Source organism: uncultured Corynebacterium sp., from assembly GCF_945649885.1.
Classification (GTDB): Bacteria; Actinomycetota; Actinomycetes; order Mycobacteriales; family Mycobacteriaceae; genus Corynebacterium.
In genome coordinates this window covers 1-57,671 of record NZ_CALZFS010000002.1, presented here as the reverse complement: position 1 = coordinate 57,671, position 57,671 = coordinate 1, and the positions used below count along the sequence as shown (strand labels likewise).

Genomic DNA, 57,671 nt, shown 5'->3' with positions numbered 1-57,671 from the left:
GGTGTCAGTGCGTTTTGAAACCCGCACCACCCAACGTGGAACCACCCGCAGTTTCGCCATGGATGATCCCCACCTCAGCCCGGCTGACCCCTTGAACAGTCTGGACTGGGATGACTGGTTCACCCTCAATGCTGACCCTGATGACCATGCTGAGGACACCGATGAGGCCAGCAGTTAAAACCTAGAACAGGGTCGCCGGATGCTGACCGGTGGCGATAGCCACTGCCAACAGCACACGGGACTGGCCGGCACGGAAGTACCGGGAACCGATGGCGCCCTTAGCAGCCAAGGTGGCACCACCGCCAGCACCACCGTAGGCACCAGCGACATCGCCGCGGGGGACACGGGTGGTGATGACCACGGGGACGCCGCTATCAAGCGCCTTGCCCAGAGCCGCACCCATGGCAGAACCGACATTGCCAGATCCCATGGCTTCGACCACAAGACCCTGCGCACCGGCAGCAAGAGCCGCCTCTACAGCAGCACCGGTGGCGCCAGGATAGGCAGAAATGACCTCCACGGAAGTTTCACCCAACTGAGTCAGCTTCAGTGGATCCGGACGCTCCGGCTCCTCAGGACCATTGGTGGCAAAAGCCAACTCATCACTGGTGTGCCACTTGGTGCAACCACGCGCCGGGATCACCGCGTGGCCGAAAACCACGAGTACACCGATATTGCGGGCGGAGGCATCGGAGGCGATGATGCAGGCTTCAAAGAGGTTGCCCGGGCCGTCAGCCTCCGAGTGATCGAAGGGCTTCTGCGCACCGGTGATGATCACTGGGCGGTGATCGGTGTGGAAGGTATCCACCGCGATGGCGGTTTCCTCCATGGAATCGGTGCCGTGGGTGACCACGACCCCCACCACGGCCGGGTCTTTCAGAACCTGGTGGATCCGGTTGTTTAGCTCATCGATATCGGCAAAGGTCATGGATGAAGAATCCAGGCGGTTGAGCTCATGGACCTCAAAGGCGAACTCGGAGGCATCAAAGCGTGCAGCGATGGGAGCGAGAAGTTCTTCACCACTGACGGTGGGAAGGAGATGGCCATTGGCATCAGAGGTACACGCGATGGTGCCTCCGGTGGTGATTACCGCAATTTTGGACACGGAAGAGGTCTCAGACATGCGATCAACAGTATCAACAACCATAAAACCGTCGCAGGGTGGTGAGGCCAAAGTACATAGATCAGACAGGGATGACCATTCACAGGGTTTTCTCATGCGGTGGCTATGGGGGGAGCACAGGAAACCGTGTACCCTTTGTTGGGAAAGTCGTCGCCACATGACGTGCGCATGAGTGTGATGAATAACCGGTAGAAACCCCTGGAACATCAAGGGGGATTTGTTGGTCTCTCTCTCATGCTGGCAGCGGGATTGTTCACCTGCACCGCCAGGGATCTGCCGTGAACACGGTGGGATGCCCGCAGGGCAGTGGGGATGGAAAACTCTTCCATCATGGCGACGATGACACAAGACGCAAAGGATTTTTTAATCGTGAAGCTTTTCAAAGCAACCGCAGTAACCTTCACCCTTGCCGGTGCACTTGCCCTCGGCGCCTGCTCCAGCAGCGATGACACCACGGACACCACTGAGACCACCGGTGCGGAGCAGACCAGCTCATCTGAGTCCTCCGGCATGGCATCCGAGTACCCGACTGCGGAGGAACTCAACCAGATCCTGGCTGTCGCCACCGATCCAGAGGCTAGCATCGATGACAAGGTCAACACCGTCCAAGGTTCTGAAAACGCCCCTGAACTGTTTGAGACCATGACCCAGGCCAAGGTTGAATCCGGTGCGGAATTCCAGGTTGTTGGATCTGTCTTGCCAGGTTATGATCCACAGTCCGAGGTGCTGACCACCGTCATGTTCACCCTCCCGGACCGTCCTGACCAGGAAGCTGAGGGCGTTGAGTTCGTCAACGTTGATGGCAACTGGCAGCTGTCCCAGGATTGGGCCTGCATCCTGATCACCAACACCGTCGCCCCTGAGCAGGTTCCTGCCATGTGTGTCGGCACTGAGACCGATGCTGTTGCACCTGCTGAGGGCATGGACGCTCCGGCTGAGGCTCCTGCAGAGGCTCCAGCTGAAGAAGCCGTACCGGTTCAGTAAAAAGCAGGATCAGCCCAGGCTGATTCTTTTCCCCGACCACCGTCTCCTGATCCACCTGTCGTGGCTGGCTAGGAGAATACGGCCGGGGAATTTTTCTATTGCTACTTCAAGCTCTTCACTGAGTGCCAGCGAGAGGTGGTTGGTAGGTTCATCAAGCAGCAGCAGGTCCGGTGGGTTGGCCAGGATGAGGCCGAGTGAGACACGGCGACGCTGCCCCAGGGACAGCGATTCCAACGGCATGCTTTGCGACGCACTGCTCAACAAGCCCATCTCCACCAGGGTTGATGAGGTCTTCGAGGTATCCAGGGAGGCAAAAACCTCCCCGGCGGTCATCGCCAGTTGTTCAGCAGTCCACTGATCATCCTGCTTCAACCGGGTGATGCGGAGATCCTCCGGGATGATCAACTCACCCTCGGTGGGGTCAAGTACCCCCTCCAGTACTGATAGCAGTGTGGATTTACCGGTGCCATTGGGGCCCTCCACCAGGATGTGGTCACCGGGGTCAATCCGGAACTTCACCGGTGCCAACCTGTCGGTGACAGCAATGGATCGGACTTCCACGGATTCTCCGGCAGCCTGCCGTTGGAAATCCGGGATCCCCTGGAACTCCAGCTGTTTCGGTGGGGCAGGAAGGGCATTGCGTTCCAGGATCTCCAGACGGTTGCGGGCAGAACGCACACGGCTGCCCTGCGTTTTCGCCGCACGGTCAGCATAGAACTTCTGGGTGATCCTGGATTCGGACTTGGACACTGACTTATGGAAGATATCCTCTTCTTCCGTCCCGGTGGTGGCCTCGAGTTTCTCCCGTTCGGTTTCCTGTGCCACATACAGCTGTGACCAGCGGGTTCTACGGAGTTCACGTTCCTGGATGTAATCGGTGAAACCACCGCCGAAGGACACCGCCTGCTTGACCTCCTCACCAGCACCACCTTCTGGGCCCAGGGCAGGATCAAGATCTACCAGTGTGGTGGCAACAGCATCGAGGAAGAAACGATCATGGCTGGCCATGAGAATCGGCCCCTTGAAGGACTTCAACTCAGCAATGAGGAAGTCCACCGCTGCATCATCAAGGTGGTTGGTGGGCTCATCCAGGATCATCGCGGTGGCAGGCTGCAACAACATCGCCGCCAGTGCGAACCTGCGCCTCTGACCACCGGAAAGTTCCCGGATGGGCACTGTTCGATTGATACCAGCAAGCCCAAGCCCTGCCACGATTTCCTCGATGCGGGCATCCAGGGTCCAGACACCGAACTCCTCAGCGGCACTCAACGCCTGGTCAAATTTCTCGGCGGTATCGGCCGGGGCGGTGTCGTCGCCAAGCAACACGGTCAGCTCACTGATTGCTGCTTCAATCGCGCGGACCGGGGCCACTGCGGCGTCGATAAGCGAATTAACCGGAAGATCAAAGGGCAGGTCTGTTTCCTGCGCGATGAACCCGGTGTCCTCCGGAAGATAAATATGGCCCTGATCAGGTTCCAACTCTCCCGCGATCAGTGCCAGGAGGGTGGATTTACCGGATCCATTCTCACCGATCAGGCCGATGATCTCGCCTCTGTTGACAGTGAGTGAAATATCAGTGAGTACGCGGTGCGTGGGGTAGGAAAAGCTCAGGCCATCAACAGAAATATAGGTTGCATGAGAGCGCATATAGGGGAATGTCCTTCGACGTCGTTCAAAACAGATCACGCGCCCTGGTAAAGGTTGTCACAGGGGAGGGGGCTGCACGGTGAATGGGGGATGAGAGTGCGACTATCGAAGAGTGAACATGACTTAAATTATGCCCTGAGAGGCAAAGAAGGACAACCACATTCGAATAATCAGATGTGGTTGCCCTGCATGGATGCTGTCCCTAGTCCTCAAAACTGATGGCGGAGGTAGTGTCCTGCACCACCCGGAGATCATCAGCGCCGCCACCATAAACCACCCGTGTGGTCCAGGAGATCGCTCCTGAGGTGGGTACCGGCTGGGTCAGATCAACACTGATCTCACCGGCGGAGGTGGTGTTGGAATTCAACACAGCAAGCTGCTCCGGGGTCTCTTCCGTGACACCGGTGGTGTCCTGGGAGATGTCAATCGCACCGAGGCTTGGACGCTGGGAGATTGAAACATCCAGATCGACCACATCGCCGCGCATTCCAGTGATGGTGAAGGTGACCGTCTGTAGCAGGGAAGATTCACCGGAGACCCGGCTGTCCACCGACCAGCTGGCACCCACACCGACCTCATCCTGGGGGAACACCACTGGCAGGGAAGCATATTTGAGCAGGTACTGCTCCATCAGGAGACGACCGGTGTCAGTGGCATCAACCGGTGCTGCAAAACTCACCGATGACTGCTGTCCACGATCATCTGTCTGCATACCCAGCTTGAACCCAGCGGTGGAATTGATGTCCTCGGCAAGCTCAAGATCTGTGAAGGTGGGTTGACCAACCTCAAGTGAGACTGCACGGGACACCGGAAGCGGATCCTCCTCAGCCGGTTCAGCAGCAGTGACATTGGCTGCCACGGGAAGACGCATGGTGCTGGTCTCGCCACCTTCCGGTGCAGTGGGATCAACATCGGCAGCCGGCACCACGGACTGCGTGAACCCATCAGAAACCGAGACGACAGCATTCTGGTCCTGTGACGTCTCATCCGCATACCTCAACTGCTGCAGATCACCAGTGCCGGATTCATGCAGTGTGACACGGGGTGAATCCACAGTCAGACCCACCGCATCCTCCACTTCCGGCCCGGTTGGTTCAGAATTCTCTGACGCACAGGCCCCGAGAAACAACGCTGCGGAACAGGCCAGCGCAGCAGCGGTGGTGCGGATACCACGCCGGGGGCTCGGGAACGGTGGGCGGGGAGGGAGGGGGAGACTATTCATACGCACGCATTCAAACCTAGCCTTTTTATTGATCAGGACAGAACTGTGAGCGCTGATCATGGGGGCAGCAGTGACAGGGGAGAGCAGCCGTGTGGTTGGTCTCAGGTGGAACTTTCCACCGCTGATGGGGAATGATGGTTCACGTGACCTCAAACGATGCAGGGGCGAAAGCGACCCCCACGACCATAAGAGAGAAGAGGACAACGGCAATACGGATGGTGCCTGTCATGGCTGCCATCATGGTGGTGATCGCCGCCGTGGACCAGATTGTCAAGCAGATCATGCTGAACTGGCTGGACCCCGGGGAACCGGTTTCAGTGATCGGCGACTGGTTCCGCTTCTATCTCCTATTCAATCCCGGTGCTGCCTTCTCTATGGGGGAAAACAGCACCTGGCTCTTCACCTGCATCCAGCTGGCCTTTGTCATCGGCATCAGCATCTATGCCCCCAGGGTGAAGCACCGCTGGGTGGGTGTGGGCCTTGCCCTAGTGGCCGGTGGCGCACTCGGAAACCTGATTGACCGACTGTTTCGTGAGCCGACGTTCTTCATCGGACATGTTGTTGATTATATTTCTGTCGGAAATTTTGCCGTATTCAATATTGCCGATGCTGCCATCAGCTGCGGTGTTGTTGTCTTCCTGATCGGAATGTTCCTGGAAGACAGGGACGTGGCACGGGCTGAGAAGGCTGAGATGACCGAGATGGCATCCCCGGCAGAAGATACTGACGCAGTTTCCAGGAAGGGGACAAATGAATAGACAGAGTAGAACGCTTCCGGTGCCGGAGGGACTTGCCGGGATGCGTGTTGATGCAGCCCTGTCCAAGTTGCTGGGCTTTTCCCGCACCACAGCTGCGGAACTGGCTGAGGCAGGAGATGTATCCGTCGACGGTGTGGCCGTCCGCAAGAGTGATCGACTGGTCGCGGATTCCATGCTAGATGTTCTCCTGCCGGAGCCAACGAAGCCCCTCATGCCGAAGGAAGAGATCGTTCCGGGCCTGGACATCCTCTACGCTGATGATGATCTCATCGCGGTGAATAAACCGGTGGGCGTGGCAGCACACCCGACGGTCGGTTGGGAAGGTCCCACCGTGGTCGGGGGACTGGCTGCTGCAGGCTTCAGGATCTCCACCTCCGGACCGCCGGAGCGCAAGGGCATTGTGCAACGTCTTGATGTGGGCACCTCCGGTGTCATGGTGGTTGCCGCTTCAGAACGTGGCTACACCGTACTCAAGCGGGCCTTCCGTGACCGTACCGTGGAAAAAACCTACCATGCGCTGGTACAGGGACATCCCGATCCCACCGAAGGGACCATCGAAGCACCCATCGGACGTCACCCATCTGCAGGCTGGCGTTTTGCCGTCACCACCGATGGCAAACATGCGGTGACCCACTACGAGACCATGGAGGCCTTCCAGAAGGCCACCCTGGTGAAGGTCCACCTGGAAACCGGCCGCACACACCAGATCCGTGTGCACTTTTCTGCACTACATCATCCGTGCTGCGGCGACCCGATGTATGGGTCAGATCCGGCACTGTCTGAACGTCTCGGTCTGATCCGTCAGTGGCTGCATGCTGTGTCCCTGGGCTTCCATCACCCCGCTGATGGACGATGGATGGAGATCTCCTCCCCCTACCCGGATGATCTGCAGAACGCATTGGATATCCTACGAGACTGATGAGCAACGAGAAATTTGATAAGAATCGCAAGGCTCTGGCACTCTTCGCCCTTCTTGCGCTGGTCATCCTCGTTGCTGCACTGAGTTTCAGCGACCGCACCAACAAACCGATGAACATCAACGGAGATATGTTAGGACAGGAGACTTCAGAGACGTTGTCCGACTATGTGTCACGGGCTGACGACACCCTGGCCTCCACCTCCCCGGAAGAAGATGTCTTCGCCCTGGTGACCTTTTCTGAAGCCCTGGGTGCCGCTGAAGCAGCTGAGGTAGTGGATGACATCGAAAGAGTCAATGCCCTGGTGATGCGCTCTGCTGCACCGATGGGACTTCCGGAACCAGTGGACGGTGAGACCCGGGAAGATGTGTTCAACCGCCAGCTGAAACAGGTACAGCGAAGCCTCGATGGAATCGGTGGAATTCAGGCACCCAACACGATCAATGGTGTCATTGTGCGAGATTCCGGAAAGCAACTGCGCACCCTTGCAGAAGATCCGGAAGTGTTGGTCATTGAAACCCTTCCAGCTGATGCCGGCTGGGGCCATTTCGGAGTCCGGCCTGTCACAGTGGACAGTTCCGGCCTGGACCTCAGAAACAACCAGTAGGAAATACTAACGGGGGCAGGTGACGGAGCCGGTTCAAGCAACCGGGGGAGCAGTGTGCATATCACCGCTGCTGCTCGCTCTCCTGTGCAGGGGTGGGAGAACCTTCAGGGTGTGGGGTTTCTCTGCACCCCGTGGGCTTTCTCCCGCCCTTCCCTCAGTGTGTTTCTCCGCTTCTGGGCGATGATATCGCTGAGATAGAGTGCCACGGCGATCCAAATGATGATGAATCCAGCCCAACGCATCGGCTCCAGATGCTCATTGACCACGAACACCGCCCAGATCATCTGCATGGTGGGGGTCATGTACTGAAGCATGCCCACTGTGGACAGTGGGATGGCCTTGGCGGCATAACCGAACATCAACAGTGGCAGGGCTGTGACCAGACCAGCACTGATGAGCAGAGCAGCGTGGTCAGGACCATTGTTGAAGAAGGTGCCCTTTCCGGTGGATTCCAACCAGAGGATATAGACCAGGGCGAGGGGTAGAAGAACGAAGGTTTCAGCAGTCAGTGAGGTGATTGCAGACATGTTCACCTTCTTCTTGATCGCTCCGTAGGTACCGAAGGTGAAGGCCAGGGTGAGCGCAAGCAATGGTGGTTGTCCACCGAGGAAAGTAAGGAAGAATACGGCTGCCAGGGCTATGACAACGGACAACATCTGAAGTCGGCGGAGCTGTTCCTTGAAGAAGATGATGCCGAAGACAACACTGACCAGAGGATTGATGAAATACCCGAGGGCTGCTTCAGTCACCTGATCAGAATTCACCGCGATAACGTAGATCAACCAGTTGAGAGCGATGAACACTGAGGCAGCCACCACTCGCAGCCATGTTGTGCCATCAACGCCCCGGAACTCCCTCCACCCTTTCCGGATAGTGACCACGATGGCCATGACCACCGCTGTCCAGATGATGCGATGGGCGAGAATCTCCAGCGGCCCCGCAGGCATCAGAAGCGGGAAAAACGCCGGGAAAAGCCCCCACATCAGGTAGGCAAGTACTCCATAAATCATAAGGGTTCACCTTATACCTCCCGGGAGCCTTCTGGCTGATTGATTCTGTCTCTTTGCGGTTTGACCTGCTGATTTCATCCGTGGAGAACCCCGGCTAGACTGTGCATCATGGCCAAGAAATCCTCATTTGTTCATCTTCATAATCACACTGAGTATTCGATGTTGGATGGCATGGCCAAGATCGACATGCTCGCTGATGAGGTTAATCGTCAAAGTATGCCGGCGGTGGGCATCACCGACCACGGCAACATGTATGGCTCTAATGCCTTTTACCGGAGAATGACTGAAGCCGGTGTGAAACCGATCATCGGCATCGAGTCCTACCTGGCTCCGGAATCACGTTTCAACAAAAGCCGTATCCGCTGGGGTGAGCCGCATCAGAAGTCCGATGATGTTTCAGCATCGGGTGCTTACCTCCACCAGACCATGCTCGCGGAAAATGCTACCGGCCTGCGCAACCTCTTCTACTTGTCCTCCATGGCCTCCTATGAAGGTCAGCTGGGTAAGTGGCCACGCATGGACGCAGACATCATCGCTGAGCGGGCGGAAGGCATCATTGCCACCACCGGCTGCCCATCGGGTGATGTTCAAACACGTCTGCGTCTTGGCCAGTTTGATGAAGCCCTGGAAGCTGCCGCCATGTGGCAGGACATCTACGGGCGCGATAACTACTTCCTGGAACTGATGGATCACGGCCTGGATATTGAGGCCCGTGTCCGCAGTGAACTCCTGGAAATCGGCCGTAAACTCGACCTTCCCCCGCTGGTGACCAATGACTGCCACTACGTTCTGGAGTCCCAGGCGCAGGCGCATGAGGCCATGCTGTGTGTGCAGACCGGTAAGACGCTTCATGACGAAGACCGCTTCAAGTTCGACGGCAGTGGTTACTACATCAAGACTGCAGAGCAGATGCGTGATCTGTGGGACAGCACTGTTCCGGACGGCTGCGACAACACCCTCTGGATCGCCGAGCGCGTCCAGGACTATGGTGAGATCTGGGAGGAGCATCCGCATGACCGCATGCCGGTGGCGGATGTTCCTGAGGGATACACCCCGACCTCATGGCTCCACCATGAGGTGATGGTTGGGCTGGAGGATCGTTTCCACGGTCAGCAGGTTCCGCAGGAGTACATCGACCGTGCGGAGTATGAGATCTCCGTCATCGACATGAAGGGTTACCCTTCCTACTTCCTCATCGTTGCTGAGATCATCAAGCACGCCCGTTCGATCGGCATCTGGGTTGGTCCGGGTCGTGGTTCGGCAGCTGGCGCGCTGGTTGCCTACGCCCTGACCGTGACCAACATCGACCCGATTGAACACGGTCTGCTCTTTGAGCGCTTCCTCAACCCGGAACGCCCCTCCGCACCTGATATTGATATTGACTTCGATGACCGGCGCCGCGGTGAGATGATCCGCTATGCGGCCGAGCGTTGGGGTGAGGACAAGATCGCCCAGGTGATTACCTTCGGAACAGTGAAGACCAAGCAGGCACTGAAGGACTCTGCCCGAGTTCAGTTCGGACAGCCGGGCTATCAGATCGCCGACCGCATTGCCAAGGTTCTTCCACCCGCGATCATGGCCAAGGACATTCCGCTCAAGGGCATCACGGATCCTGAGCATGAGCGCTACAACGAGGCTGGTGAAGTTCGTGCGCTGATTGAGACTGATCCGGATGTCAGGAAGATCTATGACACCGCCCGAGGTCTGGAAGGTGTTGTTCGTCAAGCAGGCGTGCACGCCTGTGCCGTGATCATGTCAGCCCAGCCGCTCCTGGAATGTATTCCCATGTGGAAGCGGCCAGCGGATGGTGCGCTGATCACCGGTTGGGACTACCCGGCCTGTGAGGCCATCGGCCTGCTGAAGATGGACTTCCTGGGGCTTCGAAACCTCACAGTCATCGGTGACGCCATTGAAAACATCAAGGCCAATCGTGATGGCAAGGTCATTGACCTGGAAAACCTCGCCATTGAGGATGAAGAGACCTACAAGCTGCTCAGCCGTGGTGAAACCCTTGGTGTGTTCCAGCTTGACAGTGGTGGCATGCAGGAGCTGCTGAAACGTATGCAGCCAACTGGCTTCAATGACATTGTGGCCGCGCTTGCGCTGTATCGTCCGGGACCCATGGGTGTGAACGCCCACTGGGATTATGCAGACCGTAAAAATGGTCGTAAACCCATCACCCCGATCCACCCTGAGCTGGAGGAACCGCTTGCGGAGATCCTCGGTGAGACCTATGGTCTCATCGTCTACCAGGAGCAGATCATGAGGATCTCCCAGAAGGTGGCCAATTACACCGCTGGTCAGGCCGATGGGTTCCGTAAGGCCATGGGTAAGAAGAAACCCGAGGTGCTGGAGAAGGAGTTCGCCGCCTTCGAAGCCGGCATGCAGGCAAATGGTTTCTCCAAGGAGGCCATCAAGACCCTGTGGGATACGATCCTGCCCTTCGCCGGTTATGCGTTCAACAAGTCGCACGCCGCCGGTTATGGTCTGGTGTCCTTCTGGACCGCCTACCTCAAGGCACACTATGCGCCTGAGTACATGGCAGCACTATTGACCTCAGTGGGTGATACCAAGGACAAGTCAGCAATCTACCTTGCTGACTGCCGTCACCTGGGCATCCGGGTGTTGTCCCCGGACATCAATGAATCCGTGCTGAACTTCCTTCCTGTCGGCACAGATATCCGTTATGGCCTGGGGGCCATCCGCAATGTTGGTTCGGAGGTAGTGGACTCGATCATTGAGACCCGCAAGGAGAAGGGACTGTTCAAGGACTTCTCTGACTACCTGGATAAGATTGACACCCTGCCGTGTAAGAAGGGCATCACAGAAGCCCTGATCAAGGGTGGTGCCTTCGACTCCATGGGTCATTCCCGCAAGGGACTGATGCTGGTCTTCGAAGATGCTGTTGATTCGGTGATCAGCACCAAGAAGGCAGCAGATAAGGGACAGTTCGACCTGTTTGCAGCCCTGGGTGGAGAAGCCGAGGAAGAGGTTGGAAACTTCTTCCAGATCCAGGTTCCTGATGATAAATGGGACCGTAAGCATGAATTGGCGCTGGAAAGGGAGATGCTGGGACTCTATGTCTCCGGTCATCCCCTGGATGGCTATGAGGATGCGATTGCGGCACAGATTGATACCCCGCTGACCACCATTGTGGCCGGTGAATTACGACACGGTGCCGAAGTCACTGTCGGTGGCATCATCTCCGGTGTGGACCGGCGTTTCTCCAAGCGCGATGGTTCCCCGTGGGCGATTGTCACCATGGAGGATCACAACGGTGCCTCCGTGGAACTTCTGGTATTCAACAAGGTGTATTCGATCGTCGGATCGCTCATCGTTGAAGACAACATCATCCTGGCTAAGGCACATGTTTCGATCCGTGATGACCGCATGAGCCTGTTCTGTGATGATCTCCGTGTCCCGGAACTGGGACCAGGTAATGGCTCAGGGCTGCCACTGCGTCTGTCCATGCGCACCGACCAGTGCACCATGACCAATATCTCCAAGCTGAAGCAGGTCCTGGTTGACAACAAGGGAGAATCAGATGTTTATCTGAACCTTCTCGACGGAGATAATTCCACGGTGATGATCCTGGGGGATCACCTGCGGGTGAATCGTTCCGCCAGCCTGATGGGAGACCTCAAGGCCACCATGGGGCCTGGCATTCTCGGATAGGGAAAGTCAGCAGAATAACCGTGTGTGAATAAATACCCACCCTGGCCGGGTGGGTATTTTCATTTAGGGGTTAGCATCAGAAGCCTTAGGTATTTTCAACAGCGAATGGAGTTTGTATGACCATCGAGCACATCAGAACCACCCACGTGGGTTCCCTCCCACGTACACCGGAGCTTCTTGACGCCAACGTCAAGCGCTCCAGTGGGGAAATCGGTGACGCGGAATTCTTCGACATCCTCCAGACTTCCGTTGATGAAGTGGTGCAGCGTCAGGTTGACCTTGGCCTGGACATCATCAATGAAGGTGAGTACGGCCACGTGACCTCCGGTGCCGTGGATTACGGTGCCTGGTGGAACTATTCCTTCACCCGCCTGGGCGGACTGACCATGACCGATGAGGATCGCTGGGCAAACGCTGAGAAGATCCGCTCCACCCCGGGCAATGTCAAGCTCACCAGCTTTGCCGACCGACGTGACCGCGAGATTTTCCATGAGGCTTATGAGGATCCAGTGTCCGGGATCTTCCAGGGCCGCGCCAGTGTGGGTAACCCGGTGTTCACCGGTCCCATCACCTACATCGGCCAGGATGAGACCACCACGGACGTCAACCTACTGAAGAAGGCCCTGGACAAGTCCGGCATCTCCACCGGTTTCGTGGCAGCACTGTCCCCAGGATCTGCTGCACGGTTGAAGAATGAGCATTACGCCACCGACAACGAGGTAGTTGCGGCCTGTGCTGATGCCATGAGCCAGGAATACAAAATCATCACCGATGCCGGCCTGACCGTCCAGCTGGACGCCCCGGACCTGGCTGAGGCCTGGGACCAGATCAACCCGGAACCATCCCTGGATGATTACCGCAAGTGGATCCGCACCCGCATCGAGGCCATCAACTCCGCGGTCAAGGGCCTGCCCAAGGAGCAGACCCGCCTACACATCTGCTGGGGTTCCTGGCACGGACCACACTCCACAGACATTCCCTTCGGTGACATCATCGAGGAGATCCTGCAGGCAGAGGTCGGAGGGTTCTCCTTCGAAGGTGCCTCACCACGCCACGCCCATGAGTGGCGTGTCTGGGAAGACCACAAGCTGCCTGAGGGTTCAGTGATTTACCCGGGTGTGGTCTCCCATGCGCTGAACACCATTGAGCACCCACGCCTGGTCGCTGACCGCATCGTGAAGTTTGCGGAGCTCGTCGGGCCGGAGAACGTCATCGCTTCCACCGACTGTGGCCTGGGAGGACGCCTGCACCACCAGATCGCATGGGCCAAGCTTGAGTCACTAGTGGAGGGCGCTCGGATCGCCACGAAGGAACTGTTCTAAGGTGTAACCCGAGGGTTGCCAACAGCAACAGACAAGGGCGGCTGCAGCGGAGAAGAAAACTCCACTGCAGCCGCCCTTGTTTTATTAGTTGAAAAGCGCGCTGTCTGAGGGGGACTTAGGCGTCAGGGTTGATGCCGACGCTGATCAGCCAGTCACGGAGGATCTCAGAGCCCTGTGGGTGCACAGAGAGCACCATGTAGGCAGCCTGGGCGGCAAAGGTGGTCACCGTCATCACAATTTGGATAACACCGAGGGGGACAGCCAGCCAACCGGGGAGGCTGATGGAACCGATCACTGGGATCTCACCATTGGAATCGACGAGGTCTCCACCCTTGTCCTCTTCTTTTTCTTCATCAGTTTTCTTGTCACTGGAACCCAGTGAAGGCGCCTGGGGGATCTCACCGCTGGAGAGCATGGAGCTGCCCTCGACGCTTCCTGGCCACTGTTCTGCACCATTGACACCATTTTCAGCTGGAGCCGCCGGGGCAGTGGTGGTAGTCGTGGTCTCGGTGGTTCCTTCCTCAGCTCCTGCAATAGATGGAAGAACTGACAGCGCGACGGCGGTCGCAGTCATGAGGGCCAGAGAGGTGCGGCGCAACTTCAAGGGGGAAACTCCTAGCAATAGAGCTGGACGGAAGGTGAAAGTGGGTGACACACAGTGCAAGGCTCTTGAAGCAAAGATCACAAGGTGGTCACAGCTCAAGCAGAGTGTAGTACGCGCCTGCACGTATTGCCTAGAAAAGTATTTTCCAAGTTGATGCCATCGCATTCCACCCCTGGGGGTTGCGTAGCCCCTTTCCTGCATAAACACCCTCTTAATCATCGGGCGTAAGAAGACTCACCCGGCCTGAAGTCGATTGAAGTTGCCTGGAGGATTAGACTTGTTCAGCATGAGTGCAACTAACGTGTCTGAGAAAACCCCAGGAGTGATGACAAGCGGAGCGGAGCTGATTCGTGCTGCTGACATACAAATGGCACAGGCACGAATTTCTTCCGTGATCGCACCAACTCCACTGGAGTACTGCCCCCGACTTTCTGCTGAACTCGGAGCGGATATCTACCTCAAGAGGGAAGACCTCCAAGGGGTACGCTCCTATAAGATCCGCGGCGCCCTCAACTCCGGATCCCAGCTGAGCCAGAAGCAGCGTGATGCTGGCATCGTCGCTGCATCAGCGGGTAATCATGCGCAGGGTGTGGCCTATGTTTGCCGTTCGCTCGAGGTGGAAGGGCGGATCTATGTTCCGGCGCAGACACCCAAGCAGAAGCGTGACCGGATCATGGTCCATGGCGGCGGTTTTGTCACCCTGGTGGTCACAGGAAACAACTTTGATGAGGCATCAGCAGCTGCCCATGAGGATGCAGAGCGTACCGGTGCCACGCTCATTGAACCTTTTGACGCACGGGACACCATCATCGGACAGGGCACGGTTGCCGCGGAGGTTCTCTCCCAGCTCAGCGCCATGGGTAAATCCCCGGATCATGTGATGGTTCCAGTCGGTGGTGGCGGTCTGCTCGCCGGTGTCGTCAGCTACATGGCGGATATGGCTCCACGGACTGCGATTGTCGGTGTGGAACCAGCTGGTGCTGCCTCCATGCAGGCAGCTTTGGATGCTGAAGGTCCTGTCACCCTCGAGGACTCCAACCCCTTCGTCGATGGTGCTGCTGTCAAACGAGTGGGCGATCTCAACTACACCATTGTGGAGAAGAATCTCGGCCGCGTCCACATGATGAGCGCCAGTGAGGGCTCCGTCTGCACCGAGATGCTTGAGCTCTACCAGAATGAGGGCATCATCACGGAACCTGCCGGCGCACTGTCGGTGGCGGGCCTGCGGGAAATGAGCTTTGCCGCGGGGTCCGTGGTTGTCTGCATCATCTCTGGTGGCAACAACGATGTGCTCCGGTACAACGAGATCGTGGAACGTTCACTGGTTCACCGTGGGCTGAAGCATTATTTCCTGGTGAACTTCCCGCAGAAGCCGGGCCAGCTCCGTAGCTTCCTGGAAGATATCCTCGGTCCTGAGGATGACATCACCCTGTTTGAATACCTCAAACGCAACAACCGTGAAACCGGTACCGCACTGGTAGGTCTGCAACTGGGTGAAGCCAGGGGGCTGGAATCACTCCTGGAGCGCATGGAGGTTTCTGCCATTGACTGCAGGCGCCTGGAGCCTGGAACCCCGGAATATGATTTCCTGACCTAAGACTTCACTCTGCACACCTCGTCCTGATCGTCGCAGCCTCTTCCCTGGCAACTTGTGGGGAAGAGGCTGTTGACATTTTAGCGTCCAAGAATGGCAAACCCATGGGGGTCAAGCATGGTGGAGGTTTCCTGAACCTCAGGGGAGGTGAAGCTGTAGAGGAGTTCACCGCCATAGGGGACCTCCACAGCATTATCACTGAAGTTCGCCACCAGGAGTGCCTCGCCATTGGCCATGGCGATCCAATCAGGACCGAAGTCGAATTCCAGTTCCATCAGATCCGGTTGGGACATGCCCAGCTCACGGCGCAGGCGCAAGAGAGTGCGGTAGCCCTCGAGGATCTCCTCCTGTTCTGTGGTGAAGTCCCAGTCCAGCTTGGAGGCCTCAAAGGTTGCCTCATCGGACGGGGAGGGGATGACCTCCGGGTCCCATCCCAGGCGGGCGAATTCCCGCTTGCGTCCTTCAGAAGTGAGCTGGTTGAGTTCCTCATCAGTATGCGAACAGAAGAAGGCAAAGGGCGTGGTAGCGCCGTATTCCTCCCCCATAAACAACATCGGGGTGTAGGGACTGCAGTAGATCACCGCAGCCTTGAGTACCTGCTGGGCAGGTGAGAGCTGCATGGAGGGACGGTCACCGATGGCGCGGTTACCGGTCTGATCATGGGTGGTGGTGTAGGTGATGAAACGGGATGCCGGGATCACATCACGGTTCACACTGCGTCCATGGCTGCGTCCCCTGAAGGTGGAGAGCTGGCCTCTGTGGTGGAAGACCTCCTTCAGGGTGTCCACCAGGGTGGCAGTATCACCGAAGTCGGAATAGTAGCCATTGCGTTCGCCGGAGACCAGGGCATGGAGTGCGTGGTGGATATCATCAACCCACTGTCCATCAAGGCCATAGCCACCGCCTTCACGGGAGGTGATCAGGCGGGGGTCATTGAGATCAGATTCAGCGATGAGGGAGCGTGGGATGGCGGTGGTAGCGGAGATGGAATCAGCAAGCATGGCCATCTGTTCCAGAAGTGGTACCGCTCCATTGTCATCGAGTGAGTGCACGGCATCCAGGCGGAGGCCATCGATGTGGAATTCTTCAAACCACTGCCTGATAGAGTCAAGGATATAGGCACGGATCTCATCAGAATCAGGTCCGTTCACATTGACCACCTCGCCCCATCCGGTGGAGCCACCGGAGGTGTAGGGGCCGAACATGCCGTTGTAGTTGCCGTCGGGGCCGAAGTGGTTGTACACCACGTCCAGGTAGACGGCGATGCCGGCGTTGTGGCAGGCGTCGACAAGTCTCTTCAGACCGTCGGGGCCACCGTAGCTTGCATGGACCGCATGCCACAGGACACCGTCATAACCCCAGTTGCGGTCGCCGCCGAAGGGCTGGATCGGCAGCAACTCGATGGCGGTGACGCCCAGACTTTTAAGATAATCCAAACGTTCCACCACACCATCAAAATCGCCGGCAGAGCTGAAGGTACCCACATGAAGTTCATAGATCACCGTGCCGGGCAGTATACGTCCGGTCCAGGAATCATCGGTCCAGGCATAGTCTTCGGCGACGACCTCGCTGAGCCCATGGACCCCATCAGGTTGGTGACGGGAACGGGGATCAGCAACTGTCTTGGACCAGGACTGGCCGTCGAAAAGCTCAAAACCATAACGGTCACCCACGGTGACCGGGGTGTCACAACCCCACCACCCATCATCCTCCCGCGTCATGGGGACGGTCTCACCATTGAGACGGAGGCGGACATCTTCCGGGCGGGGCGCCCACACACAGTAATTCCTGGAGGTCAACATGCCACCAGGCTAACCAAAAGGAGTCGAATCGGCGCAGGGTAGGATCTTAAGACAATATGTCTGCGAAGAATTCGGAAAATAATCCCCCAGCCATCCGGGTACCACTGGGCGGCCTGAAATATCAGCTCCCCGTGGCTGATCAGGTATTTGAATCCGAGATGGAGATCAAACGTTCCCGTTTTCTCACCTACATCACCCGCGTGCAGTCCGAGGATGAAGCCCGCGACTTCATCACCCTGGTGCGTGAGATGTTCCCGGATGCCCGACACCACTGCAGCGCTTATATTTACCACGTGGATGATTCCAATGACGTGGAGCGATCCTCCGATGACGGCGAACCCTCCGGCACCGCCGGGAAACCCATGCTGGAAGCCCTGCGCGGCTCCGGTATGAAGGACATCGCCGCCGTGGTCGTGCGCTACTTCGGCGGCATCAAACTGGGTACCGGAGGTCTGGTCAACGCCTACACCAACGCTGTGACCAGCACTCTTATCAACGTCCCCCACACCACCAGATCGGTGCGCGATCTATTCACCGTACATTTTTCCCACAACGATGCCGGCCGCATTGAATCCAACCTGCGTGGCCTGGGGGTGGTCATTACCGATACCGACTACGGTGCCGACGTCCAGTTCACCCTCGCCCTGGAACCAGGGGATCAGACACAGGTGGAATCCCAGTTGAGCTCTCTGGCAGGAGCCGAAATTGAACTAAAGGAGTCCGGGAAAATGTGGGTGGAATCCCCGAGTGACTGATCTCTACCGGGCGCACTAGACTGGTTCACCATGAGCATGCAACAGTACCCACGAAACCCCATTGAAAAGCGCAAGCAGGACGTGCGCAAGAACTCACGTAACGCAGCAATCAGCGTCGTCGGTGGCGTCGGTGGCGGTGCGCTGCTGTGGATCCTCACTAGTTCCTCATTCTTCATGGTGCTGGGCCTGGTCCTGGCTGTGGCTGGTGGACTTTACTATTACAGTCAGGTCAAGAAGACCATCAACCACAAGGACAACTACTAGTTTCACCCCAGAGGTGTTTCGACAATGAGTGACAGTGACGGTAAACCTGTACGCATCGATGCCTGGGTCTGGGCGGTCCGCCTGTACAAGACCCGCTCCGATGCTGCCACCGCCTGCCGCGCCGGGCATGTGAAATTGAATGGCCATGCCGTCAAACCGGCACAGCAGGTGGTGCCGGGGGATCGCGTACGGGTGTGGGTCAATCACAAGGAATCAGATGTTGAGGTGCTGCGCACCATCAATAAGCGTGTGGGAGCACCGATTGCCAGGACCTGCTATATCGATCACACCCCACCGCCACCACCCCTGGAGGTGCTGGCCTCTGTCCCCCGACGTGACCGGGGAGCAGGACGGCCCACCAAGAAGGAACGCCGTGAGATGGACCGTTTCCGGGGAGTGGCGGATTGACAGGGAGGTTAACCTCCCTGTGGTTGCCCTTTTGAAGGGGGTGTTTTTCGGCGGGGGACTACTTGGAGGCTGCGTGTTCCGCCAGGATCTCACGAACCCGTGGGATCACCTTCGTGCCATAGAGCTCGATGGACTTCATCAGGTGCTCATGTGGGGTCGGGCCGCTGACGTATTTGAGGGTGAAGCGGTCGAGTTCCAGGACGTCGATGGTGTGGGCGATGCGTTGTGCGACGGTTTCCGGGGAACCGACATACATCGAACCGTGATCGACCTCGTGATCAAACTGGCGGGCGTTGGCCGGTGCCCAACCACGTTCCTGACCGATCGTATGTTGAAGCTGCAGCCAGTTATCCAGGGATAGTTCACGGGCTTCTTCATCAGTATCCGCGATAAAACCGGGGGAGTGGACTCCGATGGGCAGCTGCGGCAGTCCCATCTGCTCATTGGCGCGCTTGAACAGCTCCACATAAGGGCGGAAGCGAGACGGTGCGCCACCGATGATGGCCAGCATCAGCGGGAAACGGTACTTGGCCGCACGGATGACGGACTCAGGGCTTCCCCCCACAGCCACCCACGCCTGGATGGCTTTCTCAGTTGCCGGGTAGAGCATCTGGTCCTGCAGTGCGGAACGGGTCTTTCCTGACCATGTGACACCTTTGCCGGTCCTATCGGCATCAACGATGGCTCGGAAGAGATCCAGACGCTCATTAAAAAGCACCTCGTAGTCCTGCAGATCAAAACCGAACAGGGGGAAGGACTCAATGAAGGAACCACGGCCCAGGGTGATTTCTGCACGTCCATTGGACAGCGCATTCATGGTGGACCAGCGTTCAAAGATACGTACCGGGTCATCAGAGGAGAGAACGGTGACAGCTGAGGTCACCTTCAGACGTTCGGTCTTGGCCAGGATGGAGGTCATCACGATGTCTGGTGCGGATACGGCGTAGTCCTCACGGTGGTGCTCACCAATGCCAATGAAATCTACGCCGACCTTCTCCGCCAGGACAGCCTGGTCGATGATGTCACGCAGGGTCTGCGCATGGGAGACCGGCTGACCGTTGAGATCCATTGCGGTGTCACCGAAGGTGTCGAGCCCAAAGGAGATGTGTTTGGTGGATGCGGTCTGTTCCGTCATGTTGTTTACCTTTCAAGAGGATATCACTTGTGGATGTGTCAACAATGTATCATGGGGGAAGTATTCCCCGAAGGCCTCCAGCACGAGATACAAGGGAAGAAACAGCAGAAGGCGGGAACACCATCAAGGTGTTCCCGCCCTCTTTTCTTAGGAGCTGCTACAAGGAGCCCGCCGCGAAATTAGAAGGAGCCCAAGCTCCAATCAGCTGGCGGAAAATCAATGCCCATTGGGCGGAAGAAATTGGCGATGGTCAGACCCCACACATGGAGGAAGTCAGCGAGCATCGGGAAGTCCAGAATGGATAGCCCCATAATTATTAGCTCCTTGGGTAGCGAAGTTTTATTTCGTAACACAGCGTACTAGGTGTCTCATTGAATTGTATTGTTTGAGGCCTCAGAGCTGTCCTTCGCCCCCTCGGAGCTCGAACCCGCCCCAGATACGCTACCTGTCCCGTTGCTTGTTCCGCTTCCTGTTCCACCGCCGTACTCCGCGATGTGAGCCTGCTGCATCAGATCCAGCTTGCGCTTGAGCTGCCTACGACGCTTGGTCTGCGGTGGCTGGGCATCCTTCGTTGCCGTGGCATCAATATGTGCCTGACCGAATTTCCTGAGCAAAAGATCATCAATGATACGGATCTGTCCGGGGTGGAAACGATAACGCATGACCTTGAGTAGCAACTCGACATCCGCCACATTGAGCAGTTCTCGCAGAGCACCCACGGAGCTGACCCCATTGGCAATAAGGATATCCTCCAGGAACCGGTAGTTCTCTGAACGGGGACGAGGGAAACGGTTACCGATGAGCATGGCCAGCACGCCAGGCAGGGTCTCCGCCGTGAGCTCCACAGTCTCATCGGTGGCATGGCCGGTTTCCTTCAGTGCCGCAATCTGGTCAAACTGTTGATCTGCCAACTCAATGAGCCCGGCAGCCAGGGTGAACATCCGGTCCACCTCAGGATTGAGCTCACCATCAATGCTGGCGCCCACGCTGACACCGGCCCTTTTATAGCGGATGTCATGTTCAAACTCAGCCCAGGCATGCTGCAGCACAGTGCGTACCTGAACCTCAAAGACCAGCCCCACATAATCCTGCAGGTCTTCATTATTTTCATCGACTTCAAGAATCAGGTGGTGGGAGCCATAACCAAAGCCACCGGATATCCTGGTTTCCGCAGCCTTATCCACTGATTTATGGACGGTGAAGGAATCCTGCAGGACGCTCAGCGTCACAGGGATCTCTGTGGAGTGATAGGTGGTGATCCGCACGCCTATCATGTCGTGGATATCATGACGCGGGTCCGGATAGAGCAGCGTGCCATTTGGATGCTCCTTCCGCGCCTTGGCTTTCAGACTCGACCAGTCCTTCAGCCGGGTACTCACACGGTCATAGGTAATACCACCATCGGTGAGTAGTTCCTCGATAGCAGCGCGGAAATCCGACGCGACCTTCGGGTGGGCACGCCGGAACTCATGGTAGTAACTGCCGAATTTGGCCAGGGTGTTGTCCTGTATCACGACACCAATGGTAGTTGAGTTGGTGCTGTTGCAAAGTTAGGTGGAGGAGTCACGAACGCCCGAGTTTCATTTCCCCCCTACGGGGCATCCGAATCCGGATGCGGTGATCATTAGCCAGGTGTTCGAGACGGTCTGACAACGCAGGCTCATAGCGCTGATCGCACAATAAAATGGAGCCTTCTTGGCTCCCTCCCCAAGTTTGCAACAGCACCGTTGAGTTCGGTTGACAGACCCGCCACCCGGGGGGACTGAAGCCGGGCAGCAGGGCTGTGCTACGCCATGCTTATACCCGGTTTATACCTTTCCTAAACTTCGGTTTCCGGCTGGAGAACCAGGAGTGCAGTTGGTAGATCAGCAAAAATATCAGCAGCAGCCACCGATCCGGTGAACGTCCTGCTGGTGAGACGATCCTGCCACCTTCCTGCTGGAAGCGTGACGGTGGTGTCGAACCAACCTCCCTCCTCCGCGAGAATCAGAGGCCTGCGGATGGCCAGGCCGATGATATTGAGGTGCTGACGATCCATACCACGCGCGGTACCCACGATATGGGACTCTGCCCGCCCCTCAGCAAACACCGCCTGGTGGTCACCGCCGACAAAACTTCCCGGGTATTCGGTACGGACAGCCAGAGCATGTTTGACCACAGCCATCTTCGCCAGGTTGGAGTATTCCTCCAGATGTTCATAACCAGGGGAGGAGACCTCGGACCAGTCCCAGGTCTCCAGCTGTTCAAGAGCCTGGGAACGTGCCGTGTAATCTACGAATCGACGGTTATCCGGGTCGACGAGGGAGTCCTCGAAGAACTCCGCCCCCTGGTAGGTGTCAGGGATTCCCGCACCAACCAGCTGCAGCATCTTCCTACCCAGGGAGATCTGGAGCGCACCCCGGTTCAGCCTGGTGACAAATTCGGTGATCATGGTGGTGGCGGGGCCGTCGAGAAGCGCATCGATCCAGTCAGCGAGGGCTGTTTCAAAACTCTCATTCGGATCCACCCACGTTGTTTTGACGGAAGCTTCACGCACAGCCTTCTGGGCATAATCATGGAAGCGGGTACGCAACTGGTCGGTGATCACACCATCCGCAGGCCAGATGCCCAGCAGATTCTGGAAGAGGAAGAAACCTGTAGCCCCATCCGGTGCCGGAAGGATCGCGCTGACACGGTTGACCAGCTCAGAGAAAGCTGCCGGATCCTCAGTCAATTCAATGATGCGGGCACGGACATCCTCACCACGCTTGGTGTCATGGGTGGACAGTGTAGTCATGGCACGTGGCCACAGCATGCTGCGCTCCTCCTGCAGGAGATGGAATTCTGCTGCAGAAACACCGAAACGGCCCGGCGCGCCACCGACTTCCTGCAGTGCGACCAGGCGGGCGGCGCGGTAGAAGGTGGTGTCTTCCACGCCCTTGGCCATGACGGCACCGCAGACCTGGGCGAAGCGGATCTTGGCTTCGCCGTTGCCCAGGAGTGCTGCTGCGATCAGGTCGAGGGCGTTGCGACGGGAGGGGAAGCGCTTGGACATGTCCGCGATGATGGTCGCGGTGGTGCGGGACAGGGAGATGTAGTCGGCGCGGTAGACGGGCATCGCGGCGATGAGTTCTTCGATGGTCTCATGCAGCTTTTCTTCGGGGACATGGGTGCCTGCGGTGGAGAAGTTGTCACGACGCATGGCGCGTGCCAGGCGTCGGATTTCTGCGTGGAGTTCGGTTTGGGCGATTTCTCGCTTGAGGGTGGCTTCGGTGGATTGCAGTGCGACATCATCCCAGGTGGATCCGGTGCGTTGGAGGGCCAGCATGGAGAAGTGGTCTTCTGCTTCACGGGAGATGAAGACTCCGTCGAGCTCTCGGAGGGCGTCGTAGCCGGTGGTGCCGTCAACGGACAGGCGGGGATCCAGTGGTTCCTCCACGCCGAGGATTTTCTCCACGATCAACCAGCGGTCCTGTCCGATGACTTCGCGGAGCCGGTGGAGGTAGCCGAAGGGGTCGGAGAGTCCGTCAGGGTGATCTACGCGGACACCATCGATGAGGTCTTCGGCAACCAGTTCGCGCAGGATGCGGTGGGTGTGTTCAAAGACCATCGCGTCTTCTTGGCGTACACCGGCGAGGGAGTTGACGGAGAAGAAGCGTCGGTAGTTGATCACGCCGTCACGCCAGTAGTTCAGGCGGTAGTGCTGACGTTCATAGACTTCCTGTGCTGTGCCTTCTCCAGTGCCCGGAGTGATGGGGAAGACATGCTCGTAATAACGTAGTACCTTTTCATCGTTGATCTCATCTAATTCAAGCTTCTCGGCATCACCCTTGGCTCCCAGGATGGGGATACCCAGCTTGCCGTCTGAACCGTTGTCCTCATGCCAGTCGATATCAAAGTAGTACTCAAATTCGGAGCCCTGTCCATGTTTCAACACATCCCACCACCATTTGTTGAGGTGGGGTTCGGCGATGCCCAAATGGTTGGGGACGATATCGACGATGATACCCATGCCGTATCCATGGGTGGCTTCTGCCAGTTCCCGGAAGCCATCGATACCGCCGAGCTCATCGTTGATTGTGGTGGGATCAATGACGTCATAGCCATGATTGGAATCAGGCATGGATGTCAAGATCGGTGAGAGGTAGAGATGACTGACCCCCAGCTTTTTCAGATAGGGGAGCAGTGCTTTGGCCTCTGCGAAACCGAAGGAGCGTCCTGATTCATCCGCCTGGGGTCCCCGTAATTGAAGTCTGTAAGTAGCGGTGATCGGACGTGCCATGAGATCCTCCTGGGTTCGCAATGCTGACAAGTGTTCGCCACCTGATCCTAGTGACAAGTTCCACCCTGCGTCAGGAGTACAACACAAGGCCCGGATGCTGGATGCTTCAGGCTGCCTGCTTTTGACCTGCTGGTGGCGGGCTGCTCACCATGGAGGGGAAACCCAGACGGTAGATCAACGGGGAGGAAAGTATCTGTTCCCCACCGACGCATCCCTTCCCGCTGAGCTCCCAGGGTGTCTCGCCTGCGAAGGCAGTGGTGGCCCATGCTTCCAGCTGGGTTCGTTTCTTGCTGGAGGCAGGGAGCACAAGGAGAAGATCACTTAGGGGAGCCAGATAGATGAGATTTGGCCCCAGAAGTTCTTCAAGGTGGTTGTTGAGAATGGTGAAGGTGCGGGGATGCGCCAACCAGGCGGTGATGGGTGCGCCGGGCACCTTCACCTGAACTGCTGATCTGTCCGCGTTGCGTATCTGCGTTATCTGGTGGGCATCCCGGAGATAGAACCGGGTGCCCTGCGGAGAGCGGGCGGCCACCACAAGGTTGTCGGCTGCCAGGTCCCAGGCCTGCCGTGTACTGAGCCCAAGTTCCGCCACCGCACGATGGCTCAGCGTTCTTCCGCCGGAAGTCAGTCCCATGGTGAGGGTGTAGGAGAGGTTGATGTGGGCTGTGCTGTCACAGAATCCGTCATCACTGAGCCGCACCTTCGCCGTCCAGTCATGATTATGCAACCGTGGCTGCAATGATGCGGCCTCGAGGAGGAATGTGGTGTCTGGTTCACCTGGCGGTTGCGGGCACGGTGCTGAAACCGGTGGCAGTGGATGAGAGTCTGTTACGGCGGTGGCAAACATGGTGTGGAGTCCCCCTTGGATGGCAGTCCATCCCTCTAAAAGTGTGGTCTTAGAATGGTTGGACTGCACGGGGGTCATGTTTGGTTCCCGAGCTGCTGAAATACTTTCTAGAACGGGGGTTGATCGTCGAGCCCGAGGGCGGCAAAGAGCTGCTTATCATCCCAGATCTGGATGTCTTGGCCCTTGTCTTTGAGTTCCTCAGCACGTCGTTGCTTACTGGTGATGCTGGCCCACGGACCAGCGACCAAAATGGTGGTCTTCTTGGTCACATTTTTGCCCACCTGGGCACCCTGGTCAGCGATACGCTGCCACAGGGCACCCTTTTCGTAGGGTTCGAAATCACCGGTCAGCGTGACATTCTGTGCAAAGAGCAGGCCGGCGGGGTCTGCATCAGGATTGGGGTCTGGAATAACCTCCGGGGTGGCTACCTTGTCCCATGGGGCACGGCCCCGTGACTTCTTCGGGGCACTGGCCTCAGGCTGGGGTGGGGTACTTTCCGGCAATTCCGGTGCCCCCACAGCCACATCCGCAGAGCTGACCGTTGTAGAGCCGCTTGCTGCAGCGGTGGGAGTTCCTGTCAGCCCCAACCTGCGTCGCTGAACAACCACGTTTGCTCCGGAACGATCACGCAGAACAGGGTAGACCTTCTCCGCATTGAGGCTCCCCACTGTGAAACCCTGACTGTGCACGAAGTCGATGAACCCACCCTGGAAGTTCCCACGGCGGGCAAGTTCAATGGCGATGCCGGCACAGGCACGTGCATCTTCGGCGGCATCGTGGTGTTTGGTCAGTTCCACACCGAGAGCCCGGGCAACTGTGGGCAGTTTATGGTTCTCAAACTTGATGGAGGAGAACCGGGACAGCGCTAGAGAACAACCGAAGTTGAAATCCGGTGCCGGAATACCTGCAGCATCGCAGGCCCGTGAGATGGCGGTGAAATCAAATTGGGCATTATGTGCCACAAGTGGGAGATCACCGACAAACTCAACCATTTTGGGCAGGAGCTGCGCAAAGCTGGGCTGATCTGCAACCTGCTCTGGAGTGATTCCGTGAATCCCGATGTTGCCTGGGCGGAAGAAGTTGAGTGGTTCCGGTGGGGTACACAGCCAGGAGGCTGAATCCACTTCCTGTCCGTCCTTATAACGGACCAGGCCGATCTGGCAGATGGAACCCCAGTCATCATTGGCGGTTTCCACATCAAATCCGACAAAGTCGAATCCGGGCAGGGGTGCTGCAGAATCAGACTGCTCTGGCGCGTTGGCCAGTGCTGCTGTCTGGGAAGGGGCCTTGCCTTCCAGAATGCTGTTGATATCAGCAGCCAGTGCTGCTGTCTGAGCATTCTGATTGGGGGAGAAGGTGACCACTGTGTGGGATGCTTCCTGGGTCAGCTCAATGGAGCCGCAGGACAGCGCAGTGGGAGACACAACCTGCACACCGCTAACGGTGGTGAGGTCAATGGTGTCATCCTGCCTGCCCGAAGGGGACAGTGCAGTCAACAGTGGAGAGTGCTTGATGATGAGGGTGGAGCCATCCAGAGTGATGGTTGCGCCGTGTGCCGCGATCACAGGTGGTGTCCTTTCGATGTGAATCAATGGACACCACCCTACTAGGTGGGGTGGACACACCCACCAGTACCCGCAGGGGTGAGGTCAAACATGCAGGAACGATGTGAGGTGCTCAGGGTGTGTACAGCTTTCTGGCACTGAGTTCCTAATAGGGAATCTGTAACAGTTCATTAGGTTTAAGCGACCGAATTCATAGAACGTGAAAACATCACGGACCATTTGGAACCAAAAGTTTCTAGCTGAAAATGAGTTTCCCCTCTTAGTTACTCAGCGGTAGACATGAAGGATTTGTGAACAAGGATGAAGAGTCGGACGATACGGCTACTCAATGCCCCTGTGGAGCAGACCAACGGTGCTGCGGACAGTGTCACGGGTGACACCATGATTAAACCTGTGCAGCTTGTGGTCCCACATGTGGACCACAACACGTCCACAGAACAAGCTCATGAGGCCGACAACCACGGGGCCCCTGCCGGATTCTCCTGGGATCCCTTCAGTAGAAACTGCCTGAGCCGTGACCTCTTTGACACCATCGGCGACAAGTGGGCCATGCTCATCCTGCTCAGCATCGAGGATGGTCCCCTCCGTAACGGTGAAATCCGGGACCGTGTCCAGGGAATTTCCCCGAAAATGCTCAACCAGCGTCTCGGCGTCCTGGTGGAAGATGGCCTGGTCACCCGAACCTCGCACCACACGGTCCCGCCCCGGGTAGACTATGAACTCACCGAACTCGGCGAATCGGTCATTGAGCCTGTTAAAGGCGTGTACGAATGGACCATCTCCCACATGCACAAGGTGATGGCTTTCAGGGAGCAGACCCCCAAGGCTTCCTGAGTCCAGACCTGCAGTGTCCTGAAAAGCCTTTCGGAGGGCACTGTTTGTAGTGGAACTTCGGATGTTATTTCCGGACTATCGGAACGATTGGTGGATGTGGCGGACCTTCATCGGGGGAGGAGGGTTTAAAGTGGAGAGGAACTCTCCCCACCGACTGTGGCGCCTGTTTGTTGTGCACGGCATCCGGTGGGAGACCTCTGGGGAAAGTTTGTAGTGTTTTTAGCACGTTGATGTACGTCAAAGGCTTCAAAAAGAATCAAAGGACTCCGACCCGCCATGCTTTCACGCTCAATTTCTGAAACTTCTCGACGCCCTCGCCCCCTGTCGGCGCTGGTGGCCTCGGTACTGCTGGTGGGAACTACCCTGGTGGCCTGTTCAACCGGTGGTGTAGGTGATGAAGAAGCAGGAACTGACCCTGCCACCTCAGGTGGCGATGCCGCTGTTGTGGCAGAAGGCTTTCCGGTCACCGTTTCCTTCGAAGCGGATGAGTCTGTGACCATTGACGATGAACCGCAGCGGATTGTCAGTCTGTCTCCCACCACCACTGAGATTCTCTTCGCCGTGGGGGCAGGCGAGAATGTGGTGGCAGTGGATGAATACTCCAATTACCCGGAAGAAGCTCCCCTGCAGGAAGGCCTGTCCGGCTACACTCCCAACGTTGAGGCAGTCCTGGATTATGACCCAGACCTCGTGGTCATCATGACCAGGGCCGAGGGACTTGTGGAAGGACTCAATGCCGCCGGAGTTCCGGTTCTGGTGGTTCCGGCATCTGATGACATCGATCACACCTATGAGCAGATTGAAACACTGGGTGAAGCCACCGGTAACGCCGCGGAGGCCACAGAACTGGTGGAGCAGATGCAGGTGGATATCACCGAAGCGCTGGCATCGGTCCCACAGGACTTCAAAGACAAGGAACTGACCTACTATCACGAGGTCAGCAGCAGCTACCACTCCATTGCTGATGCAACCTACCTGGGTCAGATTTACGCAGAGTTCGGTCTGGAGTCCATCGCCACAGGTGGTGATGAGTACCCACAGCTGACCAGCGAAGCCATCGTCGCGGCCAATCCGGATCTCATTTTCCTGGCTAACGGTAAGGCAGAAGGCATGGATGCGGGCACCGTTGCCTCCCGACCAGGTTGGGAAACCATTGATGCCGTTGCCCATGACCAGGTGATCAACATCGATGATGACCTCGCCTCCCGCTGGGGACCGAGGGTTCCTGAGCTTGTTGAGCAGATCGCCGAGGATATTAACCAGCTCATCATCCCCAACATGGATAACAGTGCTGAGCCGGTAGCAGCGAACTAAACGTCCAGGTAGCACAGAGGAAAGCAGGGCGCAGTCAACAGTCGTGATCAAGATCAGGAACGCATTTTCCAATCCTTTCATCGCTACCGCAGCATCCCTGGTGGTGCTGTGTGTGGCTGTGGTGATCGCCGGATTCTCCGGGGTCATTGACCTCAACCCTTCCGAGGTCATCGCCCATGCGCTGGGCAGCGAGAGCCTCAGTGATCGTGACTGGGCTGTCTTCTTCAATATCCGTCTGCCCAGGATCGTCACCGCCATCATCGTCGGGGCCACACTGGCACTGTCGGGCGCTGCCTATCAGGCGGTGTTCCGAAACCCCCTGGCGGATCCGTACCTCCTGGGTGTGTCAGCAGGTGCTGGTCTTGGAGTCACTCTCGTCATCGTCAGTGGCACAGTACTCGGCCTGGGTGCCGGGGGAGCGGGCATCATCGGAGCGGCCTTCATCGGTGGCATCACGGCGGTGGCAGCCACCGTCATGGTGAGTCGGGGAGTAGGACAGGGATCATCATCGGCCACGGTGGTGATCCTCGCGGGAGTGGCGGTGGCAGCATTTGCCAGTGCCCTCCAGACCTATATCCAACAGCGCAACATCGACACCATTTCACGGGTGTATGTCTGGATGCTGGGCAGCCTGAACGTCAGCCGGTGGGAATCGGTTCTCAGCGTCGCCATCCCAGCAACATTCTGCGCCGTGGTCATCTTGGCCTCAGCACGGGTACTTGATGTCATGACCGTCGGTGATGTTGAGGCACGCACCCTGGGTATTGATCCTAACGTGGTGCGTCTGACCCTGGTTGCTGTTGCCACTTTAGGCACCGCATCAGTGGTGGCCATCTCCGGCCTGATCGGTTTCGTCGGCATCATCGTTCCCCACGCCATCCGCCTCATCTGTGGACCCGGCCACCGGATGCTGCTGCCGTTGACACTGGTGTGGGGCGCCATCTTCCTGGTTGTCGCAGACACCATCGGACGAACCCTGCTGGCCCCGCAGGAACTTCCAGTCGGTGTGGTTACAGCAGCAGTCGGCGCACCCTTCTTCCTCTTCATCCTCCGCCGCTCGAGCAGGACACCGAAGGAGGCGCGTAGCGCATGAAAGAACATCAGGAAGACATGGCTGTGGACTGTCAGGACGTGGTGGTGCGTTATCCGGGTGTGGGCCACACCGCGGTCTCCGGTATCACCACCCATGTGAAACGGGGATCATGGCTCAACATCATCGGTCCGAATGGTTCCGGAAAAACCTCCCTGCTGCATGCCCTGGCCCAGGTCCTTCCTGTTGAGGCAGGAGCCATCACCCTGGCCGGGATCGACATCACCCGGTCATCACCCCTGTCTGTCCTGAGTCTGTCCGCAGCGCGCCGTCGCCGCCAGTTGGCACGCACCGTAGCCTTGATGCCTCAACATCCGGTGATTCCCGATGGGCTGAATGTCCGCGATTATGTGCTGTTGGGCCGTCATCCTCACAACCGGGTACCGGGAAGACATGACGCGGAAGTGGTGGAGCGGTGTCTGGCTGAGCTCAACCTGACCGCCTATTCCACACGTCAGGTGGGAGCCTTATCTGGTGGCGAACGTCAACGTGTCAGCCTGGCGCGAGCCCTGGCACAGGAACCCGAAGTCCTGTTGTTGGATGAGCCGACCTCGGCGCTGGATATCGGGCACGCGCAGGAGACGCTGGAGCTTATCGACACCGTTCGTTCCCGTCGCGAGTTCACCGTGATTGCCGCCATGCATGACCTGACGCTGACTGCACAATACGGCGATGCAGTGCTCATGATGGCCGATGGCCGGTTGATTGCCGAAGGTACCGCCGCAGAGGTCTTGACCGTGGAACGGATCAAAGAGGTCTACGGCGCGCAGGTCACAGTTCAGACACATGAAGGGCGTCCCGCCGTCATACCTAGACGCCGCCTTCACAGCTAAACAGCCGCCCCAGGCCGGTGTCCCCGTCAATAAACACTCATGTACTCACAACATCCTGTGACTGGAGAAAGTAGAAGGGTGTCCAGGTTGATACTGTGAACTGCACGTATCAACCTGGACACCTTTTACTTAGTCCTGATCAGAAACTAGTACTCATCCGTAGCTGAGTCATAGTCATCATCCTGGGCAGCAACCTCACGCCGACGCTTCAGATCCTCCGTTGCAGCAGCCTCCGCAGCGTCCGCTTCTGCCGTATCACCGGTATCGGAGACATGCACGACATCATCGCTGTCTGTAGGCTCCTCGGCAGGTTCTTCCACATCAGCATCCCAAACGCCGTCTGTGTCCTCTGCTTCTTCTGCATCTTCAGCGCCGTCAGTCTCAGCAAGTGTGCGGGAGTGGTGGGAAACTTCCTCTTCCTCCGCAGCCTGCGATTCAGCACGCAGGGCAGCATCAGATTCCGCGGCCTCGCGGGCCAGCGCCTCCTCCACTTCCTGCTTCTCCCGAGCGATCCGCTCATCAAGCTTGGTGTAGTCAGGTGCCTCCACCTGACGCAACAACATGGTGGAGCGCGCCGGAACAGTCAGAGTGCCCTCAGCCTCAATGGTCAGTTCCTCAAGTGGATAACCGATCGCCTCGGTGGTGTCCACCAGCAGTTTCCACTTCATACCGAAGTGCTCCGGGGGGAGGGTGAACTCAATCTCCTCATAGTGGGCGTTGAACATGAGGATGAAGGAATCATCACGGACCTTCTGGCCGCGGTCATCGGGTTCCACGATGGCATCACCATTGAAGAAGACCATGAGCGATTTTCCGAAGGCGAAATCCCAGTCATCCTGGGTCATCAACTGTCCATCGGGGACAAGCCAGGCGATGTCACGATCACGAACATCGGTACCCAGGGGACCACCGGCCAGGAAACGACGACGGCGGAACACCGGGTGGTTGGAACGGATCCGCAGCAGACGCCGGGTGAAGCTCAACAAGTCGGCGTGTTCGGTGGCCTGTTCCCAGTTGATCCATGCCAGTTCATTGTCCTGGCAGTAGACATTGTTGTTGCCGTTCTGGGTGCGTGCCATCTCATCGCCATGGGACACCATCGGGGTGCCCTGGGACAATAGGAGAGTGGTCAGGAAGTTGCGGCGCTGCTGGGCGCGCAGCTGCAGGATCTCCGGATCAGCGCTGGGGCCCTCCACACCACAGTTCCAGGAACGGTTGTGGGATTCGCCATCACGGTTGTCCTCACCGTTGGCTGAGTTGTGCTTCTCGTTGTAGCTGACCAGGTCATTGAGGGTGAAACCATCATGGGCGGTGACAAAGTTGATGGATGCGGTCGGACGACGGCCATTGTGGGCATACAGGTCAGAGGAACCGGTCAGGCGGGAGGCGAACTCACCCAGGGTAGCGGGCTCCCCACGCCAGAAATCACGGACTGTGTCGCGGTACTTACCGTTCCACTCTGTCCACAGCGGTGGGAAGTTGCCCACCTGGTAGCCGCCCTCACCGATATCCCAGGGCTCAGCGATGAGCTTGGTCTGGGAGACAACCGGGTCCTGCTGGACCAGGTCGAAGAAGGTGGCCAGACGGTCCACATCATGGAGCTCACGGGCCAGGGTGGAGGCCAGGTCGAAGCGGAAACCATCCACGTGCATCTCGGTGATCCAATAACGCAGAGAATCCATGATCAGCTGGAGTGAATGTGGATCCCGGACGTTGAGAGAGTTTCCGGTGCCGGTGTAGTCCATGTAGTGGCGCTTGTCGTCATCAACCAGACGGTAGTACGCCTCGTTGTCGATGCCGCGGAAGGTGATGGTGGGGCCCATGTGGTTGCCCTCGGCGGTGTGGTTGTACACCACATCCAGGATCACTTCGATGTCTGCTTCATGGAAGGAACGCACCATGGCCTTGAATTCCGCAACCGCACCACCTGGGGTGGTGGCGGAGGAGTACTCATGGTGCGGGGCGAAGAAACCGAAGGAGTTATATCCCCAATAGTTGCTCATATCAAGATCACGCAGGCGGTCATCCTGCATGAACTGGTGCACCGGCATCAGTTCGATGGCGGTGATACCCAGATCCTGCAGGTATTCGATGATCTTCGGGTGGGCCAGGCCGGCGTAGGTGCCGCGTAGTTCCTCCGGGATGTCCGGGTGGGTCATCGTCATGCCCTTGACGTGGGCTTCGTAGATGACAGTCTCATGATAAGGGGTGCGGGGTGCGCGGTCATTGCCCCAATCGAAGAACGGGTTGACCACCACGGACTTCATGGAGTGCGGGAGACTGTCCTCGGTGTTGCGTCCATGCGGATCATCGGGATTGGTGATGTCGTAGCTGAAGAGCGAGGCATGGCCGTCATATTCCCCGTCGAAGGCGCGGCCGTAGGGGTCGACGAGGAATTTATTGGGGTCACAGCGCTTACCATTGTCAGGATCCCAGGGGCCGTGCACGCGGTAGCCATAACGCTGTCCGGGTTGCACGCCGGGGAGGTAACAATGCCAGACGTTGTTGTCTTTTTCATCAAGTCTGATCCGGGTCTCGTCGTTGTTTTCGTCGATGAGGCAGAGTTCAACGCTCTCAGCAACATCCGAAAACAGCGCGAAGTTGGTTCCTGCACCGTCATACGTGGATCCAAGTGGGTAGGCATCGCCGGGCCATACGGTGTACCTGTGTTCACTGCTTGATGTCATGGAATGTCATCTTATCCTGCCAACCGCATCCAGACCGGTAATGATGATGTCCACCCCTGTGGAAAAGCGTTCTTCAAACTCAGGGTAATCCGATGCGCGTTCCTCGGTGTCCTCCCCGGTGAGCTCATGGAGCTGCCGCTGGGTCTGTTCCGCAAGAACTGCTCCAATGACAAAGTGCAGCAGGGTGAAAGCACCCACCGTATCGGGGGTGCGCAGGGAATTCGTGATGATCATCTCCAGTTCCGCCCGCAGCGTGGTGTCAATGAGTGCGGCGCTGACGATCTCTGAACCATCCCTGTGGCTGATCATCAGGGCACGTAACTGTGCGCAGGTGGATGGGGCAGAAAGCTTATCGACGCCCGACTCATCACCCCCATCAACCAGGAGTGGTTCCAGAATTCTTCTGGCCGTAGCGCCGATTAGTTCCTGTTTATTCTTGAAATGCCAGTAGAGCGCACCCGGCGCCACATCAAGTTGTTTTGCCACACGCCGCATCGTCATATCTGCCAACCCGAAGGAGTTGAGGATGGATAAGGCGGTATCAATGATTGTTTCGCGGTTTAATTGCACAATTGCCAGCATAATGACAGCCCCACACCCAGTGTGGGAACAGGGATAGTTGCTAGGGTAACTAGGTGAATTCCTGTCTCCGTGTGGAGACAGCGACGCCATTGATGACTTACAGGAGAACAGACTTGTCCATTCGTACTTCCGCGAAGAAGGTTGCCATCGCCGCCGTCATGGTGGCCCCATTAGTTCTGGCAGCCTGTGGCAGTGATGATGGCGGAGACAACACCGCATCGACGACCACCACTCAATCCTCTGCTACTTCCGCCACCACGACTGAAGAGGTGAGGGAGGAGACCACCACTGAAGAGGTGACGGAGGAAACTGAAACAACCGAAGAGGCTGCTCCAGTGCCGACAACTGAGGCTCCGGTTGAGGAACCAGCACCTGCGCCGGCTGCGATTCCTGAGGCTCCGATCACCTACCAGGAACTTGACCCGGTTCAAGCTGGCCAGACCGCCAGCCCTGAGGATGCAGCAGCGATTGAATCACTGGTCCGTGGAGCCCTGGCGCCGACCACCGTGCGCGCCATGCTGGAATATGTACCCAAGAACACCTGTAACCGTGTCATTGAAGCAGCAGGCGGACAGCAGGCAATGGACTTCAGCTCCATTCCAGATGTCCCACTGAACCAGATTCCGGGCGCATCAGCCGGAACCGTGGACTCCATCACCGACATCATGGTTGAGGGTGACACCGCATCAGCATGGGTTGTGGCAAGTGGCAACGGTCAGACTGACTCCGCCACCCAGCGTTTCCTGCGTGAAGAAGGCCGCTGGAAGTTCTGCGACTAGCACACCTGAAGTAAGGGATGGAACACCCTGGCGGGTTGTCTTATCGGTGGGGGAGGTGGGCGTCGATAAGCGCCTTTGTGCCAGGGGACGGCAGGGGCGGTATCCTTGCAAGCCATGAGCAACCCCTACCAGGGCTATATCGACGACACAGCCCAGCCAGCAACGCAACGAACTGTGCGGCGGACACGCAGGAGCACCGGAGTCTACGCTGGTGTCTTCGCGCTCACCCTGACGGTCTTCGCTGTGGCAGGTGCGGTGTGGGGACTGCTGCGACCGACCTACACCGCCTATGTCGAAGATGCGGAAACAGCATCAGTGGCAGCGGCACCGAATGTGGAATTCACGGCATTCATCTGGTTTACCATCATCACCGGTGCCATCGGTGCAGTACTGGCGCTGATCGTGTTCCTCCGGGCGGAATCAGCACGGGGTCTGGGCATGCTGTTATGGATCGGAGTGGTGGCCCTGCTGGGGGCCGGGATCTTCATTGTCTTCGGCGATATCTCAGCACAGCTGATCCATGCACGGCCCACCGAGTACACCGACATGGTGGGGGAGACCTTCCAGGTGGTTCCCTCCATGACCCCGGGAAGCGCACTGTTTGCCGCACCGTTTCTGGCGGTCCTCATGTACTGGTGTGCTGCGTTTGTCACACCGGTGGAGGATTAGTTCTTCTCAGGCCAATCCACAATTGATGTGCCGGTTGCTTCCATGCTGAGGGAGTCCACAGCCTGCAGAATATGGTGGATGGACAACGCAATATTGTGGCGGAGCTGACTGCTGGTCAGGCCTTCGGCAGTCGGAACGGCGAACTCCACACGAACCTGCAGACCCTGGGGATCCCGGTGACAGAACGCCTTCGTGGTCAGGGAACGTTCATTCCACTGATTACACATCATGAATAATTTGATGAAGTCACGGTCCGGGTCCATATCCGGATCCCAGTGGCCTTTCACCAGGAAGGTGGGGCCGTTATCGATGAAGAAACCGAGGAAGACCTCATTGATCCATGCGACGAGGAAATCATCCTCACCACTGGTTTTCACCACACCGATATCCGCCAGGTGATCACGCACCCGCTCAAGAGTGACCTCACGGGGATATTCGGGGGTGTCGTTCCTGTCATCATCTGAGTCAAAAGGTTCAGGTAGTGATCCCGGTGCCGGATTGGTGACGGAACCACTGGCGATGGCAGGAATGTCGATGCTGGAATCCCCGCCCAGAAGATCCAGGAGATTCAGCTGGTCATCATCAGAATCATCACTGTCCGGTGCCTCTCGGAGGTCATCATCTGAGAAGTCAGAGAAGATCGGTAGGAAGGGTTCATCACGGGTTTCCCTGACAGGTGGGTTCTCTGCATCAGCCTCTTCAGGAAGTGTAGCGGGATCACCCTCAGAGTTCTCCTCAGTATGGTCCCCATCTAGATTGGCTCCGGTATCAGCGGAGGCATCCCAGATGTCGTCATATTCCCCGGTGTCCTCAGAATTACGGAAGATATCACCATCATCTTCAGGGTCGCTGGCGGAAGGGTGGTGGGGGGAATCCATTCTTCTTCTTTCCTGACCATATTCGAAGTTGGAGTAGGGGACTGTCGGGGGGATGAAAAGGCCGTGGATCTCTTCGGTGAGGTCCGACTCATCCTGTTCAGTACGCAGTTCATCGCTACCGGCACCATCAATATCCAGCTCGGAGAACATCTCCAGGACAGTGTCCACAGCCATTTCCACTGTGTTGATGGTCAGCTGGATGAACTGCATGAGCTGGTCGGTGGACACACCCTCATCAACGCTTAGGGAAGAGCGGAAATGGATCTCCACCTCGCCCATATCTGCGATGTGCAAGAGTGCCGCAGGGGCAATACGCTCGGTGTTCCACGTATTGAGCACAGGGGCGACCTCGTTGATCATGGATAGATCCAGGGTCATCCGCATCCGGGCGAGCATGGTCAGGTGCAGTCCTGATTCCTGCCCGAAATAGACAGATATCCGGTGATTGGGCCACGGCATGATCAACCGGTCATCGGCAGCCAGGAACTGGTAGCCCAGTGCGTCCACAGCAGTCTCCACCCGGGCAAGGTCCACGGGCTGGGGGAGCAGTGTGTCTGGCATTCTGAAATCACGATCAGTCAAAGTGTGAAGCCCGATCCTTTCCTGTGGTGCGGGGGGTTATGCTCATCAGCTTGTCCTGCCGATGAAAGTTTGGTCGGTACGAACGATAATGTCATCCTGAGATGGTCCACCCAGAAGGTGAGTGACCGGCAGCGGTAGGTATGCCCCCAAGGGGACACTATCGGGGTAAGTCCGTAGGGATTATTTAAGTCTGGTTTATCAGTCTAAAGGAAACCCCCAGTTCTGTACCCAAATCAGTTTTAATCCGGGTGGGGAATACAATAGGTAACCGTGTGGTGTGAAGCAGCACGCGTTGTATAACCTCAGATGTGGTTTCCATCAGTCAGGGGATCTCATCGCGGCAATGCCCAACACCAACGGCCTTTTGCAGAAGCCCCAAACTTTAGGGAGAAATTCTCGCCATGCTGAATGTCACGGACCTCCGTGGTCAAACACCATCCAAGAGCGACATCCGACGCGCACTGCCACGGGGAGGCACAGATGTCGCATCTGTCCTGCCCATTGTGGAGCCGATGGTCGATGACGTGAAAAACCGTGGCGCTGACGCCGCGCTGGACTACGGCGAGAAATTTGACCATATCCGTCCCACCTCGGTGCGGGTGCCTGCTGACGTGCTCAAGGCCGCCGAAGGTTCTCTGGAGCCCAAGGTCCGGGAAGCCATCGAGGAGTCCATCCTGCGGGTCCGCAAGGTCCACGCCGACCAGAAGCCGAGGGAGCACACCACGGAGCTGTACCCGGGTGGCACCGTCACTGAACGTTTCCTCCCTGTCGACCGCGTTGGACTCTATGTTCCGGGTGGCAATGCGGTGTACCCCTCCAGTGTCGTCATGAATGTCGTCCCAGCGCAGGAAGCCGGGGTGAACACCCTCGTGGTGGCCTCCCCACCACAGGCCGATCACGGCGGATGGCCACACCCGACGATCCTGGCCGCCTGCTCCATCCTCGGAGTGGATGAGGTCTGGGCCGTAGGTGGCGGTCAGGCCGTTGCCCTGCTGGCCTACGGCGATGATGAGAAGAATCTGGAACCGGTGGACATGATCACCGGTCCAGGCAACATCTTTGTCACCGCAGCCAAGCGCCTGGTCCAGGGGGCTGTGGGCATTGACTCAGAAGCCGGCCCCACAGAAATTGCCATCCTGGCTGATGATTCAGCCAACGCCGTCAACGTCGCCTATGACCTGATCAGCCAGGCAGAACATGACGTCATGGCTGCCTCTGTGCTCATCACCGATTCCGAACAGCTGGCCCACGATGTCAACCGGGAGATCGAATCCCGCTATGCCATCACCCGCAACTCCGACCGCGTGGCTGAAGCACTGCGTGGAAAGCAAAGTGGCATCGTCCTGGTGGACAACCTGGAGATCGGCATCGCCGTGGCAGATCAGTATGCGGCGGAACACCTCGAGGTGCACACCGTCAACGCCCGTACTGTATCCGAACGCATCCGTAATGCCGGCGCCATCTTCGTTGGAGACTTCTCCCCGGTACCACTGGGAGACTACTCAGCAGGCTCCAACCACGTGCTGCCCACCTCCGGCACCGCACGTTTCTCCTCCGGGTTGTCCACCCACACCTTCCTACGCCCGGTCAACCTCATTGAATACGATGAGGCTGCGCTCAAGGAGATCTCGGATGTCGTGATCAACTTCGCCGATGCCGAGGATCTCCCAGCCCACGGTGAAGCCATCCGGGCACGCTTTGAAACTCTTCCCACCACCGATAACAACGCTTAAGGCTCAAGGTCGACTACTTTCATGACTGACAAGACTCTGGCATCACAGGTCACACTCTCCCAGCTTCCCCTGCGCGAGGAACTCCGCGGCGACAGTGCCTACGGTGCACCACAGCTCAACGTTGCTGTCCGTTTAAACACCAACGAGAACCCCTACCCACCATCAGATGCCCTCATCGATGACCTTGTGGATACCGTGCGCACCATCGCCACAGAACTCAACCGCTACCCGGAACGCGATTCCGTGGAACTGCGCGATTCCCTGGCTGATTACATCACCCACCAGACCGGTGTGGCCGTCACCCGAGACAACCTCTGGGCAGCCAACGGCTCCAATGAGGTACTCCAGCAGCTGCTGCAGGCCTTCGGCGGGCCGGGACGCACCGCACTGGGTTTCCAACCCAGCTACTCCATGCACCCCATCCTCTCCAAGGGCACCCAGACCGAGTTCATCGCCGTCGAACGTGGGGCAGACTTCCGCATCAACATGGACCTGGCACTGGCGGAGATCGACAAGCACAATCCGGACATCATCTTTGTCACCACCCCGAACAACCCCACCGGCGATGTGACCAGCCTTGATGACATCGAGCGCATCATCAGCGTCGCGCCGGGCATTGTCGTGGTGGATGAGGCCTATGCAGAGTTCTCCCCATCACCTTCAGCCACCACACTGATTACCAAGTACCCCACCAAGCTGGTGGTATCACGCACCATGTCCAAGGCCTTCGACTTTGCCGGTGGGCGCCTGGGATACTTCGTGGCAGCTCCGGCATTCATCGAAGCTGTGATGCTGGTGCGCCTGCCGTATCACCTCTCGGCTCTGAGTCAGGCCGCCGCCATCGTGGCCCTGCGTCACCGTGGGGATACGTTGGAAACTGTGGCCACGCTTGCTGCTGAACGGGATCGAGTGGCAGCCAAACTGGAAGAACTCGGATTCAAGCAGGTTCCGAGTGAATCCAACTTCATCTTCTTCGGTGATTTCTCCGATCAGCATGCCGCATGGGAGGCCTTCCTCGAGCAGGGAGTACTCATCCGCGATGTCGGTGTGCGCGGACACCTGCGTGTCACTATCGGCCTGCCAGAGGAAAATGATGCTTTCCTCGACGCTGCCGCAATAATCGCCAGCCTGAACCTCTAGAGCCTCACAACAGACTTTTAAGGACGTTTTCTTCATGACCTCTACACCTCGTATCGGCCGTTCCACCCGGACGACCAGTGAATCCGACATCTCCGTCGAGATCAATCTCGATGGCACCGGAAAGGTGGACGTTGATACCGGCCTGCCTTTCTTCGACCACATGCTCACCGCCTTCGGCGTACACGGCAGCTTTGACCTCAAGGTCCACGCCAAGGGCGATATTGAAATCGATGCCCACCACACCGTGGAGGACACCGCGATCGTCATGGGCCAGGCGCTCTTGGACGCAGTCGGGGACAAGAAAGGCATCCGTCGCTTCGCTTCCTGCCAGCTGCCCATGGATGAAGCCCTGGTGGAATCCGTGGTGGATATCTCCGGACGCCCATACTTTGTGATGAACGGCGAACCAGACCAGATGATCAGTGCGGTCATCGGTGGACACTATGCCACCGTGATCAACGAGCACTTCTTTGAAACACTCGCGCTGAATTCACGTATCACCCTGCACGTGATCTGCCACTATGGTCGCGACCCACACCACATCACCGAAGCTGAGTACAAAGCTGTGGCCCGCGCTCTGCGCGCCGCTGTGGAAATGGATCCCCGCCAGACCGGAATCCCATCCACCAAGGGTGCGCTGTAGAAGGTGAGCCCATTGCAAATTTCTGATATCGTCCTTGCGACCGCGCCCCAGGCTCCCGATACCGGCAACCGGTGGATGATCTATGGATTATTCATCCTCGCCGGACTGTTCATCGGTGGCGCATGGTCTGCTTATAAGGCTGAAAACAAACTGGGCATGATCGTCGCCGGGGCGATCGGTGCACTCGCCGCAATCGGTGGCATTCTGTGGATGATCGGAGAGATGACTTAATTTGGAAAACAGGGCTTTGACACGCGCTGAGATCGAGCAGTTACCCAGCATGTGGAAAAGCCCCGGTTTCGTGGCCGTCCTCGTGGCGGTTGCAGCTGCATTCGGCAGTTTCTCCCTTCTACTCCCGGTGGTGCCCCTGGCGGTACTCAACGGTGGCGGCAGCAGCACGCTGGCCGGTGCCACCACGGGTGTCTTCATGGCAGCCACGGTGCTCACCCAGATCTTCACTCCAGCAGCATTACGCAAAATTGGTTATAACCCGGTGATGGTGTTTTCCGCCTTCATGTTGGGTGTTCCAGCAGTGGGGTACATCATTGGCATGGAACCACTTCCTGTCCTGGTGGTCTCCGCTCTTCGTGGCATCGGTTTCGGTGCTCTGACCGTGGCGGAGTCCGCACTGGTGGCAGAACTGGTCCCGGTGCGTTTCCTGGGTAAGGCCTCCGGCATGCTAGGGGTGTTCATCGGCTTGTCCCAGATGCTTTTCTTGCCGCTGGGTCTGGCGATCGGCAATCAATGGGGTTTTGACATTGTCTACATCACTGGTGCTGTCATCGCACTGGTGGCAGCAGGGATGTGTCTGCGCATCCCGGCGATCAAGGCAGCGGCAAAGCAGCAGCCGGGCAAATATGACTACCCGGAGGAAAAGCAGGCTCGTGGGGTGGCCGCCTGGAAGCTGGTGCTGATTCCAGCCCTGGCGGTGAGCACCCTGTCCATGACCTTTGGTGCTGTGTCCTCCTTCCTTCCGGCAGCGGTCATCCAACTGGATCCGGTTCTGGGTGCAGTCTTGGGTGGACTCATCTTGTCCATCGCCGGTGGTTCCGCCATGGTGTTCCGTTACCTGGCAGGTGTCATTGCTGACCGTACCGGGATCCCCGGTGCCACGATGATCCCGGCACAGGTCATGGCCTTCATCGGCACTTTGCTCATTGCTGTGACCATCTACCAGGAATGGTCAGTGTGGTTCCTGGCCGTGGGTGCTGTGTTGTTCGGCGGTGGTTTCGGCATGGTGCAGAACGAGGCACTGCTGTCCATGTTCTTCCGCCTGCCACGTTCCCGGGTGTCTGAAGCCTCTGCGGTGTGGAATATCTCCTATGACGCCGGAACCGGTCTGGGTAGTTTCCTCCTGGGCATCGTCGCAGCAACCCTGGCCTACAACGGTGCGTTTGGTGCCGGTGCAGCGGTCATCCTCCTGGGCATCCTGCTGACGATGGCGGACAGAATCGTCGGCAAGCATCGTTTGACCGAGTACAACAACACGCGTGCACGCCTGCGACAGATCCCCGTGGCACGCCGGGCGGTGCAGACCGTGAGGTCGGTGCGCCGACAGCGTGTGGCGGACAATCCGGTCGCTGTTGATGAGCTGATCACCCGACCCACTGAGCAGCCCGGCTGGAAGGACGTGGACGAAAAGTAGGTCGCGGTGATGGTCGGAAAAAGATGGTGCCCTACACTGATCGCATGACCAAAACTGTCGCTCTACTCGACTACGGGTCAGGAAACCTCCGCTCCGCCCAGCGCGCACTTGAACGCGTCGGTGCGGAGGTCATCGTGACCAATGACCCTGATATCTGCACCAACGCCGACGGCCTCCTGGTGCCCGGTGTGGGTGCTTACGCCGCTTGTATGAAAGGCCTCAGAGAGGTCTTCGGACAACGCATCATCGGCACCCGCCTGGCCGGTGGACGTCCTGTCATGGGCATCTGTGTGGGTATGCAGATCCTGTTTGAAGAAGGTATTGAACACGGCATCAAGACCATGGGATGTGGTGAGTGGACCGGGAAGGTCGAAAAGCTGCAGGCGGATATCCTCCCGCACATGGGTTGGAACACTGTGGAACTGGAGTCCGGTTCCGACATGTTCGCAGGCATGAGCGAAGATGAGCGTTTCTACTTCGTCCACTCCTATGGTGTGCGTGACTGGACCCTGATCACCGATGATCTGACCGCTCCGCCGCTGGTGACCTGGGCCAAGCATGAGAATGATCGTTTCGTGGCCGCCGTGGAAAATGGTGCCCTGTGGGCCACCCAGTTCCACCCTGAAAAGTCCGGCGATGCCGGCGCACAGCTGCTCAGTAACTGGATCAAGCACATCTAATAGCTAGGATCAATGACTATGACCTTCACGATTCTTCCCGCCGTCGATGTTGTCAACGGCCAAGCAGTCCGACTCGACCAGGGTGAGGCAGGCACTGAAAAGTCCTACGGCACCCCTTTGGAATCTGCCCTCAAGTGGCAGGAACAGGGAGCGGAATGGCTCCACTTTGTTGATCTTGATGCAGCATTCAACCGTGGCTCCAACCACGAGATGATGGCTGAGATCACCAAGAAGCTCGACATCAAGGTAGAGCTGACCGGTGGTATCCGTGATGATGCCTCGCTGGAACGCGCCCTTGCCACCGGAGCCACCCGCGTCAACATCGGTACCGCCGCACTCGAGAAGCCGGAGTGGATCGCCGATGTGATCAAGCGCTACGGCGACAAGGTGGCCGTGGACATCGCTGTTCGTCTGGAAGAAGGCCAGTGGCGCACCAAGGGCAACGGCTGGGTCTCTGATGGCGGTGACCTCTGGGAGGTTCTGGAGCGTCTGGATTCCCAGGGGTGCACCCGTTTCGTGGTCACCGATGTGTCCAAGGACGGCACCCTGACCGGGCCGAATGTTGACCTGCTGCGTGAGGTTGCGGCAGCCACGGATTCACCGATTGTTGCCTCCGGTGGCATCTCCACGCTTGAGGATGTTCTGGAACTGGCCAAGTACCAGGATGAGGGCATTGATTCCGTCATCATCGGCAAGGCGCTCTACGAGCACAAGTTCACCCTGACTGAGGCGCTCGACGCCGTCGCAAAGCTGGGTTAGCCCACATGGATGCCCGTGACATGCTGGCCATGGCGGAAGCCGTGGTTGATGACGCCGAAACCATCTTCATGGAAGGCTTCGGAGCCGCCCCCTCCACGATGAAGACCGCCGGTGATTTTGCCACCGAGGTGGATTACGCCATCGAATCCCACATCCGGATGATGCTGACCCACCTAACCGGCATCCCCGTGGTGGGGGAGGAGGGCGGCGGCACCGACAGCGGAACCCGCTGGGTCATTGACCCCATTGATGGCACCGCCAACTTCGCCGCCAGCAACCCCATGTCATCGATCCTGGTGTCCCTGCTTGTCGACGACCAACCCATCCTGGGTGTGACCTCCATGCCCATGCTGGGCAAACGCCTGACCGCCTATGACGGCTCTCCGCTGATGGTCAACGGCACCCCGATGAAACCACTGGAAGAGCAGTCCCATCTGGTGGCCCATGTGGGTTTCAGTTCCATGGCAACACCCAAGAACACGGCCTTCCCCGGGGAACTCCGCCGTGATCTGTTGTCTGAACTGGCGGATTCCTACCTGCGACCCCGTATCACCGGTTCCATCGGTGTTGATCTGGCCTTCACCGCCGAGGGCATCTTTGGAACCTGTGTCTCTTTCAGTCCACATGTCTGGGATAACGCAGCAGGTGTCATACTGGTGCGCGCAGCAGGTGGCGTGGTCACCGATACCGAAGGTGGGGAATGGAAACCAGGCAAGGGTGTTATCGCAGGAACAGAAAAAGCCCATGCTGTGCTGATGGGTACGATAAATAAGGTTCGCGAGGAACACGGACTTTAAGTGATGGACAAGCAGCTTTTCTGAATAAAACTGCGACAGACGTTAGTACAGTACAACTGACCTTAAGAAAAGAGCAGCAACATGGGCGTGGCAATCAGGGTAATTCCCTGCCTGGACGTAGACAACGGCCGAGTGGTCAAGGGCGTCAACTTTGAAAACCTCCGTGATGCCGGGGACCCGGTGGAACTGGCCAAGCGTTATGGCGAGGAGGGTGCTGATGAACTGACCTTCCTTGATGTCTCCGCCTCCAAGGATGGACGCGGCACCATGCTTGATGTGGTCCGCCGCACCGCAGAACAGATCTTCATCCCCCTCACCGTCGGGGGTGGCGTGCGCAGCGTGGAAGACGTTGATCAGCTGCTGCGTGCCGGTGCCGACAAGGTCAGTGTGAACACCTCCGCCATCGCCCGCCCGGAACTGCTTTCGGAGCTCTCCCAGCGCTTCGGTGCCCAGTGCATCGTTTTGTCCGTTGATGCCCGCCGTGTCCCAGAAGGTGGCACCCCCCAGCCTTCCGGCTTTGAGGTGACCACTCATGGGGGAACCAAATCCGCCGGCCTGGATGCCATTGAATGGGCACGCAGTGGTGAAGCCCTCGGTGTGGGTGAGATCCTGCTCAACTCCATGGATGGCGACGGCACCAAGAATGGCTTTGACATCGAGCTGTTGGAGAAGGTCCGTGAGGCTGTCTCCATTCCGGTGATCGCGTCCGGTGGTGCCGGCACCGCGGAGCACTTCCCCCCAGCCATCAAGGCAGGCGCAAATGCTGTTCTGGCAGCGACCATCTTCCACTTCGGTGAAGTCTCCATCACCGAGGTCAAAGATGCCATCAAGAGTGCAGGTTTTGAGGTTCGACAGTGAGTGGACAGAACAAGGGTGGGGCCAGTGAAAACCCAGCGGACTACACCCTCGACGCTAAGGTTGCGCGGCGACTGAAACTCAATGCCGAGGGGCTGATCCCCGCAGTGGTCCAGGCAGATGACACCAAAGAGGTGCTCATGATGGCCTGGATGGACACCCATGCGCTGGCCTACACCCTCGCCAGCCGGCGGGGCACGTATTACTCCCGCTCCCGCGATGAGTACTGGATCAAGGGCCTGACCTCCGGCAACGTCCAGCAGGTCACCGGCGTCGCCCTGGATTGCGATGGCGATACCGTCCTGCTGACCGTGCATCAGACAGGTGGTGCCTGCCATACTGGCGACCGCACCTGCTTTGACGCAGATGTGCTGCTGACAACCACGGATTAGCAGAACCTCGCCACTCCCTTCCGACAGCAACAAGCAAAGGAAACTCCCTATGAAACCCCACGTGCTATCAGCCCTGATGATCGGAGCTGGTGCCCTGGTGGTCTGGATAAGCTCCCGGATGAACTGGATCACCGTCGATGCCTTCGATGACAAGTCCGGTGACATCACCCAATCACTCGTCGGTGCCACCTGGTCAACTGAGATCATGGCCTTGGCCCTGGCGCTGGCAGCAGCCTGCGTCGCCGGCCTGGTGCTGCGCCGTGTGGGTCGGAGAATCATCGGGATTATCTCTGCCGTGGTGGCAGTGGCAACCAGCCTCTCCCCACTGGCCCTGCTGACCGGGGAGCCCACTGTTGAGGATGCAGAGCGCGCCCGCACGCTGCTGACCTCTGGTATTGCCAGCCAGCGGGCAAATTCCGGCACCCTGCTGTCAGAGTGGGCGGAGATCACCGATCTGAGTACCCACCCGCTGGCAGCGGTGGTGGCATTGATCGGCTGCGCCCTGGCATTATTTGGTGGTGTCCTGCTGGCCATGCGTCCGGGAACCAACCCTGTACAGGCCAGCAAATACGAACGGCGCCAGGCCCGCGCGGAGAAAATCCGTACGGATCTGCAGCAGGCACCTGACTCCGGCCGTGTGATGTGGGACGCACTGGATGAGGATATTGACCCAACCGACAACACCGGGGGTAGGGGCAAAACCGCAGGTCAGCAATAGAAAACGGGGGCGTGATTTCTTTCGCGATATGTACTCGGGATAATCTTATCCCTGCATAGGCAGGAAGGAGGTCAGGTCATGGTTACAGTTGAGAACCGCATACTCCAGGATGTCGCAGCAGAAGTCGCGGCACGGGAGGTGCAGGTGACATTTCAGGATATTAAAGCCACGTCACGATCATCCAGGCTTCCCGGTGCACGTGATATCCGCTCGTTGTTCCTGTCTTCCGGATGTAATGTGGTGGCTGCTTTTGACCGTTTTGCCTCAGACTGGTCAGATCACGAGAATCCGGTTGAGTTTGCACAACACCTGGAGGAATTCGGGGTGGCCATGTTCAGCTACACCGTCCGCCGTGGCCAGTTTGCTGCGGCAGTGCGGGACATCAATGAGATCAAGGCAGCCGTGGAGCTGCCACTTTTTCTGGATGATCTCATTGTTGATCCCTATCAGATCCATGAGGCGCGGGTTTTGGGCGCGGATGCCTTGTCCTTGGCTGTGTGGGCCATGGATCAGCACAAACTTGAGGCGTTGCTGGACCGTACTGAGTCGCTGGGGATGACTGCCCTGGTGAAGGTCCGTAATCCTGATGAGGCCACACGTGCTGTGGAAGCCGGGGCATCTGTGGTGGCTGTTGATGTCACGGGTTATCAGGGCCCGAAGACTCTGCCCGAAGCCTTCGCCGGTGTGTGCGAGAGACTGCCGGCAGAGGCTGTGCGTCTTGTCTTGGGGGGCTGTTGGACCCCGAAGGAGCTCATGGCTTTTGCCCGGCATTCAGCTGATGCCGTCTATGTGTCACATAATCCGCTAGCTGCTATCCGGTCCCTGGTGTCCGCAGGCATGCATCCGGCCTGCCCGTCGCGCTAGCTTCCTCGCGCTGAGCGCGATCCCGTGTTGATTGAGAGCGTGGCATGGGTGTGCCCGGATGTTCCGGATACTGTAGATGTTGACCTGGATGTGGGAACTTCCCCTTGAGGTAAATGTCTATTTCTTGGCCCCCGGGTGGCACTGCAACCGGGAGTGGTACCCGTGTTGTTGCTAGATTAAGTGGCATTACTATTTTCCCACTCTGCGCTGATTAGCGGTTAGGTTTTAAACTTCTGTGGATGTCATGACTCTGGCAGCAATCCCATCCCCGCCCCAGGGCGTGTGGAATCTCGGGCCCATTCCGATCCGTGCCTACGCGATGTGTATCATCGCCGGAATCCTGGTGGCGATCTGGTTGACGCGTAAACGCTACGCCGCTCGTGGTGGTAACCCTGAGGTGGTTCTTGATGCAGCGATCATCGCGGTGCCAGCGGGCATCATCGGTGGCCGTATCTATCATGTGATCACTGATAATCAGAAGTACTTCTGTGAGACCTGTGATCCTGTTGATGCTTTGAAGATCACCAATGGCGGGCTGGGTATCTGGGGTGCGGTCATCCTGGGCGGGCTGGCCGTATGGGCCTATTTCCGTTATAAGAAGATTCCGCTGGGCCCCTTTGCCGATGCGGTGGCACCCGCTGTCATCCTGGCCCAGGCCATTGGACGCCTGGGCAACTGGTTCAACCAGGAACTCTACGGTGCGGAGACTGATGTCCCGTGGGCTCTCGAGATCTACTACCGTGTTGATGAAACCGGCCGTCTGGCACCGGTGACGGGAGTATCCACCGGTGAGGTGATGGCTACCGTGCACCCGACCTTCCTCTATGAACTGTTGTGGAATCTCCTCATCTTCGCCCTGCTCATGTGGGCTGACAAGAAGTTCCGTCTTGGTCATGGTCGGGTATTCGCGCTCTACGTGGCGGGTTACACTCTTGGCCGCTTCTGGATTGAGCAGATGCGCACCGATGAGGCCACGATGGTATTCGACATGCGTATCAACACGATCGTCTCCGCTGTGGTCTTCGCCGGCGCGATGGTGGTGTTCTTCTTCCTGAAGCAGGGCCGTGAAACCCCGGAGCAGGTTGATCCTGTATACCAGGCATCTCTGGCTGGGGAAGGCGACAACGAAAACGATAGGTCTGAGGGCGGAAAACAGCAGACTTCTGCTGGATTCGGCATCGGGAAGAAAAACTCCAGTGACACGGATATGACCGGTGGGGCAGGGAAGTAGTACCCACCATAAAGATGTGATCAGTCTCGCCGTCACATGTTAACCCCCTGAAGGGCACTCCTGAACAGAGTGCCCGTTTTGTTTTGACACTGCCCGCTTTTCAGATGGTTAGTCCATGTCAGAGCGGGTTCGGGCATGTCTGGGTGGGGGGAGTGTTCACAGGGGAAAGGCGGTGCGGTTGATGAGCTACAGGAAGATTTCCGGTGAACATACTCTCAACTTGGTGGTGGCCTTGTAGCCGGGGTGAAGTGAAAGGGTTAGGCTTAACGGTGTGGATAGACGAACGAAGATTGTATGTACCCTCGGCCCAGCAGTTGCCAGCGCAGATGGAATTCTGCGCCTTGTTCAGGACGGCATGAATGTTGCTCGTCTGAACTTCTCACATGGCGATCACCCAGATCATGAACAAAACTACAAGTGGGTTCGCGAAGCGACTGACAAGACCGGTCGTGCGGTCGGCATCCTTGCCGACCTGCAGGGCCCCAAGATCCGTCTCGGACGTTTCAAGGACGGTGCCACCGTCTGGGAGACCGGCGAGACCGTCCGCATCACTGTTGATGAGGTGGAAGGCACCCACGATCGGGTATCCACCACCTACAAGAACCTGGCCCGCGACGCCAAGCCTGGCGATCGCCTGCTGGTCGATGACGGCAAGGTCGGTCTTGTCTGTGTAGCCATTGAAGGCAATGACGTCATCTGTGAGGTCGTTGAAGGCGGCCCGGTGTCCAACAACAAGGGTGTTTCCCTGCCAGGAATGGACATCTCCGTTCCGGCACTGTCCGAAAAGGACATCGCTGACCTCCGTTTCGCACTGAAGCTCGGTGTGGACTTCATCGCCCTGTCCTTCGTTCGTTCCCCAGCAGATGTTGAGCTTGTCCATGCCATCATGGATGAGGAGGGACGCCGCGTTCCTGTCATCGCCAAGCTGGAGAAGCCAGAGGCTGTTGCCGCACTGGAGTCCATCGTCCTGGCCTTCGACGCTGTCATGGTTGCCCGTGGTGACCTCGGCGTTGAGGTTCCACTGGAAGAGGTCCCACTGGTTCAGAAGCGTGCGATCCAGATCGCCCGTGAGAATGCCAAGCCTGTCATCGTGGCCACCCAGATGCTGGACTCCATGATCGACAACTCCCGTCCGACCCGTGCAGAGGCCTCCGACGTGGCCAATGCCGTGCTTGATGGTGCTGACGCCGTCATGCTCTCTGGTGAAACCTCCGTTGGTAAGGATCCACATAACGTGGTCCGCACCATGTCCAGGATCGTTCGTTTCGCTGAGACCGATGGTCGCGTCCCGGATCTCACTCACATTCCACGCACCAAGCGTGGCGTGATCTCCTATTCTGCACGTGATATCGCAGAGCGCCTCAACGCCCGCGCACTGGTCGCATTCACCACCTCCGGTGACACCGCCAAGCGCCTGGCACGCCTGCACTCACACCTGCCACTGCTGGTGTTCACCCCTGACGCCGACGTCCGTTCCCAGCTGGCACTGACCTGGGGTGCAGAGACCTTCCTCTGCTCACCGGTTGATGACACGGATGAGATGATGCGCGAAGTAGACCGCGCGTTGCTGTCCATGGATGAGTACCAGAAGGACGACATGATGGTTGTTGTCGCCGGCTCCCCTCCGGGAGTCACTGGTAACACCAACATGATCCACGTCCACCTGCTTGGTGAGGATACCAACATCCCGAAGTAGGTCTGACTATAAAGAAGCGCTGACACGAAGCATGTGTCAGCGCTTCTTCTGTGTTTCGGGAGTGCTTGTTGCCTGCTTGTCGACGCCTGCCCAGGGGCTCCTGCCGCAGGCGGATATCGGGGTGCCCCAGCGAAACAATGCTTGACATGTCAAGCAAATGTGTGGATACTGGTAGTCAACACACCTACTGCAAGGAGCACCCTCTCACATGAGTACCCTGGAAACCACCATCAATAAGGCCACCCACATGGACGCAGTCACCCTCCGCGTTGGTGACCTTGAGAACATGACCTCCTACTACACCTCCATCCTGGATCTGGATCCGATTGAGGAGCAGTCCCGTAACAAGGAGGTCCACCGCGTGCTCGGACGCCGGGGTGTACCGTTGATGCGGTTGATTTTCACCCCGGATCTTCCTGGCGTGGACTCCAGGCAGGCAGGTCTCTATCACACGGCATTCCTCTTTGAAACGCCCGCATCCCTGGCCGCAACCGTCTATCGCGCAGCCCAGGACACCCGTTCCCGTTTCGTCGGATCCTCTGACCACCTGGTCTCTGAAGCCTTCTACTTCACCGATCCGGAGGGCAACGGCATTGAGCTCTACGTCGACCGTCCCCGCAGCGAATGGACCTACACCGGTGATGACGTGGACATGACCACCGTTTACCTGGATCCCAATGCCTACCTGCAGAAGCACCTGGATCAGAACATTCTGAACGCCACCAATGAGCAGCCGGCCACCATCGGCCACCTCCACCTTCAGGTCGGTGACATCAACCAGGCCGCCGGTTTCTACCTGGACAAGATCGGTTTTGAACGCACCACCTCCATTCCCGGAGCACTGTTCACCTCAGCCGGTGGCTATCACCACCATGTGGCTATGAACACCTGGCATTCCGGTGGGGCTGGTCCACGTGCTGCAACTCTCGGCCTGGCAGAGGTGTCTATCTTGGTTCCAGAGCGCGAAGACCTGGATATGTTGATCGCCCGTCTCGGTGACTGGGAACATTCCGACAACGGAACCTCGGTATCAGTCAAGGATCCTTGGGGCACCCCGGTGACCATTTCACTGCCAGGAGTATCCACTGGAGAGCTTCTGCAGCGCTGATCATAGAGTGCGTTCTGCGAACTTTGAGGAAAATACCTCAAGGTCAGAGCCTTAAATGCCCCTGTGACCTCTATTTGGTACACCCTATAAAAGTATTAAGTTCGTTCCGGTAGCACGGACGACAGGTTCAGGCTAGGTTTAGGGACGTGAAATCAGTAGGCACAGTCCAGTTCAATAATCAGCTCCCGACCCAACTTGAACCACTGGTTCAGCTCGCGCACAACCTGCGCTGGTCCTGGCGGGAGGAAACCAAGCAGCTGTTCCGTGATATCGATCCGGAACTCTGGGGCACACTCGATGAGGATCCCAAGCAGATGCTTCTTCAGGCATCCGCATCCCGTCTGCGCCAGTTGTCCACCGATGATGAGTACCTCGGACGCATCAACGATGAGTCCCAGAACCTGAGCGAATACCTCAGCACCTCCCTTTGGTACCAGAAGACCGCTGAAGCCCCGGCCAAGGCAAATGACCCTATCGCCGCATACTTCTCCATGGAGTTCGGCATCCACCCGAGTCTGCCGATCTACTCCGGTGGCCTGGGCGTCCTGGCTGGCGACCACATGAAGTCTGCTTCTGACCTCGGCGTCCCACTGGTAGGTGTCGGCCTGCTCTATACCCACGGTTATTTCACCCAGTCACTCTCCGCAGACGGCTGGCAGCAGGAAAAGTACGAGTACCACGATCCTCAGCAGTTGCCGATTGTGGCTGTCACCGATGACCAGGGCAAGCAGGTCACTGTCTCCGTCGCCTTCCCTGAAGGCCGCGAGATCAAGATCGCACTCTGGGTGGCCAATGTCGGCCGCATCCCACTGATCCTCCTGGACACCAACATTGAAGACAACCCGGAAGACATGCGCTATGTCACCGACCGTCTCTATGGTGGCGACTCCGAACACCGCATCAAACAAGAAATCGTGCTTGGTGTCGGTGGCGTCCGCGCCGTCGACGCTTTCTGCGCAGCCCGTGGCATCACCGCACCCGGTGTCGCCCACCTGAACGAGGGGCATGCAGGCTTCCTCACCCTCGAGCGTGTCCGCCAGCGCATTGCTGAAGGCACTGACTACGCAGCAGCATTTGAGCAGGTCCGCGCCTCTAATATCTTCACCACCCACACCCCGGTCCCCGCTGGAATCGACCGTTTCGACATGTCTATGGTGCGCCGCTACCTCGGTGATGGACTGCCCGAAGAGCAGCGTCTGTGCCCAGGTGTCCCACTGGACAAGGCCCTTGAACTGGGCCGTGAGGAAGATCCCCACCGCTTCAACATGGCACACATGGGTCTGCGTGCCTCCCAGCACGCCAACGGTGTGTCCAAGCTTCACGGTGATGTCTCCCGTGAGATGTTCGCAGGCCTCTACCCGGGCTATGAGCCAGCAGAGGTCCCGATCGGACACGTCACCAATGGTGTCCACCTTCCCACCTGGGTCATGCCTGAGATGAAGGAACTCATCGATCGTGTGTCTGGTGGAGCCGACCTGGCAGTGGCTGACACTTGGGATAACCCGGATGCGGTCTCTGCCGAGAAGCTCTGGGAGGTCCGCAACAAGCTCCGCACAGACCTCGTCGATGTGGCACGCGATGCAATATTTGAATCCTGGTCCAAGCGTGGACACACCGAAGCGCAGCTTGGCTGGGCCCGTCGTGTTCTCGACCCTGAGGTGCTGACCATTGGCTTCGCACGCCGTGTCTCAACCTACAAGCGACTGACCCTCATGCTGCGCAACCCTGAGCGTCTGCGTGCGATCCTGCTCAATGAGGACCGCCCAGTCCAGTTCATCATTGCCGGCAAGGCGCACCCACACGATATGGGTGGCAAGAAGCTCATGCAGGAGATCGTTCACTTCGCAGATCAGGCTGGCGTGCGTGACCGCTTCCTGTTCCTGCCGGACTATGACATCAATCTGGCCAGCTATCTCATCTCCGGAACTGACGTCTGGCTGAACAACCCGGTGCGTCCGCAGGAAGCCTCCGGCACCTCCGGTATGAAGGCTGTCATGAACGGTGGACTCACCCTGTCCATCTCCGATGGCTGGTGGGATGAGATGCCACAGGAGGAGACCGGCTGGACCGTCCCAACCGTGGAGACCCACGATCTCGATTACCGTGACCACCTGGAATCCCAGGCGCTCTACGATATCCTGGAAAACGAAGTTGCACCACTGTTCTATGACCGTGATGACAACGATGTTCCACAGGACTGGATGGACCTGGTATCCAAGTCTTGGACCACTTTGTCACCGATGGTGACCTCCACCCGAATGGTCCGCGATTACACCACCGAGTACTACCGCCCAACCCAGCACCAGGCTGAGCTCATTGCCACCCCTGAGGCTGCAGGTGCCTACGCCGCCTGGCTGGAGACTGTCAATCAGGAGTGGAATAACGTCACCCTTTCCAACTTGAGCGTGGGCACCGCCACCGCCGGTGTGGAAGCACAGACCTCCACTGCGACGAAAGTCGAGGTCACTGTTGATGTTGACCGCGGTTCACTCAACGCTGATGAAGTCTGCGTCCAGGTCATCTTCGGAGAAACCGATGAGCATGGCGAGATCGCGGAACCACTGATCTATGACATGAAGAACACCAGCGGTTCCACCTACTCAGTGGAGATCTCCTCTGATCTTCCAGGTAACTACGGCTACACCGCCCGCGTCATCCCCTGTCATGACATGCTGGTCAGTCCTGCTGAAACCGGACTGATCACCTACTACCAGGCATAACACTGCCCGCTAGATAGATACAGGGACAAAGCAGCCCACCGTGGGTGATCATGGTGGGCTGCTTTTCTATGTTTTAAGAGGCAGGGGTGGACAGGTAGGTCAGCACAGCAGCAGCTGCCGCTGTGGTGGCAGCATGTACCGTGGGCTCAAAATCAGGTACGAAATTGCCCATGTGGTTAGCCGGAATATCCTGCGACACCCGGTCCGCGGCAACAGCCGCCTCCCAGTCCTTCCGCGGGGTGGCTCCGATAGTCCAGTAAAGATAAGGACTGTTCAATGCCAGCGGGATATTGGGGAAGTCCTCTGACGCCGTCCAACGGTCACCGGTGTAGGAAGCCGGACCGAAAACATCATCAAAGACCGGACGTACCCGGGTGAACACCTCCACAGCATTATCAGTCAGCTCACCGTGGGCGAAGTACTCAATCGTCGGTTCATCCTCAATGCCGGAGGCGATGCACTCACCGCGTACCACCCGTTCAATCGCGCGGTACACCTTCTTCTTCACCTTGTCGTTGTAGAAACGACAGTTCAAGATCAGTCGTGCCTCATTCGGGATGGTGTTGTTGGAGTTTCCTGATTGAAGGGTTCCCACAGAGATGACGGCAAAATCCTCCGGTGAGACCTCACGGCCCACGATGCCCTGGAGACGTACCACGATCATCGCAGCCACAAAGGTGGGGTCGATGGAATTGTGGGGCATGGAACCATGCGCACTGCGGCCCTTGATGCGGATATCAATGGAATCACAGGCCGCCAGAGCAGCACCCGGCATGCTCATCACTGCACCGGCAGGACCTGGAACCACATGTTGCCCAAAACACACATCAGGGTGGGGAATCTTATTAACCAATCCGTCAGCAACCATGGCGTTGGCACCGCGGGCATTTTCCTCCGACGGCTGGAACAAGGCGATGAAGGTGCCCTCCCAGGCGTCACGACGTTCATCAAGAAGCGCACATGCTCCCAGCAGCGCTGTGGTGTGCATGTCATGGCCACAGGCATGCATCACCGGTACATTGTTGCCATCAAGCGGGCGCATGCGGGTGGATGCCCAGGGCAGCCCACTGGTCTCCTTGACCGGGAGGCCGTCAAAATCAGCACGCATCAGTGCCACAGGCCTGCTCTCGTGGTCACCATTCCGGAAAATGGCGAGGATACCGAAGCCACCAACAGGTGAAATGACCTCACAGTTGAACCTCTTCAGCTGCGCGATGATGGTGCGTGCGGTCTCCGTCTCAAACCCGGAAAGCTCCGGGTGCTCGTGAAGTTCCTGATAGATATCCTTCTGCCAGGACAGATCGACACCATGGTTACGCAAAAGATCGGAGATATGACTCATATCGTTGATAGTAGGCCAATGACAACAACAGGTTGATCTCACCGACCCTCGGGCTGTCTACAGAAGCGGATTGTACTTCAAGCTGTTGCGCTCTACTGAGCATTCCGTGGCAATGCGGATATCCTCACCAATCCAGCCCGCGTCCCGCAGGCGGTACATCTCCTTGACCATCCGGTCACGGACATTCTGTGGCGACAGGGTATTGAGATAGATCTTGGTACCACCCTCGAATCCAGCCAGGGTGGAGACCCGCCATTTGATCAGCACCCGCCACGGCATCGGCATATCAACATCAATGGGCTTATGGTGCCATTCCTCATTGCAGGGCACATCAGGACCTGTGGCTGCATGACAGGCATGGATGAGGTCGCTCATCGCGCGGACTTCCGCCGGGGACTGCAGCCATGGTTCGGACACCGCTGATCTGGAATAGATTTCCAGGGTGGGGTAGCGGTGACCAAAACCGGCAAAGGCCACCGCATGGTCATTCTCTGCGATCAGGAGATTGTGATACCCCGCATAATCAACGGCGAACTCGTTGTACATATTCGGGTTCTGTCGGAGCCGGATCAGCTCAGCCTCATTCTGGTGACCGCGTTCATCAATGCTCACCAACTGCTTGTGCAGATGGTCAAAGGAGGCTCCAGCAGGTTTGAGCCAGTTCTGAAAAGCCACCACATACGGGGCATAACGGTTACGTGCATAGAGGTCACGGATGCCATCGAGGGTGAAACAGATGAACGCCGCATGCTCATCAGCGGTCAGGGTTCCGGAAGATGCTAACTGGGAGTTATCAGTGGCGTCATCGGTGAAATGGCGGCGGGCGATGATCACGTCATGTCCACCGGAGAAGTATCCCGAGGCCTTGTCCACCAGCTCAGCTTCGGTGGTCTCCGTGACATCCTGGCCAGCAGCCTTCAACCGTGTGCGCACGATATCCACTACGTGTTCCCGCCCATCTGGGTCCGCAAGGTAGGTGGACATCCGTAATGCGGTCTCCGTGTCCATCTCAAAGCCGAAGTTCTTCTGCCAGTAGTCATAGGTGACGATCTCAAACAGATTGGGCACACGACGAAACTCTGCGACTGAATCCTTGAGAGCAGCGGGGAGAACACCAGGCAGAATCTCAAAATCTCCCGCGGTGCTTTTCACCATCCGTGCCTTTTCCGGGGGAGTGGACAGTGGAGTATCCGAACAGAAGGCACAGTAGTTGGTGTGATCTTCGGCGCTGATCGGGGCGGGGTCAGAAGCGGGATGTGACAGGGGTCGGTTGCCACGTCCGGGTACCGTCCAGACTTCGGTGCCGGTGAAAGGGTTAACCTGCTTGATGGTTCCATCGGCCATGGTGCGGATGGGGGTGGGGTGTGTGCTGAAGGGGCTGTTCATAGCTCTCAGGTTATTGACTAGTGTGTTGTCATGCCGAAGATTCAATTTGATGTTCTCGTCCCCGATAGACAATCCATCGATCTCGCCGGGCGTTTCACCGCAGTGTCAGGCCTCATCGTCGAGAAGGGCCTGATGGACACCGGACTTGTTGTTCATGACCCGGAGCCATCTGTATCCCCTCAGGTTGAGGAACAGTTGCGTCAGACTTACCGCGATGAGCATGAGGATATGGATCTGGAGGAGTCATCAGTCAACCGTTACCTCGTTGAAGTTGATGGCGTGAAGGGGTCTGTCAATCAGATCACCATGATCTTTGCGCGTCTGCTCACTCCACCTGCGGATCTGCCCAAGGACGCATTCCTGCTGGAACAGGAAACCCTCTACGAGGTTCCTGCGACCTACCCCTGGACAGTGGAGATCCTCCGCTAGTTCCTGCGGCAGGCTTTAGGTGCGTGTGCTGAAGTCTTCTGCAATCTTTCGACCAGCGGCACGCAACTGGATGGCTACATCCCGGTGCGTGTCCAATTCGACGGTGATGATCCCCTCAGGGACCGCACCGTCGATTTTTCCTGCTGCCACGGCCAGTGGAACACCAGCTGCTGAAGTCAGGCCATGCAGGGTTCCCACGACCTTGCCCGTGTAGGACTGTGCATCTAGAGCGCCCTCACCGGTGATGACCAGATCCGCGGTGGGGAGCATCTCCTCAATACCAGTGGCACGTGCGATCAATGGGGCACCGGGCAGTACGTGGATGTGTTCAGCGGTGCCGTGCAGCAGGGTGGACAGCCACGTCAAACCTACGGCGATTCCGCCGGCAGCGCCCATGCCGGGCTTGGTGCCATCCACATCGAGCACCTCACACATGTGAGTCAGTCCTTCGTCGAGAAGCGTTATTTCCTCAGGGGTGGCACCCTTTTGTGCGCCGAAAACATGTGCGGCACCCTCTGGGCCGATGGCCGGTGCGGTGACATCTGTCAGCAGGACCCACTCGGCTGCTGCGGCGGGGATGTTGAGCATGGTGGTGTCGATATTATCCAGGTCGATCAGTCCCTGTCCTCCCTTGCGCAGTGCGTAGCCAGGCTTGTCACGCAGGACAGCTCCGAGTGCGACCAGAATTCCGCCACCACCGTCGGTGGTGGCGGAACCGCCCAGGCCGAGGGTGATGCGGGTGGCGCCACGGGTGACAGCATCAGCGATGAGCACGCCGGTGCCGT

The 57,671-nt window shown here is 57.9% G+C and carries 51 protein-coding genes and 1 pseudogene (1 of these 52 running past the window's edge); 34 read left to right on the top strand and 18 right to left on the bottom strand.

Annotated elements, in window-relative coordinates; translation table 11 throughout:
* A protein-coding gene (locus Q0M74_RS00555) for a DNA polymerase IV (RefSeq protein WP_293950721.1) crosses the window boundary here: on the top strand, nt 1-178 show its final stretch. Its footprint begins 1,265 nt before the window's first position; the window shows 178 of its 1,443 coding nt (coding positions 1,266-1,443); the start codon falls outside the window, past its left edge; its stop codon occupies nt 176-178.
* 3 nt (nt 179-181) lie between these two features.
* Here the strand turns inward: Q0M74_RS00555 and Q0M74_RS00550 are convergent, their stop codons facing one another.
* On the bottom strand, nt 182-1,123 hold the full coding sequence (locus tag Q0M74_RS00550) for an asparaginase (RefSeq protein WP_293950719.1): 942 nt from the start codon (nt 1,121-1,123) through the stop codon (nt 182-184).
* 369 nt (nt 1,124-1,492) lie between these two features.
* Between Q0M74_RS00550 and Q0M74_RS00545 the strand changes: the two genes are divergently transcribed.
* The gene (locus tag Q0M74_RS00545; protein ID WP_293950717.1) at nt 1,493-2,107 is read left to right on the top strand and encodes a hypothetical protein; all 615 of its coding nucleotides are present in this window, start codon (nt 1,493-1,495) and stop codon (nt 2,105-2,107) included.
* A gap of 9 nt (nt 2,108-2,116) precedes the next feature.
* On the opposite strand, the gene Q0M74_RS00540 is transcribed toward Q0M74_RS00545, so the two are convergent.
* Complete coding sequence (locus tag Q0M74_RS00540; RefSeq protein WP_293950715.1) at nt 2,117-3,754, bottom strand: ABC-F family ATP-binding cassette domain-containing protein; 1,638 nt, start codon at nt 3,752-3,754, stop codon at nt 2,117-2,119.
* 202 nt (nt 3,755-3,956) lie between these two features.
* Entirely contained in the window at nt 3,957-4,976 is a 1,020-nt protein-coding gene (locus tag Q0M74_RS00535) for a hypothetical protein (protein WP_293950713.1), read from the bottom strand.
* Between the two features lie 134 nt (nt 4,977-5,110).
* Here Q0M74_RS00535 and lspA point away from each other — a divergent pair, with 134 nt between their 5' ends.
* The 3 genes from lspA to Q0M74_RS00520 are packed head-to-tail and all read left to right on the top strand — an operon-like array spanning nt 5,111 to nt 7,258.
* Entirely contained in the window at nt 5,111-5,734 is a 624-nt protein-coding gene (gene lspA, locus Q0M74_RS00530) for a signal peptidase II (protein WP_293950733.1), read from the top strand.
* Nucleotides 5,727-6,653, top strand: coding sequence for an RluA family pseudouridine synthase (locus tag Q0M74_RS00525; RefSeq protein WP_293950711.1), 927 nt, complete (start codon nt 5,727-5,729; stop codon nt 6,651-6,653). The genes lspA and Q0M74_RS00525 overlap by 8 nt, the downstream gene beginning before the upstream one ends.
* Nucleotides 6,653-7,258, top strand: a complete 606-nt coding sequence (locus Q0M74_RS00520; RefSeq protein ID WP_293950709.1) for a hypothetical protein — start codon at nt 6,653-6,655, stop codon at nt 7,256-7,258. The genes Q0M74_RS00525 and Q0M74_RS00520 overlap by 1 nt, the downstream gene beginning before the upstream one ends.
* 104 nt (nt 7,259-7,362) lie before the next feature.
* On the opposite strand, the gene rarD is transcribed toward Q0M74_RS00520, so the two are convergent.
* Entirely contained in the window at nt 7,363-8,268 is a 906-nt protein-coding gene (gene rarD, locus Q0M74_RS00515; protein WP_293950707.1) for an EamA family transporter RarD, read from the bottom strand.
* Nucleotides 8,269-8,376: 108 nt separating this feature from the next.
* Between rarD and dnaE the strand changes: the two genes are divergently transcribed.
* Entirely contained in the window at nt 8,377-11,943 is a 3,567-nt protein-coding gene (gene dnaE / locus Q0M74_RS00510) for a DNA polymerase III subunit alpha (RefSeq protein ID WP_293950705.1), read from the top strand.
* Between the two features lie 116 nt (nt 11,944-12,059).
* Complete coding sequence (locus Q0M74_RS00505) at nt 12,060-13,265, top strand: cobalamin-independent methionine synthase II family protein (protein ID WP_293950703.1); 1,206 nt, start codon at nt 12,060-12,062, stop codon at nt 13,263-13,265.
* Between the two features lie 115 nt (nt 13,266-13,380).
* Here Q0M74_RS00505 and Q0M74_RS00500 read toward each other — a convergent pair whose 3' ends face one another.
* Complete coding sequence (locus tag Q0M74_RS00500) at nt 13,381-13,869, bottom strand: hypothetical protein (protein ID WP_293950701.1); 489 nt, start codon at nt 13,867-13,869, stop codon at nt 13,381-13,383.
* A 286-nt stretch (nt 13,870-14,155) separates the two neighbouring features.
* Here Q0M74_RS00500 and ilvA point away from each other — a divergent pair, with 286 nt between their 5' ends.
* Entirely contained in the window at nt 14,156-15,466 is a 1,311-nt protein-coding gene (gene ilvA / locus Q0M74_RS00495) for a threonine ammonia-lyase IlvA (protein ID WP_293950700.1), read from the top strand.
* Nucleotides 15,467-15,543: 77 nt separating this feature from the next.
* On the opposite strand, the gene treZ is transcribed toward ilvA, so the two are convergent.
* Nucleotides 15,544-17,265 carry a malto-oligosyltrehalose trehalohydrolase gene (gene treZ / locus Q0M74_RS00490; RefSeq protein WP_293950699.1) on the bottom strand — a complete coding sequence of 574 codons (1,722 nt, stop codon included), beginning with the start codon at nt 17,263-17,265 and terminating at the stop codon, nt 15,544-15,546.
* 104 nt (nt 17,266-17,369) lie between these two features.
* Between treZ and Q0M74_RS00485 the strand changes: the two genes are divergently transcribed.
* From Q0M74_RS00485 to Q0M74_RS00475, 3 genes are read left to right on the top strand one after another with little or no spacing between them, the layout of a single operon-like run.
* Nucleotides 17,370-18,020, top strand: a complete 651-nt coding sequence (locus tag Q0M74_RS00485; RefSeq protein ID WP_293950731.1) for a YigZ family protein — start codon at nt 17,370-17,372, stop codon at nt 18,018-18,020.
* Between the two features lie 30 nt (nt 18,021-18,050).
* Entirely contained in the window at nt 18,051-18,284 is a 234-nt protein-coding gene (locus Q0M74_RS00480) for a hypothetical protein (RefSeq protein ID WP_293950697.1), read from the top strand.
* A gap of 24 nt (nt 18,285-18,308) precedes the next feature.
* Nucleotides 18,309-18,692 (top strand): RNA-binding S4 domain-containing protein, encoded by a 384-nt coding sequence (locus Q0M74_RS00475; protein WP_293950695.1) that lies wholly within the window; start codon nt 18,309-18,311, stop codon nt 18,690-18,692.
* Nucleotides 18,693-18,750: 58 nt separating this feature from the next.
* Here Q0M74_RS00475 and Q0M74_RS00470 read toward each other — a convergent pair whose 3' ends face one another.
* The 6 genes and pseudogenes from Q0M74_RS00470 to Q0M74_RS00445 all read right to left on the bottom strand — a co-directional run bounded on the left by Q0M74_RS00470 (nt 18,751) and on the right by Q0M74_RS00445 (nt 26,500).
* Complete coding sequence (locus Q0M74_RS00470; RefSeq protein ID WP_293950693.1) at nt 18,751-19,827, bottom strand: LLM class flavin-dependent oxidoreductase; 1,077 nt, start codon at nt 19,825-19,827, stop codon at nt 18,751-18,753.
* Nucleotides 19,828-20,006: 179 nt separating this feature from the next.
* Nucleotides 20,007-20,138, bottom strand: a complete 132-nt coding sequence (locus Q0M74_RS00465; RefSeq protein ID WP_293950690.1) for a hypothetical protein — start codon at nt 20,136-20,138, stop codon at nt 20,007-20,009.
* Nucleotides 20,139-20,312: 174 nt separating this feature from the next.
* Nucleotides 20,313-21,338: pseudogene (locus tag Q0M74_RS00460) on the bottom strand (GTP pyrophosphokinase family protein); the annotation flags it as partial.
* 308 nt (nt 21,339-21,646) lie between these two features.
* A complete protein-coding gene (gene treY, locus Q0M74_RS00455; protein ID WP_293950688.1) occupies nt 21,647-24,088 on the bottom strand; it encodes a malto-oligosyltrehalose synthase in 2,442 nt (813 codons plus the stop codon).
* Between the two features lie 106 nt (nt 24,089-24,194).
* On the bottom strand, nt 24,195-25,004 hold the full coding sequence (locus Q0M74_RS00450; RefSeq protein WP_293950686.1) for a hypothetical protein: 810 nt from the start codon (nt 25,002-25,004) through the stop codon (nt 24,195-24,197).
* Between the two features lie 38 nt (nt 25,005-25,042).
* On the bottom strand, nt 25,043-26,500 hold the full coding sequence (locus Q0M74_RS00445) for an exonuclease domain-containing protein (protein WP_293950684.1): 1,458 nt from the start codon (nt 26,498-26,500) through the stop codon (nt 25,043-25,045).
* 381 nt (nt 26,501-26,881) lie between these two features.
* Between Q0M74_RS00445 and Q0M74_RS00440 the strand changes: the two genes are divergently transcribed.
* The 4 genes from Q0M74_RS00440 to Q0M74_RS00425 all read left to right on the top strand — a co-directional run bounded on the left by Q0M74_RS00440 (nt 26,882) and on the right by Q0M74_RS00425 (nt 30,571).
* Nucleotides 26,882-27,334 (top strand): helix-turn-helix domain-containing protein, encoded by a 453-nt coding sequence (locus Q0M74_RS00440; RefSeq protein ID WP_366087596.1) that lies wholly within the window; start codon nt 26,882-26,884, stop codon nt 27,332-27,334.
* Between the two features lie 276 nt (nt 27,335-27,610).
* Nucleotides 27,611-28,648: an ABC transporter substrate-binding protein gene (locus tag Q0M74_RS00435; protein WP_293950680.1), complete on the top strand. Its 1,038-nt coding sequence runs from the start codon at nt 27,611-27,613 to the stop codon at nt 28,646-28,648.
* A 79-nt stretch (nt 28,649-28,727) separates the two neighbouring features.
* Nucleotides 28,728-29,741 carry an iron ABC transporter permease gene (locus Q0M74_RS00430; protein ID WP_293950727.1) on the top strand — a complete coding sequence of 338 codons (1,014 nt, stop codon included), beginning with the start codon at nt 28,728-28,730 and terminating at the stop codon, nt 29,739-29,741.
* The gene (locus tag Q0M74_RS00425) at nt 29,738-30,571 is read left to right on the top strand and encodes an ABC transporter ATP-binding protein (RefSeq protein WP_293950678.1); all 834 of its coding nucleotides are present in this window, start codon (nt 29,738-29,740) and stop codon (nt 30,569-30,571) included. The genes Q0M74_RS00430 and Q0M74_RS00425 overlap by 4 nt, the downstream gene beginning before the upstream one ends.
* Nucleotides 30,572-30,717: 146 nt before the next feature.
* Here Q0M74_RS00425 and glgX read toward each other — a convergent pair whose 3' ends face one another.
* Together glgX and Q0M74_RS00415 are read right to left on the bottom strand one after the other, a co-directional pair.
* Complete coding sequence (gene glgX / locus Q0M74_RS00420; RefSeq protein WP_293950676.1) at nt 30,718-33,258, bottom strand: glycogen debranching protein GlgX; 2,541 nt, start codon at nt 33,256-33,258, stop codon at nt 30,718-30,720.
* Between the two features lie 6 nt (nt 33,259-33,264).
* Nucleotides 33,265-33,828: a TetR family transcriptional regulator gene (locus tag Q0M74_RS00415; protein WP_293950674.1), complete on the bottom strand. Its 564-nt coding sequence runs from the start codon at nt 33,826-33,828 to the stop codon at nt 33,265-33,267.
* Nucleotides 33,829-33,953: 125 nt separating this feature from the next.
* Here Q0M74_RS00415 and Q0M74_RS00410 point away from each other — a divergent pair, with 125 nt between their 5' ends.
* Complete coding sequence (locus Q0M74_RS00410; RefSeq protein ID WP_293950672.1) at nt 33,954-34,619, top strand: hypothetical protein; 666 nt, start codon at nt 33,954-33,956, stop codon at nt 34,617-34,619.
* Between the two features lie 114 nt (nt 34,620-34,733).
* Nucleotides 34,734-35,288: a hypothetical protein gene (locus tag Q0M74_RS00405; RefSeq protein ID WP_293950670.1), complete on the top strand. Its 555-nt coding sequence runs from the start codon at nt 34,734-34,736 to the stop codon at nt 35,286-35,288.
* On the opposite strand, the gene Q0M74_RS00400 is transcribed toward Q0M74_RS00405, so the two are convergent.
* Complete coding sequence (locus tag Q0M74_RS00400) at nt 35,285-36,727, bottom strand: YbjN domain-containing protein (protein ID WP_293950668.1); 1,443 nt, start codon at nt 36,725-36,727, stop codon at nt 35,285-35,287. The genes Q0M74_RS00405 and Q0M74_RS00400 overlap by 4 nt on opposite strands.
* Before the next feature lie 422 nt (nt 36,728-37,149).
* Between Q0M74_RS00400 and hisD the strand changes: the two genes are divergently transcribed.
* The 16 genes from hisD to glgP all read left to right on the top strand — a co-directional run bounded on the left by hisD (nt 37,150) and on the right by glgP (nt 53,729).
* Nucleotides 37,150-38,481, top strand: a complete 1,332-nt coding sequence (gene hisD, locus Q0M74_RS00395; protein ID WP_293950666.1) for a histidinol dehydrogenase — start codon at nt 37,150-37,152, stop codon at nt 38,479-38,481.
* A gap of 21 nt (nt 38,482-38,502) precedes the next feature.
* Nucleotides 38,503-39,621, top strand: coding sequence for a histidinol-phosphate transaminase (locus tag Q0M74_RS00390; RefSeq protein ID WP_293950664.1), 1,119 nt, complete (start codon nt 38,503-38,505; stop codon nt 39,619-39,621).
* A gap of 34 nt (nt 39,622-39,655) precedes the next feature.
* Nucleotides 39,656-40,264 (top strand): imidazoleglycerol-phosphate dehydratase HisB, encoded by a 609-nt coding sequence (hisB, locus tag Q0M74_RS00385; RefSeq protein WP_293950662.1) that lies wholly within the window; start codon nt 39,656-39,658, stop codon nt 40,262-40,264.
* A 3-nt stretch (nt 40,265-40,267) separates the two neighbouring features.
* Complete coding sequence (locus tag Q0M74_RS00380; protein WP_293950660.1) at nt 40,268-40,495, top strand: hypothetical protein; 228 nt, start codon at nt 40,268-40,270, stop codon at nt 40,493-40,495.
* Nucleotides 40,496-40,544: 49 nt separating this feature from the next.
* Nucleotides 40,545-41,909: an MFS transporter gene (locus Q0M74_RS00375; protein ID WP_293950725.1), complete on the top strand. Its 1,365-nt coding sequence runs from the start codon at nt 40,545-40,547 to the stop codon at nt 41,907-41,909.
* Between the two features lie 44 nt (nt 41,910-41,953).
* Nucleotides 41,954-42,589 (top strand): imidazole glycerol phosphate synthase subunit HisH, encoded by a 636-nt coding sequence (hisH, locus tag Q0M74_RS00370; protein WP_293950658.1) that lies wholly within the window; start codon nt 41,954-41,956, stop codon nt 42,587-42,589.
* A gap of 18 nt (nt 42,590-42,607) precedes the next feature.
* Nucleotides 42,608-43,348 carry a bifunctional 1-(5-phosphoribosyl)-5-((5-phosphoribosylamino)methylideneamino)imidazole-4-carboxamide isomerase/phosphoribosylanthranilate isomerase PriA gene (gene priA / locus Q0M74_RS00365; RefSeq protein WP_293950656.1) on the top strand — a complete coding sequence of 247 codons (741 nt, stop codon included), beginning with the start codon at nt 42,608-42,610 and terminating at the stop codon, nt 43,346-43,348.
* A gap of 5 nt (nt 43,349-43,353) precedes the next feature.
* Nucleotides 43,354-44,145: an inositol monophosphatase family protein gene (locus Q0M74_RS00360; RefSeq protein WP_293950654.1), complete on the top strand. Its 792-nt coding sequence runs from the start codon at nt 43,354-43,356 to the stop codon at nt 44,143-44,145.
* An 81-nt stretch (nt 44,146-44,226) separates the two neighbouring features.
* Nucleotides 44,227-45,003, top strand: a complete 777-nt coding sequence (gene hisF, locus Q0M74_RS00355) for an imidazole glycerol phosphate synthase subunit HisF (RefSeq protein WP_293950652.1) — start codon at nt 44,227-44,229, stop codon at nt 45,001-45,003.
* Nucleotides 45,000-45,392, top strand: a complete 393-nt coding sequence (hisI, locus tag Q0M74_RS00350; protein WP_293950650.1) for a phosphoribosyl-AMP cyclohydrolase — start codon at nt 45,000-45,002, stop codon at nt 45,390-45,392. The genes hisF and hisI overlap by 4 nt, the downstream gene beginning before the upstream one ends.
* A gap of 49 nt (nt 45,393-45,441) precedes the next feature.
* Complete coding sequence (locus Q0M74_RS00345; protein ID WP_293950648.1) at nt 45,442-46,110, top strand: TIGR02234 family membrane protein; 669 nt, start codon at nt 45,442-45,444, stop codon at nt 46,108-46,110.
* Between the two features lie 78 nt (nt 46,111-46,188).
* Nucleotides 46,189-46,974, top strand: a complete 786-nt coding sequence (locus Q0M74_RS00340; RefSeq protein ID WP_293950646.1) for an indole-3-glycerol-phosphate synthase — start codon at nt 46,189-46,191, stop codon at nt 46,972-46,974.
* Between the two features lie 244 nt (nt 46,975-47,218).
* On the top strand, nt 47,219-48,205 hold the full coding sequence (gene lgt / locus Q0M74_RS00335) for a prolipoprotein diacylglyceryl transferase (RefSeq protein ID WP_293950644.1): 987 nt from the start codon (nt 47,219-47,221) through the stop codon (nt 48,203-48,205).
* A gap of 271 nt (nt 48,206-48,476) precedes the next feature.
* Nucleotides 48,477-49,901: a pyruvate kinase gene (gene pyk / locus Q0M74_RS00330; protein WP_293950642.1), complete on the top strand. Its 1,425-nt coding sequence runs from the start codon at nt 48,477-48,479 to the stop codon at nt 49,899-49,901.
* A 208-nt stretch (nt 49,902-50,109) separates the two neighbouring features.
* Nucleotides 50,110-51,009 (top strand): VOC family protein, encoded by a 900-nt coding sequence (locus tag Q0M74_RS00325; RefSeq protein ID WP_293950640.1) that lies wholly within the window; start codon nt 50,110-50,112, stop codon nt 51,007-51,009.
* Between the two features lie 146 nt (nt 51,010-51,155).
* Nucleotides 51,156-53,729: an alpha-glucan family phosphorylase gene (gene glgP / locus Q0M74_RS00320; protein ID WP_293950638.1), complete on the top strand. Its 2,574-nt coding sequence runs from the start codon at nt 51,156-51,158 to the stop codon at nt 53,727-53,729.
* 73 nt (nt 53,730-53,802) lie between these two features.
* Here the strand turns inward: glgP and Q0M74_RS00315 are convergent, their stop codons facing one another.
* Together Q0M74_RS00315 and Q0M74_RS00310 are read right to left on the bottom strand one after the other, a co-directional pair.
* Nucleotides 53,803-55,071, bottom strand: coding sequence for an amidohydrolase (locus Q0M74_RS00315; RefSeq protein WP_293950636.1), 1,269 nt, complete (start codon nt 55,069-55,071; stop codon nt 53,803-53,805).
* 57 nt (nt 55,072-55,128) lie between these two features.
* Complete coding sequence (locus Q0M74_RS00310) at nt 55,129-56,457, bottom strand: DUF4921 family protein (protein ID WP_293950634.1); 1,329 nt, start codon at nt 56,455-56,457, stop codon at nt 55,129-55,131.
* A 30-nt stretch (nt 56,458-56,487) separates the two neighbouring features.
* On the opposite strand from Q0M74_RS00310, the gene Q0M74_RS00305 reads away from it, so the two are divergent.
* On the top strand, nt 56,488-56,886 hold the full coding sequence (locus Q0M74_RS00305) for a hypothetical protein (RefSeq protein ID WP_293950632.1): 399 nt from the start codon (nt 56,488-56,490) through the stop codon (nt 56,884-56,886).
* 15 nt (nt 56,887-56,901) lie between these two features.
* Here Q0M74_RS00305 and Q0M74_RS00300 read toward each other — a convergent pair.
* Nucleotides 56,902-57,671: glycerate kinase (locus tag Q0M74_RS00300; RefSeq protein ID WP_293950630.1), on the bottom strand; the 770-nt coding region annotated here is incomplete at its 5' end.

What these genes read in the sequence shown, in the direction of transcription:
- Q0M74_RS00325 (WP_293950640.1), top strand. Translation starts at nt 50,110, where the DNA reads ATGAGTACCCTGGAAACCACCATCAATAAGGCCACCCACATGGACGCA.
- Q0M74_RS00305 (WP_293950632.1), top strand. Translation starts at nt 56,488, where the DNA reads ATGCCGAAGATTCAATTTGATGTTCTCGTCCCCGATAGACAATCCATC.
- lspA (WP_293950733.1), top strand. Translation starts at nt 5,111, where the DNA reads ATGGTTCACGTGACCTCAAACGATGCAGGGGCGAAAGCGACCCCCACG.
- Q0M74_RS00310 (WP_293950634.1), bottom strand. Translation starts at nt 56,457, where the DNA reads ATGAACAGCCCCTTCAGCACACACCCCACCCCCATCCGCACCATGGCC.
- Q0M74_RS00390 (WP_293950664.1), top strand. Translation starts at nt 38,503, where the DNA reads ATGACTGACAAGACTCTGGCATCACAGGTCACACTCTCCCAGCTTCCC.
- Q0M74_RS00505 (WP_293950703.1), top strand. Translation starts at nt 12,060, where the DNA reads ATGACCATCGAGCACATCAGAACCACCCACGTGGGTTCCCTCCCACGT.
- Q0M74_RS00540 (WP_293950715.1), bottom strand. Translation starts at nt 3,754, where the DNA reads ATGCGCTCTCATGCAACCTATATTTCTGTTGATGGCCTGAGCTTTTCC.
- Q0M74_RS00520 (WP_293950709.1), top strand. Translation starts at nt 6,653, where the DNA reads ATGAGCAACGAGAAATTTGATAAGAATCGCAAGGCTCTGGCACTCTTC.
- Q0M74_RS00525 (WP_293950711.1), top strand. Translation starts at nt 5,727, where the DNA reads ATGAATAGACAGAGTAGAACGCTTCCGGTGCCGGAGGGACTTGCCGGG.
- hisH (WP_293950658.1), top strand. Translation starts at nt 41,954, where the DNA reads ATGACCAAAACTGTCGCTCTACTCGACTACGGGTCAGGAAACCTCCGC.
- Q0M74_RS00480 (WP_293950697.1), top strand. Translation starts at nt 18,051, where the DNA reads ATGAGCATGCAACAGTACCCACGAAACCCCATTGAAAAGCGCAAGCAG.
- hisB (WP_293950662.1), top strand. Translation starts at nt 39,656, where the DNA reads ATGACCTCTACACCTCGTATCGGCCGTTCCACCCGGACGACCAGTGAA.
- ilvA (WP_293950700.1), top strand. Translation starts at nt 14,156, where the DNA reads ATGAGTGCAACTAACGTGTCTGAGAAAACCCCAGGAGTGATGACAAGC.
- Q0M74_RS00440 (WP_366087596.1), top strand. Translation starts at nt 26,882, where the DNA reads ATGATTAAACCTGTGCAGCTTGTGGTCCCACATGTGGACCACAACACG.
- hisF (WP_293950652.1), top strand. Translation starts at nt 44,227, where the DNA reads ATGGGCGTGGCAATCAGGGTAATTCCCTGCCTGGACGTAGACAACGGC.
- priA (WP_293950656.1), top strand. Translation starts at nt 42,608, where the DNA reads ATGACCTTCACGATTCTTCCCGCCGTCGATGTTGTCAACGGCCAAGCA.
- treY (WP_293950688.1), bottom strand. Translation starts at nt 24,088, where the DNA reads ATGGCACGTCCGATCACCGCTACTTACAGACTTCAATTACGGGGACCC.
- hisD (WP_293950666.1), top strand. Translation starts at nt 37,150, where the DNA reads ATGCTGAATGTCACGGACCTCCGTGGTCAAACACCATCCAAGAGCGAC.
- glgX (WP_293950676.1), bottom strand. Translation starts at nt 33,258, where the DNA reads ATGACATCAAGCAGTGAACACAGGTACACCGTATGGCCCGGCGATGCC.
- rarD (WP_293950707.1), bottom strand. Translation starts at nt 8,268, where the DNA reads ATGATTTATGGAGTACTTGCCTACCTGATGTGGGGGCTTTTCCCGGCG.
- Q0M74_RS00535 (WP_293950713.1), bottom strand. Translation starts at nt 4,976, where the DNA reads ATGAATAGTCTCCCCCTCCCTCCCCGCCCACCGTTCCCGAGCCCCCGG.
- Q0M74_RS00465 (WP_293950690.1), bottom strand. Translation starts at nt 20,138, where the DNA reads ATGGGGCTATCCATTCTGGACTTCCCGATGCTCGCTGACTTCCTCCAT.
- Q0M74_RS00475 (WP_293950695.1), top strand. Translation starts at nt 18,309, where the DNA reads ATGAGTGACAGTGACGGTAAACCTGTACGCATCGATGCCTGGGTCTGG.
- treZ (WP_293950699.1), bottom strand. Translation starts at nt 17,265, where the DNA reads ATGTTGACCTCCAGGAATTACTGTGTGTGGGCGCCCCGCCCGGAAGAT.
- Q0M74_RS00340 (WP_293950646.1), top strand. Translation starts at nt 46,189, where the DNA reads ATGGTTACAGTTGAGAACCGCATACTCCAGGATGTCGCAGCAGAAGTC.
- Q0M74_RS00315 (WP_293950636.1), bottom strand. Translation starts at nt 55,071, where the DNA reads ATGAGTCATATCTCCGATCTTTTGCGTAACCATGGTGTCGATCTGTCC.
- Q0M74_RS00345 (WP_293950648.1), top strand. Translation starts at nt 45,442, where the DNA reads ATGAAACCCCACGTGCTATCAGCCCTGATGATCGGAGCTGGTGCCCTG.
- Q0M74_RS00375 (WP_293950725.1), top strand. Translation starts at nt 40,545, where the DNA reads ATGTGGAAAAGCCCCGGTTTCGTGGCCGTCCTCGTGGCGGTTGCAGCT.
- Q0M74_RS00360 (WP_293950654.1), top strand. Translation starts at nt 43,354, where the DNA reads ATGGATGCCCGTGACATGCTGGCCATGGCGGAAGCCGTGGTTGATGAC.
- Q0M74_RS00550 (WP_293950719.1), bottom strand. Translation starts at nt 1,123, where the DNA reads ATGTCTGAGACCTCTTCCGTGTCCAAAATTGCGGTAATCACCACCGGA.
- Q0M74_RS00470 (WP_293950693.1), bottom strand. Translation starts at nt 19,827, where the DNA reads ATGACGGAACAGACCGCATCCACCAAACACATCTCCTTTGGGCTCGAC.
- Q0M74_RS00405 (WP_293950670.1), top strand. Translation starts at nt 34,734, where the DNA reads ATGAGCAACCCCTACCAGGGCTATATCGACGACACAGCCCAGCCAGCA.
- lgt (WP_293950644.1), top strand. Translation starts at nt 47,219, where the DNA reads ATGACTCTGGCAGCAATCCCATCCCCGCCCCAGGGCGTGTGGAATCTC.
- Q0M74_RS00400 (WP_293950668.1), bottom strand. Translation starts at nt 36,727, where the DNA reads ATGCCAGACACACTGCTCCCCCAGCCCGTGGACCTTGCCCGGGTGGAG.
- dnaE (WP_293950705.1), top strand. Translation starts at nt 8,377, where the DNA reads ATGGCCAAGAAATCCTCATTTGTTCATCTTCATAATCACACTGAGTAT.
- Q0M74_RS00435 (WP_293950680.1), top strand. Translation starts at nt 27,611, where the DNA reads ATGCTTTCACGCTCAATTTCTGAAACTTCTCGACGCCCTCGCCCCCTG.
- Q0M74_RS00425 (WP_293950678.1), top strand. Translation starts at nt 29,738, where the DNA reads ATGAAAGAACATCAGGAAGACATGGCTGTGGACTGTCAGGACGTGGTG.